Source organism: Hymenobacter elongatus, from assembly GCF_004745955.1.
GTDB lineage: Bacteria > Bacteroidota > Bacteroidia > Cytophagales > Hymenobacteraceae > Hymenobacter > Hymenobacter elongatus.
Genome location: NZ_SRLD01000017.1, coordinates 57,672 through 102,720 on the forward strand (window position 1 = coordinate 57,672; position 45,049 = coordinate 102,720).

Sequence of the window (45,049 nt, forward strand, 5' to 3'; positions counted from 1 at the left end):
GCCCAATGGTCTGTCGGCTATTCATACCGGCCGAATGCAGGTTTCGGTGCTATTCTAACCGCTATTCTACAGCGTCAGCAGCTTGCGCATGGCCGGAATTACGGCCAGCTCGGCTTGTCCGGCGGGTGCTTTGGCGGCGTCCAGCTGCTTGAGCGCGGCGGCCTGCCAGGCGGGGGCAGGAGTCTGACCTTTTTCCAGCAGCAGTAGGCGTTCCAGGCCCAGCGCCGAGAGCAGCCGTAGGTGGGTGGAAAGCCCGGCGTATTCCCACAGGCTGGACCCCTGGAGCAGGAGCGGCTGCAGGCGTTGGTCGTTGGTTTCCCAGGTGCGAAGCTGCGCGTTCAGAAACGTGAGCAGCGCCCGGGAGCTTGCCCCTTTGAACCGCTCCGCCGCCGGGGCCAACTGCAGATATTGCGTCAAGCCCTCTACCGCTACCCCAAACTGGCGCGCTGCTTCCGACTCGGCCGGCGCGGCATCGACCAGGCGATTCAGCGGCGTTTGGGGCGTGTAGGTGAAGCCCTGGAAATGGCGCTTGTATTCTTTTACGGGTTCTACTACCCCCGCCAGGGTGCGCAGCGCCGTGGCGTCGCGTGCGCCGGCCAGCTGCGTTAGTAGCTGCTCGGGCGCCCGCCGGTGCTGTAAGCCCAGTGTTTCCAGCTCCGTAGCTACCACTGCCAGTCGACGGTACATGTCGGGCACGTCGCGCACGGCTGCCGCCGACCAGAGCCGCTCGGCTACCGCCGCTGCCCGGGGCCAAATGCGGCTGTCGATGATGACGCTGTCGGCAAATTCGGCCCACATTGTGGCTTCCCCGCCCAGCACGAGGGCTTTTTGGCGGTCCGTCAGGGGGGCGTCGGCTGGCACGGGGTCGTTGAGGTAGTGGCTGGCGGCACTGTAGTTCAGGTCCAGGTAGTAGCCATTGGAGAGCAGGGACGGGTGACCTTGCTTGGCCGCGTCGTACAGGCCTTTGCGCCCGCGCCAACTTTGGATAACAGCATCTTCGGGCAGGCCAGGCCCCAGAATCTCGTCCCAGCCCACCATCTTCTTCTGGTACTTAACCAGCAGCTGCAACACACGGCGGTTGAAGTGGGTTTGGAGCCCGTGCTTGTCGAGCTGTCCGTTGGGTTTGAGAAACCCGTTTTCCTTGGACCACGCCATAATACGGGGACTGCGCCGCCACTGGCGGCCGTCGTTTTCGTCGCCGCCGATGTGGAAGTAGGGGTCGGGAAACAAGGCCGTCATTTCTCCCAGCAGCGTGTCAATCAGCTGATACGTGGTTTCCCGGGTGGGGTCGAGGGCAATGTTGAGCGTGCGCCAGGTTTGCGGAATGCCGTAGGTCGAGTCGTTGGAGGCCAGCTGCGGATAAGCGGCCAGCCAGCTGGTGGTGTGGCCGGGCATGTCGAACTCCGGTAGCACCCGAATGCCGCGCGCCGCCGCGTAGTCGATGACGTCACGCACCTGGGCCTGGGTATAGAACTGGCCGCCCACCTGGTGCAAGCGCGGCAGCACTTTGCTTTCCACCCGAAAGCCCTGGTCGTCGGAAAGGTGCCAGTGCAGCACGTTGAGCTTCACGGCTGCCATGGCATCGAGGTTGCGCTTGATGACCGATACGGGCATAAAGTGCCGGGCCACGTCGATAAGCAGTCCGCGCCAGGCGAAGCGGGGCGAGTCGGCAATGTCGACTTCGGCAAAAGCGTAGGCTTTTTTCTCCAGCAGCAGCAGCTGGCGGAGCGTGGCCAGGCCGCGCAGAATGCCCAGGTGCGTATTGGCCGCCAGCGCAATGCCCATCGGCGTTACGCGCAGGCTATACATTTCCTCATCGCCCAGCCCGGCCAGCTTCCCCAAGCGGCCATAGGTAATGGTCAGGTCGGCAGCGCCCGAACCGACAAACGTAGTGACAAGGCGTTTATCGGCGGTTTGCTGCCCGAGCCAGGTGCCAAACTGGGTTAGGGTAGGCCGCAGCACCGAATCAGCCTTCGGCCCTTGTAGTTGCACCCGCCACTGGCCTTTCAGCGCGAAACGGCTGCTGCCCCACTGCGCCATCGAGGGTACCGGCAGCAACCCGCGCGTATCGGTGACCAGCGCCTGAGCCGACGACAGCTGGCTACTGGCAACGAGCATAAGCAACGCAAAGAAAAACCGCGACAAACAGGTGTGGACCAACATAGGCTAACGAAGCAGGAGGGAAGCTAAAGGTAAGCAACGACCGGGCCCGAACGCACCAAAACCAAGTAGTACCGCTCTTGAGGCTTTACCTGAGAGCGTAGTTGAGCTGTTAATTTCCGGGTTCTGTCGCACAGGGCGGCCGCCTAGTCGAAGCTGGTAGCGGCGCGCAGCTGCCTTTCCTGGGGTGACTTCAAGGGAAGACCGGGCTTGCAAAAGGCCAACTGCTGAGTACGCCGGGCTGAAAACGTGTTTGTGGTTTCTCAAAAACACCGATTCTGTCATGCTTGATTTGGCGTCCGCTTGCCGAAGCATCACTACTGCAGTGGCAATTGAGTTTACCAGTGCGGTAGAGATGCTTCGACCGCGCTGCGCTACGCGGACGCCAGATGAGCAGGACACGAAGAAGCGGTTTAGAAAGTCGCTCGAAACACGCCAAGACGTCATGTCGACTATCCTGCGCATCAAGCAGAGAGGAGACATCTCGCGTGCTAACGTTGCCACAGGAATCATCTGCCATGGCACGCGAGATGTCTCCCGTCGGTCGACATGACGTTCTATTTTTCTTTCTAAACAGCCTCGAAAAGCAAAATCTCAAACACGCTCTAAATCAGGCCGCGCGCTTTAAATTCCAGGTAGCGGTTGATGGTATTGGCTGTAAGCTGCTGCGGGGGCGTGAGTAGGCTGTGAATTCCGTAGCGTTGCAGCTCCCGCACGATCTGGCACTTCTCCTGAGCAAATTTCTCCGCAATGGTCTGGTTGTATACTTCCTCGGTGGTGGCGGCGGGCTGGTCGAGGTAGTGCTGCAATTCGGTATTTTCGAAGAACACGACCAGCAGCAAGTGGTCTTTGGCCAAGCGGCGCAGGTAGGGCAGCTGGCGCTGCATGCCGTTCAGGGTTTCGAAGTTGGTAAACAGAATCAGCAGGCTACGCTGCTTGATTTTGGTTTTGACGTTGGCGTAAAGCAGCTCAAAATCAGTTTCCAGATACTTCGTGCGCTGCTTGTAGAGCACCTCCAGAATCTTCTGCATGTGGCCCGCCCGCCGCTCGGCCGGTACCACGGCGCTCAGGCGGTCGGCAAACGTGATGAGCCCCGCTTTGTCGTGCTTAAGCAAGGCAATATTACTGACGACGAGTGTGGCATTGATGGCATAATCCAGCAAGCTCAGCCCCTCGAACGGCATCCGCATTCCCCGGCCCTTATCGATGAGGCAATACACCTGCTGGGCGCGCTCGTCCTGGTAGTGGTTCACAACCAGCGTATCGGTGCCGGTGCCGGCGCGGCGGGCCGAGGCTTTCCAGTTGATGGTGCGCGGGTCGTCGCCGGCTACGTAGGGGCGAATCTGCTCAAACTCCATGCTGTGGCCCACCCGCCGAATACGCTTCACCCCAACTTCCGTCAGCCGGTTGCTGATGGCCAGCAGCTCGTACTGGCGCATTTGCAGAAACGACGGGTACACCGGCACCACCTGATCCTGGCCGTGGCGGAAGCGCCGTCGCACCAGCCGTAGCGGTGAGCACACAAACACATGCAGGGCTCCAAACTGGTATTCTCCGCGCTTGACGGGCCGTAGCTGGTAGCGGATAACAGTGGTTTGGCCCGCCGGCAGCGCCGCTTTGAACAGCACGTCGCGGCGCTGAAACTGCGCCGGAATTTCATCGATAGTCTCAGTGCTGATGGGAAAGCGGTAGTGATTTTCCAGGTAAATAGCCACCTCATTGTCGCTGCCATTGGCGAGCTTGCTGCCCACCACGCGCCGGCCGAAAACCCCGCCCGCACCGCCGCGCACGGGCGCGTACAGCAGCAGAATGTCTAGCAGCGTCAGGGCGGCCAGCAACCCCACCCCCAGCTGCAGCGGAGCCAGCAGGGCCGGCAGAAAAAAAGCCACTACCAACCCTACGGCCACGGCCGTGAGCAACAGAAAGAAGCGCTGGGTAAGAAACAGGGAAGCCAAAATAGACGCAGGGAAAGAGCGGTGGTACACCGGTGAGCACAGCGGAATCTTGCGCTGAGCCAACGTCAGCCCAACGCGCGTGGATTAGCGCGGTACTTCTATCTGCTGAATAATCTGCTTCACAACGTCGTCGGCGGTATGGCCTTCCATCTCGCGCTCCGGCGTGAGCAGAATGCGGTGCCGCAACACATGAGGCGCCAGGTACTGCACGTCTTCCGGCGTCACGAAGTCGCGGCCCCGCAGGGCGGCCAAGGCTTTAGCACCATTGAGCAACGCCAGCGAAGCCCGGGGCGAAGCACCCAGGTAGAGGCTCTTGTGGGCGCGTGTCTGGCCCACAAGCTGGGCAATATATTCCAGCAGTTTCGGCTCTACGTGCTGGCGCTGCACTTGCTGGCGCAGCTCACGCAGGTCGTCGGCCGTCAGCACGGCCTGCACTTTTTCGAGGGGTGTGCCGCCAAATCCGGCGTGGTGTCCTTGCAGAATGGCTACTTCTTCCTCCATCGTAGGGTAGCCTACGGTTAGCTTGAACAGGAACCGGTCGAGTTGGGCTTCGGGCAGGCGGTAAGTGCCTTCCTGCTCAATGGGGTTTTGGGTGGCCAGGACTACGAAAGGGTCGGCCATGGCGTAGCGCGTGCCGTCCTGGGTCATCTGTCGCTCCTCCATCACCTCAAACAGCGCCGACTGGGTTTTGGCCGGGGCCCGGTTTATCTCATCAATCAGCACGATGCTGGCGAAAATAGGGCCGGGGCGGAATTCGAATTCAGCTTTGTTGGGCAAAAACACCGAAGTGCCCAGCACATCCGACGGCATCAGATCGGGGGTGAACTGCAGCCGGCTGAACGGCACAGCCAGCGTGCGGGCCAGCAGTTTGGCCGTCAGCGTTTTGGCCACGCCGGGCACGCCCTCCAGCAGCACGTGGCCATCGGCCAGAATGGCCGTCAGCAGCAGTTCGGCCAGCGCATGCTGCCCCACGATTACCTTCGCCAGCTCCTGCCGAATTGCTTCCGCACAGCGACTTAAGCCGCTTAAGTCGGTGCGGGGGGCAAAGGACGGAGCAATAGCGCCGGTGGCAGGATCAGTTACAATTTCTCCGGAAGCAGAAGAAGGAGATTGGGCAGGATTTTCCATTTTGAGTACAGCAAAACGGCTAGTAGCCGTAAGAGAAAGGAATGGTATAATCTAATTAGGTTTGGGGTATATTTGTCTAAAAAATGAGTTTAGGGCTTACTATTGGCTGCATCGGAATAGTTATAAAGTGGTACAGTTATACTATCAGGTATAGTGCAAGTTTCAGGAAGCTGCTTTTCGAAAGTCATTGAGTAACGTACTCAGCAGTAGTAAATCGGTATCGGAAACCTGCGGAGCCGTGCGAATCAGATTGATACGCCGCACCAGCAGGTCGACTTGCGGAAGCGGGAGGCCGATTTTCTGAGCCAGTCGGGCGCGGTCTTCGGCCTCGTTCAAATCCAGGCTGGGCTCGTAGAAGCGGGTGCGCAGAAACTCCAGAAACAGGCTGATTTTCTTCTCGGCAATCAGCGCGTGGTTGCTGCTCTGCCGGTACAAACCCGCTACGGTGCGCGTGAACAGCAGCGTGGTGTTGGGTAGGGGCCGCAGCACGGGAATAATGCGCTGCCGCCGCTTGGCTTCAAACAGGACAAATAATACCGTCCCGAGCAGGCTCAGACACAGTGCCCAACGCAACGCATCGTGCGCTAGCAGCACCCGCAGCAGCGACTGTTCGCCCTGGCGACCCTGCTTCTGGTATTCATCCCACCACACTGGCTGACCCACGGGCAAGTAAGAAAGAGCCGCGAAGGCAAAATTGCTGGTGGCAGGCCGCAGCACGAAGTAGTTGGTAAATGCCAGCGGCACCGAGCACAGATACACAAAGCCCCGGCCGTACGGAACCCGCACCAGCACGGCCCGTCCCTGAGCGTCGGCGGCCAATTGGGTGGCCTGCATGCCACTGTCAGGCAGAATGCGGTAGGCGGCTCCCAACGTAGGCAGCCGGAAGCTGCGGCCCGCCGCCCGCATCAAGTTCGCGTTGCTCAGAAAGATCTGTACGGAATCGGTGCGCAGGAGCTCTGAGGTAGGAGTAGTGAGGCGCGGCGTGCCCACAAAGGGCGCGGTGCTAAAGCCCAGCGTATCAGCAAGCGCCGCATCGAACTGCTCTGCGGCAACAAAAATACTGTTGCCGCGGGCCGCATGGCGTAGCAAGGCGCGGGTATCTTCCCGGCTTACCACAAAGCCATCATTGACGAACAGGTAAGTAGCCTTCGGATAGTCAGATTCGGCCAGACCAGCTTCGTAGTCCGAGTCAGTGGTGGCCACCTGGGCGGAATCAGGCTTGCCAGAGGTTTCCGCGAAAGTTTCGTCTGCCCCCGCCGGGTCGTCTGCCGCCTGAGTCACCGTATCGGCATCTACTACCGACTCTTCCTGTTCCAGATACACCTGTTTTTCCGCTACCGGGGCGTTTTCATCTTCGCCCTCCAGTTGGTTGTAGATGGGCAGCCGGATGGGCCGCACGTCACGGGGCGCTACGTGCAGCACCTCGGGTAGCACGTGGTAGAGCACATAGGTGCCGTAGGGGATTTTGTCTTTGTTCTGAAAGGTGGGTTGCCAGTTCAGGGGCTTGGGCCGGTAGTATTCTACGGCCACATACGCGCTAAACAATATAGCCAGCCCCAGCAAATACCAACGAAACGTCGTCATGATTGAGATGGATGAAGGCTAAGCCGCGTGGCGGATGGTGGCGAGCTGGCGTTGAAAATTCAGGCGGGCGTTGTGGGGTATGGCATAGTGCGCCGCCGAAAGATCTTCCTGCTCGCCGTACCATACGTATTCGAACTGCTGGGTAAGCTCCCGAAAAGCCGCCCGCAGACTACTGGCCTTAAGCTCGCGCAGAAAGTCGTGGTTGGTCTTCTCGGGCTGCCACTCGATAAGGGTGTGGTCGGAGAGCTGCTTGAGAACCAGCAGGTAACCCAGGCGCACCGCCAACCGGTAATTGCCAGTAGTTTCGGCTTCGGCTATGAGCGTATCAAAATCCAGGGCGTGAATATCTTCCGTGGCCGTATCATAGAGTAGCGGGTTGCGGCGCGGCGCGCGGCCAAAGGCCCCGGTCAGATCTACCTGAAGCAGCTTTAGCACCACAAACACCAGCGCTACGACCAGTAAGGCATAGATGCCATAGGTCCAGACCACTTTTCCGGCTTTGGTGGCCAACACGTCACTAATCCAGCGCCCCACCTGAGTCCAGAACAAGTCCCAGGCGCTCTGCTCGCTTCTTACTTCCACATAGCGAAACTCGCGCTGTTGCCGAAGCTCGCGCAGCCTACTTGGGGCGGGAGCACGCAGCACCACGGAGGCGTTGCGGTCGGTGGGTAGCGGGTACAGACTAGTGGCCGGCTTCGCCGACCGTGAAGCCTCCAGGCGCTGGCCCACTCCGGGTAGGCTGCAGCACATTATAGCTGCCAGCCCCAAAAAGCGGAAAGCGGAAAAAAGCCGAAGGGTGAGCAGCAGGCGCAACAGCAAAAGACAAACGGAGCGTAAGATTCTGAAAAATGGAGGCAGGCCGCAGGCTTAGTATTCGCCCTCCTCGTCGGCCCGATACTGCTGGTTGGCGGCGGCCACCGGAGCCTGCCCGATACGGTCGACGAGCTGGTGCAAGCCCCGGCCCTCCTTGCGCTCCACCAGATTGAAGTACTGGAAAGCCAGGACTACCAAAAATAGCGGCGTCATGACCAAGCGTAGCAGGCCACCGAATATTGTCAGAAGCACCAGGGGCAGCGTGAGGGCTTCGGGCGACTCGGCGTTCATGCCCACGGCAGTCATCAGCATACCGGCCGGAATTAGCATCGCCCATATAATCAGGGACATAACTATCATCAGCCCGAAGGTAGACCACCACTTGCCCTTAATCAGGTGCAGGCACCGCCGCACGGTGGTCGTGAAGCCGGTGCCTTCCAGTAGCTGCACAATAAAAAACAGCGTCAGCGCAATACTAAGGTAGATGCCGGGTATGACCAATACTACCAAACCAGCCATGACAATAACGGCCAGCCCCAGCAGGGCCAAACCGGAGCGGAAAAAATACTGCTGCACTACGGCCCACACTTCCGCCACGGTTACAGGTTCGGATGGGTCGGCTTTGCGCAGGCGCTGCAGCAGGTAGCCGTACACGGTCAGGATGAACAGGGTGGTTACGCCGAGATTTAGCAGAGTAGTCGGAAAATACAGCGGGTTTTCAAAAACGTTTGCCAACGAGGTGTTAAGCGTGCCAGCTGAAGCAATCTGCTGATTAGCAGTATTTTGTATCGTATACTGCAATATGCCCTGCAGCACCGACTGCACCAATACCGCTGGCAGCACCAGATACAGCATGGCTTTGCCCAGCGGCCGCCAATGGCCCCGAATAAACTCGAACGTGGCACTGAATTTCTGGCCAAAGTCCCGCTCCTGGCGAAAATCAGCTTCCTGGGTAAATGTGGGGTGCATAGGAAATCGTAAAAGGCAATTGGTTATAAGGACTGAGGAAACCGCCTGGCAACTTGCCGCGGATAGACGATGAAATACCAGATGATGAATGCCGCAGAGCTCCCGATAATCAGCAGGCTCAGCAGCAGTGGCATTTCGGTGTGGCGCGTAACGAAGCCTTCGAGAAAGCCCGCTACCACGAAAATAGGCACCAAGCCCAGCGCCAGCTTCAACCCGTCGCGGGCGGCTTGCCGAAAGGCATCGGCGCGGGAGTAGGTGCCCGGAAACAGCAGGCCGCGCCCCATTACCAGGCCCGCGCCACCTGCCAGCACAATGGCCGAAATTTCCAGGGTACCGTGAATCCAGATGGTGAGCAGTGAGGGTAGCAGGACGCCTTTCTGGTAGAAGAAATACTGGAACGAGCCCAGCATCACCCCGTTTCGAAACAGCATGTACACCGTGCCCAGGGCCAGCGTGACGCCCATCGCAAAGGTGACTAAAGCCACGCGGATGTTATTGAACGTGATGTAGAGGAACATCGGCGTCTCGCTCGCACTCTTGTACACGGCCATCGGGTCGCCGCGCTCAATATTTTCCAGGGTCCGGTTCACGTAGTCGTCGCCGAGCACCACGCGCACGAAGGTTTCGTCGTAGGCGGCAGAGAGGGCACCGATGGCGGTAAAGACCAGAAAGATGAGCGCCGCCGTCGCCAGCGTGCGGTGGTGCCGCGCCACGACCAGCGGCAGCTCCAGCTGCCAGAAACGCCGGAATCGGCCGGAGGCCTCCTTTTTGTTTTTATACAGCGCCTGGTGTAGCTTGCCGGTCAGCGCGTTAAGGTAGTGAGTGGTAGGCGAGTCGGGATAGAAGGTCTGGGCGTAGGCCAGGTCGTCGGTCAGCTCGACGAAGCGAGTGGCCAGCTCATCGGGATTGGTAGTCGGCTGGGTTTCGTAGCGCTGCCATTTGGCCTCATTCTGCCGCAGAAATACCGCTTCACGCATAAAAAAAACCGCCTGAAGCGGCACCAGAACTAAAGATAATGCTGCCGGCCGCACGGCAGGTGGTCAAATATAGTCAAATACCTTGCGCGAGCTGGTAGCAGCCTCGCCCCTCCACGGCATTTATTTCATGAGCACAATCCGCATTCAGACCACCCAGAATGTTACGCTGGAATACGAAGTGGCCAGTATAAGCGACCGTATCGGAGCCGCCCTGATCGACTACGCGCTGTACTTTGCGTGGTTTATGGGGTGGGTATTCGTAACGGCGGCACTGAACCTGGACCTTGGCAGCGTCGGGATGTTCCTGGTATTTCTGCCCACCCTCTTTTATCATTTGGCTTGCGAAGTTTTCTTTAACGGGCAAAGCCTGGGCAAAAAAGCGCTGCACAGCAAGGTGGTGCGCCTCGATGGCACGCGCCCGGGCCTCGGCGACTACCTGCTGCGATGGATCCTGCGGCCAATCGATATTTTGTCCACTTCCGGTGCGCTGGCTCTCATTACCATCCTGCTGAACGGGCGCGGGCAGCGGCTCGGCGACCTGGCAGCCGGCACCAGCGTAGTGAGTCTGCGGCCGCGTCGTGCCGCGGCCTCTCCGCTGGCTCCGCCGGCCCCAGCTCCCGGCTACGTGGTTGTGTTCCCGCAGGCCGCCCAGCTCACCGACCACGATGTGGCCCTGGTGCGCCAGTTGCTGGACCGGGGCCTGCAGCAGCAAAATTATCTGCTGCTCAACGAAGTCGCCACCAAAATAAAAGGACTGACTGGTATTCGTACCGACCTGCACGACGAAGCCTTTCTGCGCACGATTCTGCGCGACCACGCCCACATAGCCACCACGGCTTGATGGTAGTTTCGCCAGGCTGCGGCTCCCGGCCCCTTGCTTTGTAGTCTGCGCTGGTCGCAGCAGGCCGCTACTGGCCGCCGGGCAAGTGACTACCGCTTCAGGAATATATTCCAAACGAAAAAGGCCCCTTGCCAGCGTAAGGGGCCTTTTTGAAGGTAAGTGCTAAGGCTGAAAAGCCTCGTGCTTCAGTGTTTATTTCAGCAGAACGCCCCGGCGAGTGCCAGCGGGTGTGCCATCGAGGAGCAGGGTGAAGAAGTACAGGCCTTGGCGCTGCGCGGCGCTATTCCAGCGCACCAGCTGCGCGCCGGCTGCCAGCGTACCAGCATTCAGGGTTTCAACCTGCCGGCCCAGTGCATCCGTCACTACCAGCGTAACCTGGCTGGCGCGGGGCAGGGTGAAGGCCAACTGTGCCTCGCCCGCCATCGGGTTGGGGTAGAGGCTTAGGCCCGTGGCCAGGTCGGCCCGGTCCTGGGTGCCCGTCGTTACGCCGGCTGCGCCCGCCACGGCTATGTCGCGGATGGTACCGCCGTTGCCGATAGGGCCTACTGCCGTAGCTACGCCCGAAGTCAGGTTCAGGGTGTAGAAAGTGCTGTTGGCGGAAGTGCCGGTAGTAGCTACCAAGTACGCCGAGTTAACGCCAACGCCCGTGCTGTAGATATCCATATCCACGTTGGCCGGGCTAACGTTGGCCGTAATGCCGGAGCTGCCTACGGTCGTTAGCTGGCCGTCCATGGGCGGGTTGGCGGTGCTTTGAGTGTTCAGCAGGTTCAGCACCTCATCGTAGGCATAGAGCGTGGTGCCGCTGGTAGCGTTGGCCCCCGTGAAGCTGTTGGTATAGGCCACGGCTCCGATGGTAGGAGTATTGGTGCCGGAAGCATACGCCAGCTGGCCGTCGGTAAACGCCAGAACGCCGGTTACGGGGTTGAGGCGGTAGTTAGTACGGTTAGCGCCTACCACCCGAATCCGGTCTACAGTAGGGTTGAAGTCGAAGCCGATGCTGCCGGTGCCCAGCGCCAGCGCAATACCCGCGCTGGTCGGCGTGGCCACGCCCGTCGCCGCGTTGATGGTATAGAGCTGGCCGGTTTGCGTAGCCGAATTATACCCCAGCGCATAAAGTGCGTTGTTGAGGGGCCGCACGTCCAGGCCCACCAGGGTTTGGGTGGCATCGACGCCCGTAATGCCCACCGACGTACGAATCAGACCGGGCTGGGCCGAGTCGAACGTAAGCATATTGGTGCCGGCCAATGCATATACCAGTTGCCCGGTAATGGCCGGCAGCGTAGTGGGCCGGTCGATGGCAAAGGCAATATCAGATACCAATGTGCCCACCGGGCCGATAACGCCCACGGCCGTCATATTAGCGCCCGTGATAAAGTCCAGGGTGTAGAGCTGCGTGGTGGGAGCAACAGTGGTGCCGCTGGCAATGGTCAGGTACGCGTTGTTGAGCCGGGTCGTGGGGTTGAAGTAGATGTCCAGATCAGTAGCCAGGGCCGTGGCAGTGCTGACCGTCAGCTGGTTCCGGCTGTTGAGCGTGCCATTGTTCGGTGGGTCCTGGGTGGTGTAGCGGCTGGCGGCCTCGTCGATGTCGTAGAGTACCGTGGCGGTGGCTCCAATGAAGGAGTTGGCGTAGGCTACCGATCCGACACCGGGCGTTTGGCCCGCGTTGGCATCCGTGGTGGCATACGACAAGTTGCCATCGATAAAGGCCAGCGCGCCGTTGTTCGGGTTGAGCCGGAAGTTGCTGTTGTTGTTGCCCGTCACCCGGATGCGGTCCACGGTGGGATTGAAGTCGAAGCCAATCCGGTTGGTGGTAGCCCCAAGGTTCAGGGTGAGTGCGGCCCCTACGGTCGTCAGGGCACCGGTGGTGGTATTGAGCGTGTAGAGTTGCGCCTGGGTGCCGGTGGGGTTGTAGCCCAGCGCGAACAGCTGCCCGGTGTTAGGCCGCGAGTCGAGTCCAACCAGCGTCTGGCCGGCTCCCAGACCCGTAATGGGCAGCGTGGCCGTGAAGGTGCCGGGGGCGGTAGCGCTGAAGGTAACCAGCGAAGAAGCCGTGTTGCCGGCCACCGAGGCGAGGCCATACACCGTCTGGGCCGAGGCCGCGCCGGCCGTGAGCGTGAGGGCCGCTAAGCCCAGCATGGCTTTGCCGAAAGCCGGAAATCGAGTAGTAGCTGTCTTTTTCATGATACGAATAGATGGAGTTTAAACAGAAATGAGCGCCAGCTGCAGCCAGCGACCGTTTTGTGCTTTACTCCTACGATGACACAGCCAACTTTGGTTTGGAGTAGCGGGTTTTTAACCTGTCAGTTTTGCCGCTACACCGGACCGCAACTCCCGCCACGTCTGTTTTACCCGTTTCTACAAACAGCAAAAGCGGCTTAATGAGCCGCTTTTGCTGTTTGCAAGGTGTGGATGCCTGCTTACCAGGCTACCGGCTTGCCCTGCCAGGTCACGAAGCTGCCGTTCTCTTCGGCGTGCAGCTGGTCGGTGAGGCGGATGATGCCGCGCGCCGAATCGGCGGCGGGCAGCGCGGCCCCGGTGCCGCCCATATCGGTCCGCATCCAGCCGGGGTCGACCATGATGGAGATGATGCCGGAGTGCCCGGCCTCGGCGGCCAGCGTGCGCATGTACATGTTCATGGCTGCTTTGCTGGCGCTGTAGTGGTAGTGGCTACCGGAGGCCTTCAGCTCCAGCGAGCCCAGCCCCGACGACAGGCTCACGACCCGGCTCTTGTGCCCGGCTTTCAGCAGCGGCAGAAACTGCTGCGCCACCAGCAGCGGCCCCACGGCGTTGGTGCCGAATACCCGCATCGCGTCTTCGTAGCGCAGCTGGCCCAGCTTCTGCGTTTGCGAGTCTTCCTCGATGCCCGAGCCGGGGTGGCCGGGCAGGATGCCGGCGTTGTTGATCAGAATGTCGAGGTGGTCGGTGGCGGCGGCTACCTGCTGGTAAGCGGCCGTCAGCGAACCGGCGTCGGTCACGTCGAGGGGCAGCACGACCAGCTGGCCGGTATGCGCCTGGCCGAGGGCCTGTAGCTCGGTGGCACCATCGGGCTGGCGGGTGGCGGCAAACACCTGGTCGCCGCGCTCCAGGTACTGGCGGGTCAGCTCGAGGCCCAGGCCGCGGTTGGCACCAGTGATGAGAATCGATTTCATAAGGAAAAAGGAAAAGCAGGGACAGTGTGAAACCTGATACCGGCAATGAGCTAGTAGTGGCGTAGTTTAAGAAAAAACAGGTTCTATTGGGAAACCGCCCGGCATGCCGTGGGTTCAGCGGCCGTGGGAATCAACGAGTGTTAGCGTTACTTCCTGCACGTAGTGGGGCTGGGGGGAAGTAGCCTGCGTGCCGTCTTGCCAGGTATGCTTGTCCTTTTGCTTTAGCTGATATAGATAATCGGAGCCTTCTATAAAGCGGAGTTTTACCAGTTGATAAAACTGGGCATCTGTAGGCCTGCCCCGATAAATGGCGGGCACCCAGAGGTTCGGCTGCTTTTGCAAGACGCGCAGCACTTCCTGGTCGCAATCGGAGCTGATGCTTTTTTTCAAGTGTGTAATTTCGCGCGTGCCCATCGGCCCCAACAATGAAGCCAATCAGCATCGTGCCCTCCTTTTGCTGCTGCAAAAAGCTTTGTGGCCATTGGATGGAGTTAGCGATGTTGCTCAAGCGCCGGGGGCCGCTACCCAGGATGTGCGGGGGCCGCGCCAGCCGCTTGAGAAGCCATTCCTCGCCCACCCGGACCAGATAACGGGTTGTATCTTCTTTGATAAAGTCAATCCGACTAGAGTCGTAATCAAACTTCAGCTCCAGCAGTTTGGATTCCTTATCGGCGTAAAAGCTCCACTTGCCTACTCTTTTACCAGCGTCGTCGGTAGCGCCCTGCTCCAAGCTGCTATAGGTGGTACTGAGCTTGTTTACTTTTGATTGCGCCAACAAGTCGGTTGAGCACAGGAATAAGGCAATAGCCAGAAGGGAAGCAACGCGCATACGGTAAGCTTGATAAAACTATAGAGACTCATTTCTTCTAAGGGCTAAAAATAGCACAGCGCCTAATATTTTGGAGCCTTCAGGCTGATGAAAAAATAAAAACGACTCTGTCCCGTCCGGGACAGAGTCGTTTTGGTACAGACAATACTGCGGGGCCTACCCCGCCGCAATGGCCTTGCGCCGGCTTACGTTGGGCAGGCGCTCCCCGCCCTGGGCCAGCAGCGCCTCGTCGCGCTCGGCCTTCTTCACTGTCCAACTCAGCGTGTAGAGGTCCTTGCGCCGGTCGCGCCAGTTGCGCGCTGCCCCGACCCCAGGCGGCTGAGCTGACCGGCATTCACGCCCAGATAGTGCGCCAGGTCGTAGGCCTGGAGCCCAACGTGGGCGTACCGGTCCAAAAGCCAGGAAGCGGTGAGACGACGGGCTGTAGCTTGGCAAGAATAGTAAAGATGCATCCTTGCGTCTTGTCGTTGAACGACAATCGTTGTGCCGGCGCGGCCGACGAGACGCGAATGGTCGTGTCTCTACACCGCTATGCCCTTATCGGGAAAAGGCCCCTGAAAAATAAGGGCGTTTTTCGCCCCCAACCTCCGCTGGCCCGTACGCTCTCGGGAAGGGTAGCGGGTGGTCCGCCTGACCCACTCCTACCCCTGCTTTGCCATGCCCCCGAAAGCAAGCCCGCCCATTGCCACGAGTGAGGTCCGGTTCCGGTCCCTGTTCGACAACACCCCCGAGCTGATTCTCTACCAGAATGAAAAGGCCATCATCCTGGACGCCAACCCGGCCTTTCTCGCCCTAGTCGCCGAACCCAGGGGCCGGGTGGTGGACCACTGCTACGACGATTTTTTGCCGCCGGAGGTGCACGCCCTGTTCCGGCAAAAGCTGGAAGAAGCCTTCGCCGGCAAAACGGTGCGCTTCGATATGTTCGCCGCCCAGGGCAAATCTGCGCCCCGGCACTGGGACGTAGTGAAAATCCCGCTCTGGGAAAACGGCGCCGTGGTCGGGGTCCATATGATTGCCCGCGACATCACCGAAAAAATGCTGGCGCAGCAGGAAATAGTGACCCAAAACCAGGACCTGCAGCAATTTACCTACATCGTGTCGCACAACCTGCGCGCCCCGCTGGCCACCGCCCTGGGCCTGGTCGACCTGCTGGGCACCGAAGAGCCGGACTCCCCTTACTTTGAAGAAACGCGCACCCACCTGCAGGCTAGCCTGCACCAGCTCGACTTGGTGCTGCGCGACATGAACACCATTCTGGCCATTCGGGACCAGAAAAACCTGGCCGAAGCCGAGGCCGTGCCCCTGGCCGAAGTGGTGCAGCAGGTGGTGCAGAACCTGCAGGAAGTGGTGGCCCAGTGCGGGGGCACCGTGCGGGTAGCTATTCCCGCCGACCTCTCGCTGCGGGCCAACCGGGCCTACCTCTACAGCATCTTTTTCAACCTGCTCTCCAATGCCCTCAAGTACCGCGCCGACGAGCGGCCCCTGGAAGTCAGCGTGACGGCCACGGGCGGGGAAGGGAAGGAAACACGGATTACAGTCGCCGACAATGGCTCGGGCTTTGACCAGCAGCAGGCGGGCGACGACGTGTTCAGACTCTACAAGCGGTTTCATCCGCACCGCCCCGGGCGCGGACTGGGTCTGTACCTGACCAAAACCCACGTCGAGAGCATGGGCGGGCATATTTCGGTCCACAGCCGGGTGGCTGAGGGCACGCGCTTTATAATTGTTGTACCTTACTAGGATGGATACTCTCATCATTGACGACAACCCGACGGGTATTTTTTTAACCACCCGCCTGCTGCGCCGCGACGGGCAACCTGCCGATGTGATTACTTCCTTCGTCTCCCCGGTGGAGGCGGTGGCCTTTTTTCGCCAGCAGGGCCCCACCGACGCGCTGCCCCACGTCGTGCTACTGGACCTGAATATGCCCCTACTCAGCGGTTGGGATGTGTTAGACGCCCTCCAACCCCTGGAAGCGCACCTGCTGGGCCGGTGCGTGTTCTATGTTCTGACCTCCTCGCTGGCTCCCGCCGACCAGGCCCGCGCCCGGCAGTACCCCTTGGTGGCGGGCGTCCTGCACAAACCGCTGGATGGGATGACAATTCAGGCAATTCAGGCCCGGGTGCTGGAAACGCTGCCTTCCTGAACCCCTTCGGCCATGTCACAACGCCCTGCCGTGCTGCTCGTGGACGACGACGCGGCCACGAATTATTACAACCAGCGCCTGTTGCAGCGAATGCAGGTGAGCCAGGAAGTGCTGGTGGCCAGCACAGCCGACGACGCGCTGGCCATCCTTAACACCCGCTGCGGACACCCCGCGACGGCCGCCTGCCCCACCTTGATTTTGCTGGACTTCAACATGCCGCTGTTCAACGGCTTCGAGTTCCTGCGCGCCTTCACCCAGCGGCACCCCGCCTTGCCGCAGGCGTTCGTCGTGGTCCTGCTCACCGCGTTGCCCCTCAACCCCCATCTGGTGGAGGACCAGCACCTGCCCGTCACGGCGGTACTGACCAAGCCCCTGACGGCGGAAGCCGTCAATCAGCTACTACGCAATTACTTCGGCGTGTCCTAATTTTTCCTGTCACCCTTCATCTGGCGTACGCTTGCGAAGTACCTTCCTCTGATGCCCTGCTAAACGGGTGTATACGCGTCGCGAAGTGCTTTGCGAGAACGAGGTAGAGATGCGACCCTTCGCGTCTCCGGGACCGCGCCGCGAAGGCATCGTTCAACGCCGAGACGCGAAGGGTCGCGTCTCTACATCCGCCTAATTTTCGCAAGTCACTTCGTGACGCGTATAAATGCACAAAGTCCTTTACCAGCGAACGGTAAAGGACTTTGTGCAGTGAGCAAAGGGTATAGTCCCCTACAGGGAAGGCCCTTCGTTGCGCTCAGGATGACAGGCGGGTTTGGCCTTACCCCGCCGCAATGGCTTTGCGCCGGCTTACTTTGGGCAGGCGCTCTTCGCCCTGGGCCAGCAGCTCGTCGTCGCGGTCGGCCTTTTTCACCGTCCAGCTCAGCGAGTAGAGGTCTTTGCGCCGGTCGCGCAGGTTGCGCACGGCCCCGCTGGTGTTCAGGTCCTTGAGCAGGTCCAGGTCGAGGTCGGCAATCAGGGTCATTTCGGTGTTGGGCGTGGCCTCAGCCACGATGGCATCGTGGGGGAAGGCGAAGTCCGAGGGGCTGAACACGGCGCTCTGGGAGTACTGAATATCCATATTCTCGACCCGCGGCAGGTTGCCCACCGAGCCGGTAATGGCGACGTAGCACTCGTTTTCGATGGCCCGGGCCTGGGCGCAGATCCGCACCCGCTGGTAGGCGTTCTTGGTGTCGGTCCAGAAGGGTACGAACAGGATTTTCATGCCTTCGTCGCTCAGCATGCGCGAGAGCTCGGGGAACTCCACGTCGTAGCACACCAGGATGCCGATTTTGCCGAAGTCGGTATCGAAGCACTTGAGCTTGTCGCCGCCGCGCATGCCCCAGTAGCTGGCCTCGTCGGGGGTGACGTGCAGCTTATACTGCTCGTCCATGGTGCCGTCGCGGCGGCAGAGGAAAGCCACATTGTGGAGCTTGCCATCGAGGTAGACCGGCATCGAGCCGGCCACGATGTTGATGTTGTAGCTCACGGCCAGCTCCATCATCTTGGTTTTGATGGGCTCGGTGAAGGCCGCCATGGCCCGGATAGCCACTGCCGGCGAGTCCTCGTTGGTGAGGGCCATCAGCGGGGCGTTGAAAAACTCCGGAAACATCACGCAGTCGGACTTATAGCCCGACACGGTATCGACGAAGAACTCAATCTGCTGCAACAAGTCTTCCAGGCTGCGCGTGGCCCGCATCTGCCACTGCACGATGCCGATGCGGACGTTGCTTTTCTGGTTGCCGATCAGCTTTTCCTCCTCCTCATAGTACACGTTCAGCCATTCGAGCAGCGTGGCAAAGGCCTTCGATTCGGAGTCGTAGGGCAGGTAGCCGCGAATGATTTTGCGGACGTGAAACTCGTTGGAGAGCTGAAAGGTGAGGATGGGGTCGGTGATTTCCTTGTTACGCACCATTTCCACGTACTTGGCCGGCGTCATCTCGCCGGCGTAGGCCGCATAGCCCGGAATCCGGCCCCCGGCCACCATAGCGCGCAGGTTGAGGTTTTCGCAGAGCTCCTTGCGGGCGTCGTAGAGGCGGCGGCCCAGGCGCAGCGAGCGGTACTCGGGGTCCACGAAAACGTCGACGCCGTAGAGCGTGTCGCCGTCGGGGTTGTGGGTCTGGAACTTGCCGTTGCCGGTGATTTTGGCGTAGGTGTGCCGGTCGCCGAAGTCGGAGTACTGCACGATGATGGCCAGGGCGGCGGCTACCACCTGCCCGTTGTCCTCGATGCAGATCTGCCCCTCGGGGAATTTGCGCACCAAGGCCCCAAACTCCTCGGCCGACCAGGAGCCTTCCATATTGGAGTACACCTTATCCATGATGGCCTTCACGGCCTTGAAGTCGGAGCGGCGCAGCGTGCGCAGCACCAGCTTGTGGGCCGGGATGGCCGTGGGCGTGAGCAGCTCCAGGGCGGTGGCTTTGTCGGGAGAGACTTTTTTAGCGTGGCTGCCGCCGGTTTTGCCAGTTGAAGAAGTGGCCATAATAGTAGACGGAGAGAAGAGACGAAAAGGGAAAAACAAAGGTAGGCATTGCACCCGCAGCCAGCACCCGCCAGCTGCGCCGCTTCGGCTACGCCCCGGTATACGGCAACCAACGGGCAGTAGCTGGTAAGTGCCGGTAACCGCCGCGCCCGGGGCCGCAAGCCCCACGGTAGGAGCCGTAAAAGCCAACCGGCCGGGCTCCTGGGCAAGGAACCCGGCCGGTGTTGGTCAGGGGCTAGTGGCCGATAAGGAGCTACAACACCATTTCGGGCACGCCAGCGGCCGGAATTATCAGCTTGCCGGCCGTAGCTGCCTGAATCTGCTCCACGCTCACGCCCGGAGCCCGCTCGCGCAGCACGAAGCCGTCAGGCGTTACATCCAGCACGGCCAGCTCGGTCACGATTTTCTTCACGCAGCGCAGCCCCGTGATGGGCAGCGTGCAGGCCGGCAGCAGTTTGCTGCTGCCATCCTTGGCTACGTGCTGCATGGCCACGATGATGTTTTTGGCGGAAGCCACGAGGTCCATAGCGCCGCCCATGCCTTTCACCATCTTGCCGGGGATCTTCCAGTTGGCGATGTCGCCGTTTTCGGAAACCTCCATGGCGCCCAGAATGGTCAGGTCGACGTGCTCGCCGCGAATCATGCCGAATGAGTCGGCGGAGCTGAAGAGGCTGGAGCCGGGCAGCGTAGTCACGGTCTGCTTGCCGGCGTTGATGAGGTCGGGGTCCACTTCGGCGTCGGTGGGGAAGGGGCCCATACCGAGCAAGCCGTTTTCACTTTGCAGCTCCACGTTGATACCCTCGGGAATGTAGTTGGCTACCAGCGTGGGAATGCCGATGCCGAGGTTGACGTAGGAGTTGTTTTGTACTTCTTGCGCAATGCGCTTGGCGATGCCGTGTTTGTCTAGTGCCATGGTGGGTTTTGGTAGGGCGGTCATTCCGAGCTTGCCGAGGAATCTCGCGTGCTGACAGTTGATTACTACTCTGAAGTCAGCACGCGAGATTTCTCGGCAAGCTCGGAATGACGTTCTGATTTTATACGTAACGACTAGGCCCGCACCGTGCGCTGCTCGATGCGCTTTTCGTAGTTTCTGCCCTCAAAAATGCGCTGCACAAAGATGCCGGGCGTGTGAATCTGATTGGGGTCCAGCTCGCCGGCGGGCACCAGCTCTTCCACTTCGGCCACTGTTATTTTGCCGGCCGTGGCCATCATGGGGTTGAAGTTGCGGGCCGTGCCTTTGAAAATCAGGTTGCCGGCCGTGTCGCCTTTCCAGGCCTTCACGAAAGCAAAATCGGCGTGCAAGGCGGTTTCGAGCAGGTACATCTTGCCGTTGAACTCGCGGCTTTCTTTGCCCTCGCCAACCTCCGTACCGTAGCCGGCCGGCGTGAAAAAGGCCGGAATACCCGCGCCCCCGGCCCGGCACCGCTCGGCCAGCGTGCCCTGCGGAATCAGCTCTACTTCCAGCTCGCCGCTCAGCAGCTGGCGCTCAAACTCGGCATTCTCGCCTACGTAGCTGGAAATCATCTTTTTCACCTGCTTGGTTTGCAGCAGCAAGCCAATGCCAAAATCATCGACACCAGCATTATTGCTGATACAAACCAGGTTTTTGACGCCGAGGCGCAGGATTTCCTGAATGGAGTTTTCGGGAATGCCGCACAGACCGAAGCCGCCGAGCATCAGCGTCATGCCATCGGTGAGACCGTGCAGCGCCGCTTGGGCATCGGCTACAACTTTGTTAATCATGGGGAGAGGGTGGGTGTTTGGGGGCCTAAAATAGCAAGATGCCCGCGAGTAGCCGCCGCCGGGACCTGAAAAGAACCAGGGCCTGCTCATCCGCCACGGGAGAAGCAGGCCCCAGACCAGTGCAAAATCAGTCAGCCTCAGCCCCCCACCAAGTGGCGGCGGGCGTCGTCGGCATCTTGGGCAAGCTGGGCTTTGAGCGCATCAAGGCCACTGAATTTCTGCTCATCGCGCAGCCGGGCTACCAGCTGCAGCGTGAGGAGCTGGCCGTATAAGTCACCCGTAAAATCGAGCAGGTGTACTTCGATAGTTTGAGCCAACGCACCGCCCACCGTGGGCCGCACGCCAATATTGAGCATGCCCGGCTCCACGGTGCCGGCCTGGGTAGTGGCCAGCACGGCGTACACGCCCCGGGCCGGAATCTGCTTCAGGGGTTCCGGCAGCTGTAGGTTAGCGGTAGGGTAGCCAATGGTGCGGCCCAACTGCTGACCCTGCACTACCAGGCCGGTGAGCGGGTAGCTGTAGCCCAGGTAGCGGTTGGCAGTCAGGATGTCGCCCGCTTCCAGGGCGCGGCGGATGCGGGTGCTGCTCACGCCCACGGCCGCTACGTCTTCGCGCGGAATCTCCTCGACTTCCATGCCGTAGCGGTCGGCATTCTGGCTCAGGTACTCGAAGCCGCCCTCTCGGTTTTTGCCGAACCGGTGGTCGTAGCCAATCACCAGCTTGCGCGTGCCCACGGTATCGAGCAGTAGTTGTTGAATGTATTCTTCGGAAGAAAGCTCGGAGAATTCCTTGGTGAAGCGTACAATCAGCAGGTAGTCGACCCCGAACTTTTCCAGGTACTCAATTCGCTCGTCCAGCGTGGAAAGCAGGTGCAAATCGAGTGGCTGCGGGTGGGCCAGGGGCGGAGCCAGCACCAGTCGTGGGTGGGGCCAGTAGGTAATCACGACCGACGGCCCGCCGGTTTGCCGGGCTACTTCCAGCAGGCGGCGCAGTATTTTCTGGTGCCCCAGGTGCACCCCGTCGAACGTGCCGGTCGTGACCGTAGCGTTGTGGAGGTGCGGAAACTGCGCCGGGTCACGAAATACCTGCATCGGAAGAACTATCAGGGGAGGGGGAATCCGCAGCCGGAGCTACGTAAGCCTGAATACGACGGCGGGGTTTGTTTCGGTTCGGGTGCGGCGGGCGGGCTTCGTCCGTATCGGCGGCCCCGGCGGGGCGGGGCGGGCGCAGAGCCTGCACTGCCTCCAACGACAGCGCATCGGCCACGTGGTAGTCCCCGATGCGGGTGCGAACCAAGGCGCTAAGGTGGGCGCCGCAGCCCAGGTGCTGGCCAAAGTCGCGGGCCAGGCTCCGGATGTAGGTGCCTTTGGTGCACACCACTCGAAACTGCACTTCCGGCAGCGCGATGCTGGTCAGCTCGAACACCTTAATCGTGACTTCCTTGGACTTGATTTCGGCCGTGTCGCCGCGCCGCGCCAGCTCATAGGCGCGTTCCCCGTTCACTTTCACGGCCGAGTAAAGCGGCGGTGTCTGCTGCAGCAGGCCGGTGAAAGCCTCGGCGGCGGCGTGCAGTGCCTCGGGCGTGAGGTGCTCGAAGGGCAGCTCCGCATCCACGGGCGTTTCCAGATCGAACGACGGTGTGGTCTGGCCCAGGCGGAAGGTGCCGGTATATTCCTTTTCCTGGGCCTGAATCAGGTCGATCTGCTTGGTTAGCTTGCCGGTGCACAGAATGAGCAGGCCGGTTGCCAAGGGGTCGAGCGTGCCGGCGTGGCCGATTTTCTTGATGCGCAGCGTGTTTTTTACCTTGCGCACCACATCGAAGGAGGTCCAGGTCAGGGGTTTGTCGAGCAGCAGAATTTCGCCGGCTTCAAAATCAAACGTACGGGGGAGCAGATCTTCGCTCATACCAATTGCAGGTTAATGCCCAGCGCGAGCATAATCAGGAGCAGGCCGCCCACGATGATGCGGTAGATACCGAAAGCGCGAAAGCCGTATTTGGTGATAAAGCTCACAAAGAAGCGGATGGCCAGCAGCGCCACGACGAACGCCACCGCATTGCCGAACAGCAGCTGCTTGATTTGCTCGCCGGTCAGGGCCGGATTGTCCTGGTAATAGTCCAGAATATCTTTGGCGGCCGCGGCGGCCATCGTAGGCATAGCCAGGAAAAAGGCGAATTCGGCGGCGGCCTTGCGGGTCAGGCGCTGGGTGAGGCCGCCAATGATGGTGGCCGCCGAGCGACTCACGCCCGGCACCACGGCCAGGCACTGAAACACGCCAATGGTGAAGGCCTGCCGAAACGTAGGCGTCGTCACGGGGTGCTCACCCGTGGCCGGGTCGCCCTGCGGAAACCAGCGGTCCACGAAGAGCAGCACCACGCCCCCGAACATCAGCATAAACGCCACCACCGGCACCGATTCGAGTAGCACATCGATGTATTTCTTCAGCGAGAGGCCCACCACGATAATCGGCAGAAAGGCCACCAGCAGCTTGAGGTAGAAGTCGACGTTCTGGAAAAAGCGCCGCCAGTACACGGCAAACACCGACAGAATAGCGCCCAGCTGGATAACAACCAGAAACAGCTTGGTGAAAGCCGTGGTCGGAATGCCCAGCAGCGCCGAGGCAATAATCATGTGGCCCGTGCTGGAAATCGGCAGAAACTCAGTCAGTCCTTCTACGATGGCCAGGAGCAGGGCGTGCCAGTAACTCATCTACGGACGCTTATAGGTAGGCGCAACCGGCGCAACCGGCGCCACGGGTTTCGGCGCGGTTTCGGCGCGGGTAATGGTGTCGGTAGCGGCGGGCGGCGGCGTGCCGGGCTTGGCCATGATGGCCCAGAACTCGATGATGAACCCTACGGCCAGCAAAATCGGGCCGAGCGTGATGCCCAGGAACCCTTCGCCATAGTCGGCCGAGTCGAGGGTCATGGTGACGAAGCCGGCGGCCAGCAGGGCCAGCCCGAGCCACATCAGGCGGTAGTTGCGTGGCCCGAAGGCGAAGCGGGGAGTCTGGTTGTGTTCCATTGAGTACTGAAAAAAGCGGTCTGACCCCAGCTGGCGTGGCCGGACCAGCGGAAAGGGTTGCGGTTAATATAAATCGTCGAGCGACATGCCCAGGTACTTGCGCACGGCCCGGTACGAGCTCAGAAAGCCAATGCCGCAGCCCAGCAGCACCATGCCCACCATGAGGGCCCCGATGAGGCGCTCATCGCGCAGCAGCCGCAGCTCCTCCAGCTGGAGGTACGCGTATTGCAGCAGCGCCAGCAACAGCAGCGCGGCCAGCATGCCACTAACGAAACCCTGCCAGGTAGCCCGCCGCAGAAACGGCCGCTGAATGAAAAAGGAAGTGGCTCCCACCAGCTGCATGCTCCGAATCAGGAAGCGCTGCGAGAACAGCGCCAGCTTGATGGTATTGTTGATGAGCACCGTGACAACCAGCGTGAGCACCAGAGCAAAGCCCAGCAGCACGAGGCTGATCTTGCGCAGGTTGGTGTTGACCGAGTCAATAAAGCTCTGCACGTACTCGACTTCAAATACGCCCGGCTCCGCCCGCAGCTCCTGCACAATGCGCCGCATCTGGGTCGAGTCGGTGTACTCAGCGCTGATTTTGAGCAGGTAGGCGTCGCGCAACGGATTGTCGCCCAGAAACTGCTCGGGGTCTTCGCCGGTCTGGTCCAGAAACTGCTTGGCGCCTTCTTCCTTGGAGAGGAAACGCACCTGCGGCTGGTCGTTTTTGTAGGCCACGTACTTCTTGCGGCTGATATCCTGCTGCAAGCGAAGGAGTTGCGTTTCGGGCAGGTCGCGGTCCAGATACACCTGCATTTCGATGTTCTCCTTCACCAGGTTGGAGAGCTTGTGGGCATGAATCAGCAGCAGCCCGAACAAGCCAATGACCAGCAACGACAGCGTGATACTGAACACGACCATCAGGTGCGGGTAGTTGCCAAGCTTCTTTTTGCGGGTCGGGCGATTTTGGGCCATGCGGGCAAAAGTACAAGGAACAATTAGGAATGAGAAGCTAAGCTGAAAAGCGGGGTGCGGCGGGCGGCGCTAGAGCACCGTGCGCGGGTCGTCGTCCACATTCAGCACTTCGCGGGCTTTGCGGGCGGCGGCTTCGCGACGGCGCAGCCGTTTGCGCGAAAACAGCTCCCGGAACGTGTCGAACTGCTCGGTATGCAGCAAGCTGACGCCGGCGCGGGCCTGGTTGGTGAGCGTAGACAGGTCGTTGAAGTCGCGCGGCGTGGTTTCGTAGCGCAGCTTGGCCCGGAATTTTCCATCGGGGCGCAGGTAGTATTCCAGGCTGAGGTCGCCGAGCAGGGAAGCCTGGCCCGCCGTATTGGGCGTGGTGGTGGTGCTGTTATTGTTGTTGGCACTCGTGTTGAAGCCGCCTTCCCGTGTCACGCGCAGGCGGCCATTCAGGAAGCTGTAGCTCAGGCGCACCTGCAGGGCCTGCAGCTGCTCGGCCGAAAGACCGTTGATATTGAAGTCGATTTCGAGGTTCTGGTCGATTTGGGAGGTGAGAATGCCCAATTGAGTCGAGAGAATCTGGCCCAGGCTGTTCTGCACCGTGTTGTCGTTGCCGCGCAGGCTGATCTGGGTAAACTGGCCGGGCGGAGAAAGCTGCTTGAACACCAGCAGGCTAAACACCTGCCGGTTCAGCTCCTGCTCGTCGTTGCGCAACGACGATGTGAAGGCCGTCAGGTCGCCTTCCAGGGAGGAGGGCGCGTCGTTGAACTCCAGATTCAGGCGGATGGTGGGCAGCAGCAGTGGGCCGGTCAGGTTCATCACCGCCGTTACTGGCACCACGGCCCGGCTGTTGAGCGCCGTTTGGCCCAGAATAGGGGCCAGGGACGTGCGCTGGGTGTAGGCCGCCGTCACGTTCATCTCGCCGGCCAGCGGGTCGCCGTTCCAGGAGATGGTGCCGCCGGGCCGCACCACGAATTCCTTGTTGATCAGGCCCTGCAACGTGAAGTTGTACGCCCCGCGCACGATTTCGACCTGCCCGAACATATTGAAGTCGCCGCGCGTGTCGATATTCAGGCGCAGCTGTCCGGCCGCCGTCCCCCGAATAACGTCGCCGGTGCTCTCGTCCAACAGAATCTCGATGTAGGCGTCGGGCGTCACGTCGAGGGTGAAGTTGAGCCGAATGCCGGAAAGGTCGACCTGCCCGGAGGCTGCCGTAGGTATTTTTACGGTGGTAACTGTGTCCGACAAATTACGATTGACGAACTTGATATAGCTGGCCTGTTGGGCCTTGGCGGCGTTGTCGAGCGGCAGCGACATGCGGGTGCCGGCGTCGCTGCGGGCCCGCACGTTCACCACCAGGTTGTCGGTGGGGCCATACACCACGGCGTCGCCGGTGGCGTAGGCGGTGCCGAAGTACAGGTCGTTGTCCTTGCGGGTGGTATTGAGCACGAGCAGCTTAGTGAACGTGGCCCGCAGGCCCAGGCGCATCTGCTGAAAACCCTTGTGGTAAATATTGCCGTCGAGCACACCCGAGTTGCCCAGCGGGTCGCGCAGCCGAATGCTGCGGAAGTTGATGCGGTCCTCCGTGAAGCGAATCCGGTCGGCGAAGGTGTAGGTGGTGCCCAGATAGCGGAACGTCAGCTTGCCATCGGCCACGTCGATGTTACCGACCAGATTGGGTGCGGCCAGGCGGCCCGTGAGGCGCAGGGTGCCCACGGCGGTACCTTCCATATCGTCGAATAAGGTATTGAGCAGCGGTTCGGCAAGCTTCACGGGGGCATTGTCCAATACGGCTGTCAGGTTTAGCTGCTGCTCTTTGGCCCGGGGAGCGTAGGTGCCGGCCACCCGCACCACGCGCTGCCGGTCGCGCAGCACGTCGAGGTCTACCAGCAGCTGACTGTTGCGGTTGTTCCACTCGCCGCTGCCGCGCACGTTGCCAATGAACACATTATCGAACGCCAGCGAATCCACATCGAGCGTACTGGCAATTTTGAGCGGTCCATACACGCCGCTGATGGTACCTGCCGCATTCACGCGCCCCCCGATGTTCTGGGTGGTCAGCGCATTGAGCGTGGCCAACTCGAAGTCCTTGACGGCCAGCTGGAGCTGCTTGCTGGGGTCGTTGGAAATAAAGCCCTGCGCACTAACGCTCTGCGCGCCATTGCTGAGCGTCAGGTTTTGAATGTCGAACTCAGTGCCCCGCCCCGAAATAAGGATGGAGTTGTCGGCGGCAATGGTCCAGTCTTTCCCGAGCAGGTTCACGCCCGACTGCCGGAAAATAATCTGTATTGCCTGCGGCAGAAACGCCAATGAGCCATTGATGGCGGCTTTGTTGGCCGAGTTGGTCTGGGCCAGCGAGGTAGAGAAGTTGATGCGCTCCTGGTCCCAGACGCCTTCCACGTAGAACTTCTCCGTTTTGCCTAAGCCCGGCAGCACCTGCCGCTCGGAGGTGATGTTGGCCTGGGCCAGCACTTCGGGCTGGTAGGGCAGCTTGGAGGTCGTGAATTCAAAATCGGTGTTCACGGCCCGCACGCTGTCGTACTGAATGCCGTCGAAATGTCCGCCCAGTGAGAAAATAGACGTTGGCCCGTTGCGGAAGGAGCCGTCTACGCGCGAGAAGTCGGAGAGCGTCAGGCTGGGCAGGAACAGGTGCAGCACCGGGTTGGCCTGCTTGATGTACAGGTCCAGGGCAATGGCGTACTCCGAAATGGGGCGCTGCTGCTTGCGACGGTAATAGCTGGCAATGGCCGCGTCGTTGCTTTCGAAATTGAGCTGGTACTCGGTCAGCAGCGTTTGCACGTCGCGGGCCACGGTGCTGAAGTTGAAGTCGCCGTTGGCCGTGAGGTTGAGCACTTCCGAGCGAACCGTAACGCGGCGCTGCCGGCCGGTGCGCTGGCTCACCACGTCGAGGGTATCGATGGGCACGGTGCGGCCGGCCAGCGTCAGCCGGGAGTTGCGCAAAATGATGCGGCCGATAAGCTCATCCAGCTTCAGGCCCTTAAATTTCAGGTCGGCAGTGGTGGCCACTACCACGCTCTGCTTGGTCAGGCCCAGGGCGCGCAAGTCGGCCCGCTTCACCCGGGCGGCCACGTCGAAGGCCTGGCGGGTTTTGTTCAGATCGATGCTGCCACTGGCGTCAATCTGCAGATTCGGGTCATTTACGGCCAACTTTCCCTCAAAAGCCTGCCGGCTGAACTGGCCGTTGGTAGTGATGTTGCGGTAGCGGTAGCCATTGAGCCAGATGCTCCGCACGCTGGCGTTGGCCTTGAGACGGGCCCGCTCGGGCGTGAAGCCCACGCCTTCCACGCGGCCGTTCATGGTAATATCACGCACCACGCTTTCGTCGCCCAGCAGCTTGCCCAGCTGAAAGGCGGTGGTTTTTACCTGACCCTCATAAGTGGAGAAGCGCGGGTCGGTTTTGAACTTGATGTTGACGTCGGACACCACTTCGCCCAGGGCCGTCCGGAAGGCTCCGTTAGCCACGAAGTCGTTGTAGAAACCCAGAAATTGCCCGTTCAGGCGCACCGTGCCCAAGCGCTGCACGTAGGGCCAGCCCGAGGCCGGAATGTAGCGCCGGATGTCGCGCCCGTCGATAACGGACGGGCGCAGGCGCATTTCCACGAAGCTCTCCTTGAGATTGGGCAAGCCCTGCACGTTGATGTTGCCCGCTACGTGCGTGTTTTTACCATAGGTGATGTCGAGGTTCTTGGTCGTGAAATTCGTTACGTAGCCTTTGGCCTGCCCCGAAATCAGCACCGTTTCCCGTAAGTCCCGAATGGCGGGCTGGGGCGCGAAGCTGGCAATGTCGTCGGAGTATATCCGCGTCGAATCCAGGCGGGCCGTCACTTTCACCGAATCGTTGAAGTCGGTGAAGTTCAGAAAGTGCTTGAACTCGAACTTCAGATACGACCGCAGCTGGCTGCGGCCCACCCGCAGATCCAGGGCGTCGAACTCCCAGAAGTGGTCGGCGTAGGTCATGTTGGTCGTCAGCTCCTTCAGGCGGGTGCGCGAAGGCGTATCGATGGCCCGCATGTCGTCGATTTGGGCATGAATGGTATCAGCCCGCAGCCACAGCCCCGACACATCGGCGTAGATGCTGTCGATGTACATGTGGGCGTAGTCGATGGTGCGGCCGTAGGTTTCGGCGCGGGGCTCGTTCTGCCGGTCGAGCACAAAACGGCCGTTGCGCAACGCAATGGCCTCAATCTGGAAGTCGAATGGCTTGGATACCTTGGTCGTATCGGGCGGCCCGATGAGCCGCTTAACGGCACTCAGGAACTGCGAAAGGTTGGTGGAGTCGGGCTGGTTGGCATAGGTTATCTGCGAAAAGCGGGGCTCCTCCAGCGTGAGCTTGCCGATGTGCAGGTGGCTAGGGTCGAATACCGAAAAGAGCTTGATATCGGCATCGGCCTTGCCAATGTGAAACAGCTCCCCGCCCTGGCGGTCCAGCACCCGCACGCCTTCCAGCACCACCCGCGAAAAAGGCCGCACATCCACGCTGCCCACGATAACGCGCTGCCCGAGCTTTTCGGTCAGGATGGTAGCCATCTTCTGGGCCAGGCGCGTTTGTACGCTGGGCACCCGCAACGCCAGCAGCACGCCGCCCACCGCCAGCCCCAGTAGCAGGAGCAGGCCCAGGAGTAATTTGAGCGTGATGGAAAGAAAGCGGGGCACGAAAAACAGAATGGAAAAAAGATTGTTTGAGTACGAAGATGCGGGATTTGGGTGAAGGGCTGCCTGGTCAGCCCGGCAGCTTACCGGAGAATGCCAGGCGCACCCCCGGACTCAGCGCAGAAAAACCAGCGGCGGCGGCCAGTGACGGTTACAGGTTTTAAACGACCTTTGTACTAAATTATGCAGTCCGGAGCGTAAAAAACGATGCGCGGAGTGCCTGTATCTTCTGAAATGAACCGCATGCTTTTTCCCGTCATTCTGGCCATCGAGTCTTCCTGTGATGATACGTCGGCAGCTGTTATGGCCGGCGGCGAAATCCTTGCCAATGTGGTGGCTACCCAGCAAGTGCACGAACAATACGGCGGCGTAGTGCCCGAGTTGGCCTCCCGGGCGCATCAGCAGCATCTGGTGCCGGTGGTGCAGGAAGCCCTGCGCCGGGCAAAGGTAGACAAATCCGCCCTCGACGCGGTAGCCTTCACCCAAGGGCCGGGCCTGTTGGGCTCCTTGTTGGTGGGCAGCATGTTTGCCAAAACCTTTGCCCAGGCGCTGGGAAAGCCGCTGATTGCCGTGAACCACATGCGGGCCCACATTCTGGCTCACTTTATTCGGGCCCCGCGGCCGGTGTTTCCGTTTCTGTGCCTCACCGTGAGTGGCGGCCACACGCAGCTGGTCATCGTGCGCGGCCCGATGGACATGCAGGTTATCGGCCAGACCATCGACGATGCCGCCGGCGAGGCATTCGACAAAACCGCCAAGCTACTCGGCTTGCCCTATCCCGGCGGCCCCCACCTCGATAAGCAGGCACGGCTGGGCAACCCGACGCGCTTCCCGTTTCCGGTAGGCACCATGCCCGGCTACGACTTCTCCTTCAGCGGCCTCAAAACGTCGGTACTCTATTTTTTGCGCCAGCAAACGGCGCAGAATCCCGACTTTATTACCGAAAACCTGGCCGACCTCTGCGCCAGTATCCAGCACACCATCATTCAAACCCTGCTGCGCCAGTTCGTGCGGGCCGCTCAGGATAATGGTCTGACGCAGCTTGCCCTGGCCGGGGGCGTGGCCGCCAACTCTGGTTTGCGGGAGGCCCTCACGCGGCTGACTACCGAAAAAGGCTGGGCGGTATTCATTCCCGACTTCGAATTCTGCACCGATAATGCCGGCATGGTCGCCATGACGGCCCATTTTCAGTACGCCGCCGCCGACTTCGCCAGCCCCTTCGTCAGCCCCGACCCGCGGCTGAAATTGCAGTAGGCAGTAGGTACAAACCCGGCTGGGTTCAGCTAATTTCCGTACCTACGCTACTCTTTATAGAATAGTGCCCGCCGCGGTGCCCGGCAGCGCGGCGGCATTTGCAGAACAACATGGCCAAACAAAAAGACGATACCCCCAAGCGCGTCAGCATTCTGAACCGGCGCGCCAGCTACGAATACAGCTTCCTGGCCAAATACGACGCGGGCATGATGCTGCAGGGCACCGAAATCAAGAGTATTCGCGACGGCAACGTGAACATGCAGGATGGCTTCTGCACCTTTCATGCCGATGGCAGCCTGTGGGTGCACAACCTGAGCATCTCGCAGTACACGCTGGGTACCTACAACAACCACGAGCCCAAGCGTGAGCGGAAGTTGCTGCTCAACAAGAAAGAGCTGCGCCAGCTGGCCAACAAGATGCAGGAGCAGGGCGTCACCATCGTGCCCATTCGTCTGTTTGTCAACGACCGGGGCTTTGCCAAGCTCGAAATTGCCCTGGCCAAAGGCAAAAAGCTCTACGACAAGCGCGACGATATTAAAGCCAAAGACCAGAAGCGCGAAATGGACCGCGCCCGGGAGTACTAGGGCCTGTGAGCAACAAAAGGCTGTCATGCTGCGCACAAAGCAGTGGTCGAGGTGTTTTTCGTACTATCCTTGCTGGATAAAAAACTGTCATGCTGAGCTTGCCAAAGCATCTCTACCGCTTCTCTACGGCCCGTTACCGAAGCGGTAGAGATGCTTCGACAAACTCAGCATGACGTGCTGATTACAGTTGGCGACTTTCTAAACAGCTTCTATATCAAGTAAGCAAGACGGCGCTAGAGAAATGCCATTGTCCACAGACCCCAGCAACAGGTAGGAAGCAGTGCAAAAGGGAATTTGTAGATACTTACTTGGTGAGTTCGTTTTAAAGCGGGAATTTCGCCCGGTGGAACAGTGCGTCGCGCCAGGCCCGCTACCGGTTGTGGCGCCGCGCCAAGAGCGTTTTGTCAGCTCACCACTTCATCCTTTTACTGTTTCCCCACTTTGAACCACGGAATCTGCGCCTTGAGCGCCGTGCCGGTGCGCGCCGAGCCAACGGATAAGGCCGAACTCATTACCCAGCTTTTGTTTGGCGAGTGCTACACCATGCTACTCACGCAGGGCAACTGGCACCAGGTCCGTATTGCCGCCGACCAGTACGTGGGCTGGATTGATGCCAAGCAGCACACTGGCGTTTCGGCTGAGTATTTCGGGGCCTGGCAAGCCCAGGACCACCCTCGCAGCCTCGATGTGGTGCAGATGGTTAGTGATGCCGACACCCGCATTCCGGTGACGCTGGGCAGCCGGCTGCCGTTTTTTGATGGTATGACGCTGCGTTTGGGCGAGCAGAAGCTGTTTTATAACGGGGCCGCTACCAATCCGCTCAATGGTCATGGGCCGCAGGCACCTGCCGACAAGCGGTTGGTATTGCTGCTCAAAATGGCCCAGGTTTATCTGAAATCGCCGTATGTATGGGGCGGTAAGTCGTTGTTTGGCATCGACTGCTCGGGCCTGATGCAGCAGCTCTACGGCCTGGTGGGCGTGCAGCTGCCCCGCGACGCCCGGCAGCAGATTGACCACGGCCGCACGGTGCATTTCGTCTCCCAGACCCAGCCCGGCGACCTGGCTTTCTTCGACAATGCCGACGGCCACATCGTGCACGTGGGGCTGCTACTCGACGACCAGCAGATTCTGCACGCCAGCGGCGAAGTTCGCATCGACCCGCTCGACCACAACGGTATCTTCAACCGGCAGCGCCAGAAGTACTCCCACAAGCTGCGGCTGATAAAACGCCTGCTGGCCGATTAATAATCGGGTGAAGTCTATATAGGAGCTTATTATTCCCACCGCTGGGGCAGGAAACTTAACTATGTGGCTGTTGTTAATACGCTTAGAATCATCTAGCTTTCGCTGTACCAGATGATTTATTCGATGAGCGTATGGACCAAAAAGTGCTAGTTCTCAATGGCGACTATACTGCCATTACGCTGTGCAGCGTGCAAAAGGCTTTTGTGCTGCTTTTTCTCGACAAAGCCGAGATGATAGCCAAATCCGACCACGGCGTGCTGCGTACCATTTCCACCGCCTACCCCAAGCCCAGCATCATTCGATTGCAGCGCTACGTGCGTGTGCCCTACAAAGGCATTGCTCTGAGCCGGCACAACATCATGAAGCGGGACCATTTTGAGTGCCAATACTGCGGCTCCACCAAAACCCTGACCCTGGACCACGTAGTGCCTCGTTCCCGTGGCGGCGAATCGTCGTGGACCAATCTGCTAACGGCCTGTTCCCGCTGCAACCACGCCAAGGGCCACCGCACGCCGGCCGAAGCGGGGCTCACTATCAGGCAGGTGCCCAAGAAACCGACGCTGTCGGGCTTTCTCAGGCTTAGTGCCGGCACTATCGACCAGAATTGGCATCCGTATTTGACCACGTAACGCCGGGAGCAGCTGCTTCCGGCTTTTTTGTGCTCAACTATTCCTGGCTTGGCTGGTTACCTGTGCGTAGCAAATAGCATAAGCCTCAGGCCAACAGCAATAAAGCCTGCTGCTCTGGGGCAAGGCGTAACCGGAATTGTACAAAATCCGGGGATGAAAGCACCAATTCGCGTGCGGCTGCTGTTACATACGATATCTTTGCAGCAGTTCATTCATTTCTCATTTATGTCAGCAGCCCCCAAGTTTGCGGCCTCCCGTTCTTTTCATACGGAGCTAAAGAACAGAATCAACGCCTACTTCGAGGAGTCGGGCAAATCCCAGACCGGGACTACCAGTCTGTTTGTGAAGGCGCTAATTCTGACCTTCAGCTTCGTGGCTGTGTATGTGCATCTGGTGTTTTTCACGCCGTCGGTGCTGCTGTCGCTTATCGAGTGTGTGTTGCTGGGCGCTATTGGCTCGGCTATCGGGTTCAACGTGATGCACGACGGAGCCCACGGCTCGTTCAGCAAATCGAAGTGGATCAACCAGTTCGCTGCTTTCACCCTCAATGTGATGGGCGGCAGCAGCTTTATGTGGAACATGAAGCACAACCTGATTCACCACATGTATACCAACGTGGACGGCGTCGACGACGATATCGACGCCCAGCCGTGGTTGCGCCTGAGCTCTACCCAGCCGCACCACCGCTTTCATCGTTTTCAACACCTGTATTTCTGGTTTTTCTACGGTCTGCTTTTCATCGCCTGGATTTTCTTCATGGATTACCAGAAGTATTTCAAAGGCAAAATAGGAGAGGTACCGATCAAAAAAATGACGGCTACCGACCAGAGCGTATTCTGGGGCTTTAAGGCGCTGCACTTGTTTCTGTTTATAGCGCTGCCCGTTTATACTGTTGGCTTTTGGTCGTGGCTGGTTGGCTTTATCGTGTTTGGTAGCGTGGCCGGTTTCTGCCTGAGCATTGTGTTCCAATTGGCGCACACCGTGGAGCACACAGCCTTTCCCATGCCCCACGAAGTGACCAACAAGCTGGAAGATGAGTGGGCTATCCACCAGATCAAAACGACGGCCAACTTTGCCACCGACAGCAAGGTTATCAGCTGGCTGGTGGGCGGGCTGAACTTTCAGGTGGAGCACCACTTGTTTCCCAAGATTTCCCACGTGCATTACCCCGCCATCAGCAAGATTATCAAGCAGATGTGTGAAGAATTTGGCGTCACCTACAACGAATATCCCAAGATGCGCTACGCCGTAGCCTCCCACGTCTCCTTCCTGCGCGAGATGGGCCGCGCTGCCTAGTCATTCGTTTGGACTTTACGCAGAAGCAGGACGGCAAACCAGTTGCCCTGCTTCCGCGTAAAGTCCATTGTTTTTTAGAAGACCGAAGCCATTCGCAGGGTGCGAATGCCCGAACAGGCGCCGGAGGTACCCGCCTTGGCCCTGACCACCGCTGCCCCGTCAGCCCGGTGCCCACCAATTCCTATTTGTTGATGTCTCTTCCCAAGTTTGCTCCTCCGCGCACGTTTTACGCCGAGCTTCGAGCCCGTACCAATCAGTATTTCGAAGAGGCCGGTAAAGCCAGCACCGGAGGCTTCAGTATTGTTAGCAAAGCTCTGATCCTGACCTCTGCGTTTGTGCTGCTCTACGTGCATCTGGTGTTCTTTACACCCGCCACGGCGTTGGCATTGCTGGAATGCGTACTGATGGGAGGCGTAATTTCCGCCATCGGCTTCAACGTAATGCACGACGGAGCTCACGGCTCGTTCAGCAGCCACAAGTTGCTCAACCAGTTCGCTTCCTTCACCCTCAACGTGATGGGCGGCAGCAGCTATATGTGGAATGCCAAGCACAACGTCATTCACCACATGTATACCAACATTGAAGGTGCCGACGACGACATCGACATTCAGCCCTGGATGCGCATGAGCGTTGGCCAGCCGCACCACAAACTGCACCGCTTCCAGCATTTGTACTTCTGGTTTTTGTACTGCCTGCTGTACATATCCTGGATTTTCGTGATGGACTACCAAAAGTACTTCACGCGCAAAATAGGGGCCATGCCGCTGAAGAAGATGGATACGGCTGATCACCTTATTTTCTGGGGCTTCAAAGCGCTGAATCTGTTTCTCTACATTGCCCTGCCAGTGTATATGGTCGGTTTTTGGGGTTGGTTGGCGGGTTTCGCCGTCACTACCTGCTTCGCGGGTCTGGTGCTGAGTCTGGTATTTCAGCTGGCGCACACCGTAGAGCACACAGCTTTCCCAGTGCCTCACGAAACGACCGGCAAAATGGAAGATGAGTGGGCCATTCACCAGATCAAAACGACGGCCAACTTTGCCACCGACAGCAAGGTTATCAGCTGGCTGGTGGGCGGGCTGAACTTTCAGGTGGAACACCACTTATTTCCCAAGATTTCGCACGTGCATTACCCGGCTATCAGCAAGATCATCAAGCAGATGTGCGAAGAATACGGTGTCGAGTACATTGCGTATCCTAAGATGCGCTACGCCGTAGCCTCTCACGTCTCCTTTTTGCGCCAGATGGGACGCGCTGCGTAGCTCCTCTAAGTCAGCCACAAGAACTCAAAAAAGGCCCGGTCATCGACCGGGCCTTTTTTGGTCGCCTATGCTTGCAAAACACGTTCCTAATTAGGTGTTGGTGGCTGCTGCGGCTCCAGCCGTATGGCCCCCGATGAACGCCTGTAAGTCGCTGTTCAGCCGGTCTAAAAGGCCTGTGAGCTGTCAGGTACTATTGCAGAAAGCCAACGGATAGGTGAAGGGGAAATAACTCGTCAATTTCCTCCCACAAACTCGTATCTTTGCCGCCCCGCCAGGGTGGCGGGGTCTGAGGCTGAGCTTCAGGAAGTTACTCATAACGCGGACCGGGGTGTGGCCCTGAACCGGCCGTGTATAGTAGGGCCTACCAGTATTATGGCAGTAGAAGTAGTAGACAACTTCGATTGGGACAACATTGGAGCATCGCAGTTCGGTGGTAACTATACCAAAGAGCAGCGCGCCGAGATGGAGCAGATGTACGGCGACACGCTGACGACTGTACAGGAAGAAGAAGTGGTAAAAGGTACCGTAGTAGGTATCACCGACCGCGACGTAATCCTGAACATCGGCTTCAAGTCGGACGGCCTCGTGCCCCTATCGGAATTCCGTGACTTGGTTGACCTCAAAATTGGTGACCAGGTTGAGGTATTCATTGAAGATCAGGAAGATTCCAACGGTCAGCTGATCCTGTCGCGCAAGAAAGCGAAGATCAAGCAGGCATGGAAATCGATTTACGATGCTTTGGAGAATGATACCATTCTGGAAGGCGTGGTAAAGCGTCGCACCAAAGGTGGTCTGATCATGGATCTGGATGGCGTAGAAGCCTTCCTGCCCGGCTCGCAGATTGACGTGAAGCCTATCCGTGACTTCGACATTTATGTCGGCCGTCGCATGGAAGTGAAAGTTGTGAAAATCAACGCCGCTTTCGACAACGTAGTAGTATCGCACAAAGTCCTGATCGAGAAAGACCTCGAGAAGCAGCGCGAAGCTATCCTCAACAACCTGGAGAAAGGCCAGATCCTCGAAGGCGTTATCAAGAACATGACCAACTTCGGTGTGTTCATCGACCTTGGTGGTGTCGACGGCTTGCTGCACATTACCGACATCTCGTGGGGCCGCATCGCGCATCCCTCCGAAGTGCTGCAGCTCGATCAGAAACTCAACGTGGTTGTTCTGGACTTCGACGAAGCCAAGAAGCGTATTTCGTTGGGCCTGAAGCAGCTGACGCCTCACCCATGGGATTCGCTCGTAGCCGAGATGGGCGTAGGCTCGAAGGTGAAAGGCCGCATCGTGAACGTAGCCGACTATGGCGCATTCATGGAAATCATCCCCGGTGTAGAAGGTCTGATCCACGTTTCAGAAATGAGCTGGAGCCAGCACCTGCGCAACCCGCAGGACTTCATCAAGCAGGGCGACGTAGTAGAGGCGCAGATCCTGACCCTCGACCGCGACGACCGCAAGATGAGCTTGGGTATCAAGCAACTGACCGAAGATCCATGGACGCGCGGCGACTTCGGTACGAAGTACGCTGTAGGTTCCAAGCACAACGGTCTGGTGCGTAACCTGACCAACTTTGGCCTGTTCGTAGAGCTGGAAGAAGGTGTAGACGGCCTCGTGCACGTTTCCGACCTGTCGTGGACCAAGAAGATCAAGCACCCCTCCGAAATGGTGAAGGTAGGCGACCGTCTGGACGTGCAGGTACTGGAGCTCGACGTGTCGAACCGTCGCTTGGCCCTGGGCCACAAGCAGCTGGAAGAAAACCCCTGGGATACGTTCCAGACAGTATTTACTCCCGGCTCGGTTCACCGCGCTACCATCACCGAGAAGAACGACCGTGGTGCCGTGCTCGAGTTGCCGTACGGCATCGAAGGCTTCGCCTATCCTAAGTCGCTCCAGAAGGAAGACAACTCGCAGGCTGAGAACGGCGAAACGCTGGACTTCCGCGTAGTGGAATTCTCCAAGGATGACCGTCGCATCGTACTGTCGCACACTGCTGTATTCAACCAGCAGCAGGAAGAGGACAGCCGCGCTTCGAAGTTCACCAAGAAGAAGCCCGCCGCTGGTGCTGCCGCCCAAGGCGAAGGCAAACTGAGCGACCTCAAGAAGCCGGCCGTTGGCGAAAAGTCGACGCTGGGTGATCTGGACGCTCTGTCGGCCCTGCGCGACAAAATGATGGGTACTGAGCGCCAGGCTGGCGAGCAGAAGCTGCAGTCGACGACCGAAGCTAAAGCCCCTAAGGCCGCTGCTGCTGCTGCCGAAGCTCCCAAGACGGAAGCTCCTGCCGCCGAGGCTGCTGCGGCTACCGAGGCTCCCGCCACGGAAGCTCCGGCCGCTGAAGGTGGTATCCTGGCTGCCGTAACCGGTGCTGCTTCCGCTGCTTTCGACAAAGCCAAGGATGTTGCCGGCGACGTAGTTGACGCTGCTACGCACTCTGCCGCTTTCGAAAAGGCGAAAGAAGTTGCTGGTGATGTAGTGGATGCCGCTACCCACTCCGCTGCTTTCGAGAAGGCCAAGGAAGTTGCCGGCGACGTAGTCGACAAAGTGAAAGATGCTCTTGCCGGCGACGAAGCTGCCGACAAAAAAGACGAAGAGAAAGCCTAAGCTTTGTTCTAGTTGAGCACAAAAAAGACCCCGGAGTAATCCGGGGTCTTTTTTGTGCTTTGTGCGCCGCGCACGTGTTACTGACGAAAGCGGAATAATGTGGGAACACAGCAAGCACAACGTTGCTGAATAAGCGGATTTGAGACTGAGAGAAAAAACTTGCTTTTTCTTCTCTCAGATAGCCAACTGCTTATCTGGTACGGAAGGGAAAAACGGCCTCTCGATTTGGAAAAGGAATAATATGCCGTAGCTTTGCATCCCATTCACAAGCCCGGTGACGTGACCGAGTGGCTAGGTAGAGGTCTGCAAAACCTCCTACAGCGGTTCGAATCCGCTCGTCACCTCTTTTTAGTTCCTGTTTTCTAGTAGCTCTGTGCCCCGGTCGATTAGCCCCGACCGGGGTTTTTGCGTTTTAGGCGGGCACGTAGCACTTTATTTATATGCTTCCTTCGACCGCCCACAAACCTGCTGGCAGGATGAAGGTCTGAGGCTGAGTGAGTTTGTAGAAAATGCGTAAAATCAACGCAGAGGCAGGTTTCCTAAAATCATTATCCCTACATTTCATTCCCGCGTAAAAGCATCCAAGCTTCTGTTCTTTCTCCCCCTTTCACTCTATGAAGATTATTGACCTCCGCACAATGCGCGGCCCCAGCTACTGGTCCGTCAAACATTACAAGCTGATTGTGATGAAAGTGGATCTGGAAAACCAGGCCGATGTGTGGTCGAATAGCATTTCGGCGCTGGCCGAACAGTTGCCGGTACTACTGCCCGAGCTAGGCCAGCCCCAACCGTCCGAGTCGGAAAAAACCTTGCAGAAACACCCGCCCCTCACGGCCGAACAGCTTGTTGATGGAGAGCCCCTGGGCCACGTCATTCAGCACGTTGCCTTGGCCCTGCAGCGCATGGCCGGCATGCCCGTGTACTGGGGCAAATCGTATCCGGCGCATCAGGCGGGCGTCGAGTTCGTCGTTTTTTCCTATCAGGAGGAGCGGGCCGGCCGCATGGCCGCCGAAGCCGCCGTACAGATGGTCGACGACCTCTGCCACGGTCGCCCGGTAACCGTGAAGCCCATTGTGGACGAGTTGCACCAAATCAGGGAAGATGAGTTTTTTGGCCCCAGCACCTGGAGCATCGTTTCGGAGGCGGCTTCGCGCAATATTCCCTACATCCAGCTCAAGAACAGCAACATCATCCAACTGGGCTACGGCGTCAACCAGAAGCGCATCTGGGCCACTACTACCAGCTACACCTCGCATGCCGGGGTAGAGGTAGCTGGCAATAAGAACCGTACCAAGGCAATGCTGAAGGACGTGGGCGTGCCGGTGCCTAATGGTACGACCGTGTATTCGGAGGCTGGCCTGCGCGATGCCGTCGAAGAGCTGGGCTTTCCTATCGTAACCAAGCCCTTGGACGGCAACCACGGCAAAGGAGCCACCATCCGCATCATGAATTGGGATGATGCTATGGAAGGACTGAAAGCGGCGCAGCACTATTCGCGGGCCGTTATTGTGGAGCAATTTATTGAGGGCGACGACTATCGGTTGCTGGTTGTGAACGGCAAGCTCATTGCGGCAGCCAAACGCACTCCCGCCGCCGTGAAGGGCAATGGCAGCAGCACTGTTCAAGAGCTGATTGACGAAGTAAACAAGGATCCGCGCCGGGGCTTCGGCCACGAAAAAGTGCTCACCAGCATCAAAGCCGATCAGCACACGCTGGATATACTCCGGGGCCACGATATGACGCTGGAATCGGTGCTGCCGGCCGGGCAGCAGGTATACCTGAAAAGCACGGCCAACATCAGCACCGGCGGTACCGCCACCGATGTTACCGACCTGATGCACCCCTACAATCTGCTGCTCGCCGAGCGGGTGGCTGGCATCATCGGCCTCGATATCTGTGGTATTGACTTGCTGACGTCCGACATTGCTATTCCGTTGAACGAAACGCGTGGAGCCGTCATTGAGGTGAATGCTGCGCCCGGCTTCCGGATGCATATCTCACCTACCGAAGGCTTGCCCCGCAACGTGGCAGCGCCGGTAGTCGATATGCTGTTTCCGCAGGGCAGTACCGCCCGCATCCCGATTTTTGCCGTCACTGGCACCAACGGCAAGACGACGACCACGCACTTGTTGTCGCATATTGTCGCTTCTAAAGGCTACAAAGTCGGCCATACGACTACCAATGGCATCTACATTCAGGGCGTGCAGCTGCAAAGCGGCGACTGCACCGGTGGCCAGAGTGCCGAATTTGTGCTGAAAGACCCTACGGTAAATTTTGCGGTGCTCGAAACAGCCCGGGGCGGAATGCTACGCTCTGGCCTCGGTTTCCATACCTGCGACGTCGCCATTGTGACCAACGTAGCCGCCGACCACCTGGGCATGCGCGATATTTATACGGTGGAGGAAATGGCCCAGGTAAAGGGCGTGCTGCCCCGCACGGTACGCAAAAATGGCTGGGCCGTGCTGAACGCCGATGACGACCTGGTGTACGCCATGCGCGAAAAGCTGGAGTGCCGGGTGGCGCTGTTCAGTATGAACGAGCATAGCCCGCGCATTCGGGAGCACGCCGACAACGGTGGGGTGGCTGCCGTGTACGAGGAAGGCTACATCACCATCTATAAGAATAGCTACAAGCTGCGCATCGACCGGGCGGCGGAGTTCCCGATTACGTTTGGAGGCCGGGCTACCTTCAACATTGAAAACTCGCTGGCTGCGGCGCTGGCCTGCTATTGCTACGGCTTCGATAAGGACGACATCAAGCAGGCGCTCCGCACGTTTGTGCCGTCGGCAGCCAAAACGCCGGGCCGGATGAACTCCTACAAGTTTCCGACGTTCGAGGTTATCGTCGACTATGCCCACAACACCCACGGCATCGGCAAATTTGCCGAGTTTCTGAATGCTACCCAGGCTACGCACAAAGTGGGGGTCATATCGGGCCTCGGCGACCGGCGCGACGAAGACACGCTGGGCTTCTCCCGCATTGCCGGGAGCATCTTCGACGAAGTAATTCTGCGTCAGGACCGCGACCTGCGGGGCAAAACCAAAGAGCAGCTCCGCGAAATCATGACTCGGGGGTTGCGCCTCGACGCTCCCGATCTGCTCATCACCTACATCGAAGACGAGATGGATGCTATGGACCACGTATTAACAACTGCGAAGCCCGGTTCCGTAATCGTACTGTTCACGGAGAATATCAAGGCTACGCTCAAGAAGCTCGACGACTTCGAAGCGCAGTTCTAAGCCTAACGCATTGCGCCCAGCCCTAGCACCTAAGCGGCTGAGCGCATGAGTTGGAAGCCACAAAAAAGGCCTCGCATTCGCGAGGCCTTTTTTGTGGTTGATACCCAATTTGGCAGTAGTGAGCTGCGCTGGTACTACTTCAGCGTGAAGGTTGATTTGCCAATCATTACGCCGCCAGAATATAGCTCAACGGTGTGTAGGCCGGTTTTGTAGCCAGCGCCTTTGGCGTATACAAACTGCACGGGCTGGCGGGTATTATCGAATACGATATCCTGCTTGGCGGTGTAAAATGCTTCGGAGCCGTCAATCATGAATGTGCCGCCGCCGGTGCTCAGGTTGTAGAGGGCCGCGCCGTCGGGCTCGATCATGCGCATCATGATTTCCTTGGTTTCCTTCGGCGATACATCGTTGCGGGCCAGGTTGAACGTGACTTTCACCTTTTCCACGCGCTTGGCCTTGAACTCGTTATCGTCGTCGTCCTTCTCCTTATTGCGGGAGTTGATGACACCTACCCGGATATTCTCAGCCTGCAGCCGGGAGGCAATAGTTACTTTCTCGACCAGCTCCTGGTTCGAGCGTACCACGGTCGTGATGGTGTCGGTCAGCTTGTTCTGCCGCTCTTTCAGCGTAGTCGTTTCGGTGTAGAGAGCCTCGTTATCATTTTTTAACTGGGCAATTTCCTCATCTTTCTTACGGAGCTGGTTTTCGAAGCTGGCGGCCCGTTGCTTGAAGCGCTGCTGCTCGGCAATGGAGAAGCTCCCCGTTTTGAAGGAGCGCAGCTTCAGCAAGTCGGCATTGATAGCCGCGATTTTAGACTCCAGCGAGTCGTTGGCCAGGCCCATGCCCTGCACTTCCTGACTCTGGCGCTCAAAGTCCGCCTTCAGTGTTTCGTACTGCTTAATCTGGTCTTCCAGCTTGGTGTCCTTCACCTTGAGGTCGGCCGTGAGCTGTTCATTCTGTTTGCCCTTCTGCTGGTTCATGTAGAACAGCACGCCGTTGATTCCTAGCAGGACCAGAATCAGGGCCACTATCAGCAGGACACGGTTGTTGTTCTTCGGCTCGGTGCTTTGGTCTTGTTCCATTGCGGGAGGGGGGGGTTAAATGAAGCCCGGACATTTCGGGCAGTGGGTTACCTTTAGGCACAAAAATAAAGGGAATGCCTACCTGGGCAAGTATCGCGAATAAATACTACATCCGCATGCAATCGGATTCACCACTGGACGCCGCCTATTGGAATACCCGCTACGCCTTGGGGCAAACAGGCTGGGATACGGGGGAGATAACGCCTCCGCTGCGGGATTATTTTCAGCAAATGGCCTTGCCACACGGCAGCCGGATCTTGATTCCGGGGGCCGGGCGCGGCTACGAAGCTGAGTATCTGCATGCTGCGGGATATGAGAATGTGTGCGTGGTCGACCTGGCTCCCGAACCCTTACGCGACCTGCAACGACGGGTTCCCACTTTTCCGGCCGCGTACCTGCTGGAGCAGGATTTTTTCTCGCTTTTGCCCCAGCCACCCTACGACCTGCTCGTAGAGCAAACCTTTTTCTGCGCCCTCGACCCCACGTTGCGCCCCGCCTATGCCCGGCAGTGCGCCGCGCTCCTGCGGCCCGGCGGCACACTCATGGGCCTGCTCTTCGACACCGAGTTCAGCAGCCCCGGCCCACCCTTTGGCGGTAGCCAAGCCGAGTATAAAGCGTATTTCGCGCCCTACTTCGTGTTTCAGCATTTCGTGCCGGCTTACAATTCCATCAAGCCCCGCCAGGGCAAAGAACTGTTCGTATGCCTGAAAAAAAAGGAGTAAGCCTGTGAATCAGCGTCGCTCTTCGTTGCTGCCAACCAGCATTGCCCTGCTGGGTAAGGTGATGAATGTGGCGCTGCTGCTGGTGTGTAGCGGGGCTACTATCTGGGCTATACGTCTGTTTGTGGTTCGCTGGAAGTTGCCCTACACCGCTGCCGGCACCTACTACAACCCGCGAACCGGCGTCACTTATGACGAGCACATCGTGGCGGTGGCACTGGGCTTGCTGTTGCTGTTCGGCTTGCTGACGTTGCTGCTGCTGGCGTCGGCCTACCGGCTATACGTGGCCGCGCCAAGCCGCAAAGTGCGCTAACTTCACGCCCTCGGCTCCTTACCGACTAAAAAATACCACCTTATCTGGTGGCTGCCGCTGGTAAAATTCCTGCCTGACTTCTTTCCCAACGTCTATGATCCATTCCCTCACTGCCGCCCTGCCACATTTCCGCAACACCAATTCCGGCCAGTTTTTCCTGATGGCCGGGCCCTGCGTTATCGAAGGCGAAGACATGGCTTTGCGCATTGCCGAGCGCGTCAAGCACATCACCGATAAGCTCCAGATTCCCTACATCTTCAAGGGCTCATATCGCAAAGCCAACCGCAGCCGCCTTGATTCTTTTACCGGTATCGGCGACGAAACGGCCCTGCGCATCCTGGCCAAAGTCGGCCGCGAAATCGGGGTGCCTACCGTGACGGACATTCACGAGTCGGACGAAGCGGCACTGGCTGCCGAATACGTGGACGTGCTCCAGATTCCCGCTTTCTTGTGCCGCCAGACCGATTTGCTGGTGGCTGCCGCCAAAACGGGCAAGGTGGTCAACGTCAAAAAAGGCCAGTTTCTGAACGGAGAGTCGATGCAGTTTGCCGTGGACAAGGTGCGGCAGTCGGGCAACGAGCACGTAATTCTTACCGACCGGGGCAATTCCTTCGGCTATTCCGACCTGGTGGTAGACTTCCGCAATCTGCCCGCCATGCGCAGCTTCGGCGTGCCGGTGGTAATGGATGTGACGCACTCCTTGCAGCGGCCCAACCAAAGCAGCGGCGTCACGGGTGGCCAGCCTGCCCTCATCGAAACTATCGCCAAAGCCGCCATTGCCGTGGGAGCCGACGGCTTATTCATCGAAACGCATCCCACGCCGGCCACGGCCAAATCGGACGGGGCCAACATGCTGGCCCTCGACCAGCTGGAAGCGCTGCTGGTGAAGCTTACGCGTGTGCGCGAGGCCATTCGGTAGCAGCCACAGACGTAGTGCGCGCAAGCACTGAAACGCAAGAGTATTCTGGCTGGGCCTACCTGAATACTACGTTGCCTAGCATGGACCTCTCGGGCATTGATTCGCGTACGGCCCACCTGAAGCTCCAATTAGTCAACGACGGTGGCCAGGAAGTGCATTTCGACTCCTTGACTATTCGGCATCCTCAGGCCGGGCTAATTGTATCACAGGAGCAACACTACTATCCCTTTGGGTTAGGAATGACAGGAGTGGCGGTGAATACTTTGCCTGCGGAGGCCATCAGTAAGGCGCAGTATAATGATGGTAGTCACCTGGAAGATGAGTTGCTGGGCGAAGCAGCAAATTACACCACCTTCTTTCGCCAGTATGATCCATCATTAGGACGCTTTCTGGGGGTGCAACCCAAATTGTCGCTACGCCGCCCTGGCCGTGTTGAAGGGTTCAATGTGTTGGCGTACCAGCTGCCATCGGTTACTCATCGCGCAGACGCGCAAGGTCAAGACCCGCTGTGCGCCGTT

36 protein-coding genes, 1 tRNA gene and 2 pseudogenes (1 of these 39 running past the window's edge) are annotated in these 45,049 nt (G+C 59.0%); 19 read left to right on the forward strand and 20 right to left on the reverse strand.

Annotated elements, in window-relative coordinates; genetic code table 11:
* A protein-coding gene (locus E5J99_RS10300) for a hypothetical protein (RefSeq protein ID WP_135497646.1) crosses the window boundary here: on the forward strand, positions 1-58 show its end. It extends 3,464 nt beyond the left edge of the window; 58 of the gene's 3,522 nt are visible here — the last part of the coding sequence; the start codon falls outside the window, past its left edge; its stop codon occupies positions 56-58.
* A gap of 8 nt (positions 59-66) precedes the next feature.
* Here the strand turns inward: E5J99_RS10300 and E5J99_RS10305 are convergent, their stop codons facing one another.
* The 7 genes from E5J99_RS10305 to E5J99_RS10335 form a co-directional block, all read right to left on the reverse strand.
* Entirely contained in the window at positions 67-2,118 is a 2,052-nt protein-coding gene (locus E5J99_RS10305; RefSeq protein WP_167852067.1) for a family 20 glycosylhydrolase, read from the reverse strand.
* 647 nt (positions 2,119-2,765) lie between these two features.
* The gene (locus tag E5J99_RS10310) at positions 2,766-4,115 is read right to left on the reverse strand and encodes a DUF58 domain-containing protein (protein WP_245318870.1); all 1,350 of its coding nucleotides are present in this window, start codon (positions 4,113-4,115) and stop codon (positions 2,766-2,768) included.
* Positions 4,116-4,199: 84 nt separating this feature from the next.
* On the reverse strand, positions 4,200-5,243 hold the full coding sequence (locus tag E5J99_RS10315; protein ID WP_135497648.1) for an AAA family ATPase: 1,044 nt from the start codon (positions 5,241-5,243) through the stop codon (positions 4,200-4,202).
* Positions 5,244-5,405: 162 nt separating this feature from the next.
* Entirely contained in the window at positions 5,406-6,827 is a 1,422-nt protein-coding gene (locus E5J99_RS10320; protein ID WP_135497649.1) for a DUF4350 domain-containing protein, read from the reverse strand.
* An 18-nt stretch (positions 6,828-6,845) separates the two neighbouring features.
* The gene (locus tag E5J99_RS10325; RefSeq protein ID WP_167852068.1) at positions 6,846-7,556 is read right to left on the reverse strand and encodes a DUF4129 domain-containing protein; all 711 of its coding nucleotides are present in this window, start codon (positions 7,554-7,556) and stop codon (positions 6,846-6,848) included.
* 138 nt (positions 7,557-7,694) lie between these two features.
* Positions 7,695-8,609 carry a hypothetical protein gene (locus E5J99_RS10330; RefSeq protein ID WP_135497651.1) on the reverse strand — a complete coding sequence of 305 codons (915 nt, stop codon included), beginning with the start codon at positions 8,607-8,609 and terminating at the stop codon, positions 7,695-7,697.
* Positions 8,610-8,632: 23 nt separating this feature from the next.
* Complete coding sequence (locus E5J99_RS10335) at positions 8,633-9,586, reverse strand: stage II sporulation protein M (protein WP_135497652.1); 954 nt, start codon at positions 9,584-9,586, stop codon at positions 8,633-8,635.
* Between the two features lie 127 nt (positions 9,587-9,713).
* Here E5J99_RS10335 and E5J99_RS10340 point away from each other — a divergent pair, with 127 nt between their 5' ends.
* Positions 9,714-10,427 carry an RDD family protein gene (locus E5J99_RS10340; RefSeq protein WP_135497653.1) on the forward strand — a complete coding sequence of 238 codons (714 nt, stop codon included), beginning with the start codon at positions 9,714-9,716 and terminating at the stop codon, positions 10,425-10,427.
* 192 nt (positions 10,428-10,619) lie between these two features.
* On the opposite strand, the gene E5J99_RS10345 is transcribed toward E5J99_RS10340, so the two are convergent.
* The 3 genes from E5J99_RS10345 to E5J99_RS21250 all read right to left on the reverse strand — a co-directional run bounded on the left by E5J99_RS10345 (position 10,620) and on the right by E5J99_RS21250 (position 13,966).
* Positions 10,620-12,608, reverse strand: a complete 1,989-nt coding sequence (locus tag E5J99_RS10345; RefSeq protein ID WP_135497654.1) for a DUF4394 domain-containing protein — start codon at positions 12,606-12,608, stop codon at positions 10,620-10,622.
* 236 nt (positions 12,609-12,844) lie between these two features.
* Complete coding sequence (locus E5J99_RS10350; RefSeq protein WP_135497655.1) at positions 12,845-13,576, reverse strand: SDR family oxidoreductase; 732 nt, start codon at positions 13,574-13,576, stop codon at positions 12,845-12,847.
* A gap of 114 nt (positions 13,577-13,690) precedes the next feature.
* On the reverse strand, positions 13,691-13,966 hold the full coding sequence (locus tag E5J99_RS21250; protein ID WP_167852069.1) for a hypothetical protein: 276 nt from the start codon (positions 13,964-13,966) through the stop codon (positions 13,691-13,693).
* A gap of 16 nt (positions 13,967-13,982) precedes the next feature.
* Between E5J99_RS21250 and E5J99_RS21255 the strand changes: the two genes are divergently transcribed.
* The 4 genes from E5J99_RS21255 to E5J99_RS10370 all read left to right on the forward strand — a co-directional run bounded on the left by E5J99_RS21255 (position 13,983) and on the right by E5J99_RS10370 (position 16,977).
* Positions 13,983-14,342, forward strand: a complete 360-nt coding sequence (locus tag E5J99_RS21255) for a hypothetical protein (RefSeq protein ID WP_167852070.1) — start codon at positions 13,983-13,985, stop codon at positions 14,340-14,342.
* Positions 14,343-15,062: 720 nt separating this feature from the next.
* Positions 15,063-16,145: a sensor histidine kinase gene (locus E5J99_RS10360; protein WP_135497657.1), complete on the forward strand. Its 1,083-nt coding sequence runs from the start codon at positions 15,063-15,065 to the stop codon at positions 16,143-16,145.
* 1 nt (position 16,146) lies between these two features.
* A complete protein-coding gene (locus tag E5J99_RS10365) occupies positions 16,147-16,551 on the forward strand; it encodes a response regulator (protein WP_135497658.1) in 405 nt (134 codons plus the stop codon).
* Between the two features lie 12 nt (positions 16,552-16,563).
* The gene (locus E5J99_RS10370; RefSeq protein WP_135497659.1) at positions 16,564-16,977 is read left to right on the forward strand and encodes a response regulator; all 414 of its coding nucleotides are present in this window, start codon (positions 16,564-16,566) and stop codon (positions 16,975-16,977) included.
* Positions 16,978-17,317: 340 nt separating this feature from the next.
* Here E5J99_RS10370 and E5J99_RS10375 read toward each other — a convergent pair whose 3' ends face one another.
* The 9 genes from E5J99_RS10375 to E5J99_RS10415 form a co-directional block, all read right to left on the reverse strand.
* Positions 17,318-18,856, reverse strand: coding sequence for a carbon-nitrogen hydrolase family protein (locus E5J99_RS10375; RefSeq protein ID WP_394345947.1), 1,539 nt, complete (start codon positions 18,854-18,856; stop codon positions 17,318-17,320).
* A gap of 415 nt (positions 18,857-19,271) precedes the next feature.
* Positions 19,272-19,931 (reverse strand): CoA transferase subunit B, encoded by a 660-nt coding sequence (locus tag E5J99_RS10380; protein ID WP_135497661.1) that lies wholly within the window; start codon positions 19,929-19,931, stop codon positions 19,272-19,274.
* 134 nt (positions 19,932-20,065) lie between these two features.
* Positions 20,066-20,761: a CoA transferase subunit A gene (locus E5J99_RS10385; protein ID WP_135497662.1), complete on the reverse strand. Its 696-nt coding sequence runs from the start codon at positions 20,759-20,761 to the stop codon at positions 20,066-20,068.
* 137 nt (positions 20,762-20,898) lie between these two features.
* Positions 20,899-21,852 (reverse strand): bifunctional riboflavin kinase/FAD synthetase, encoded by a 954-nt coding sequence (locus tag E5J99_RS10390; protein ID WP_135497663.1) that lies wholly within the window; start codon positions 21,850-21,852, stop codon positions 20,899-20,901.
* Complete coding sequence (gene truB / locus E5J99_RS10395) at positions 21,836-22,666, reverse strand: tRNA pseudouridine(55) synthase TruB (protein WP_135497664.1); 831 nt, start codon at positions 22,664-22,666, stop codon at positions 21,836-21,838. The genes E5J99_RS10390 and truB overlap by 17 nt, the downstream gene beginning before the upstream one ends.
* Positions 22,663-23,469 carry an undecaprenyl-diphosphate phosphatase gene (locus E5J99_RS10400; RefSeq protein ID WP_135497665.1) on the reverse strand — a complete coding sequence of 269 codons (807 nt, stop codon included), beginning with the start codon at positions 23,467-23,469 and terminating at the stop codon, positions 22,663-22,665. Before E5J99_RS10400 ends, truB begins: the two co-directional genes overlap by 4 nt.
* Entirely contained in the window at positions 23,470-23,781 is a 312-nt protein-coding gene (locus E5J99_RS10405) for a DUF3098 domain-containing protein (RefSeq protein ID WP_135497666.1), read from the reverse strand. It abuts the gene before it with no gap.
* Positions 23,782-23,844: 63 nt separating this feature from the next.
* The gene (locus E5J99_RS10410) at positions 23,845-24,738 is read right to left on the reverse strand and encodes a cell division protein FtsX (protein ID WP_135497667.1); all 894 of its coding nucleotides are present in this window, start codon (positions 24,736-24,738) and stop codon (positions 23,845-23,847) included.
* Positions 24,739-24,807: 69 nt separating this feature from the next.
* A complete protein-coding gene (locus tag E5J99_RS10415) occupies positions 24,808-29,397 on the reverse strand; it encodes a translocation/assembly module TamB domain-containing protein (RefSeq protein WP_135497668.1) in 4,590 nt (1,529 codons plus the stop codon).
* Between the two features lie 240 nt (positions 29,398-29,637).
* Here E5J99_RS10415 and tsaD point away from each other — a divergent pair, with 240 nt between their 5' ends.
* The 9 genes and pseudogenes from tsaD to cphA all read left to right on the forward strand — a co-directional run bounded on the left by tsaD (position 29,638) and on the right by cphA (position 41,498).
* Positions 29,638-30,648, forward strand: coding sequence for a tRNA (adenosine(37)-N6)-threonylcarbamoyltransferase complex transferase subunit TsaD (gene tsaD / locus E5J99_RS10420; protein WP_135497669.1), 1,011 nt, complete (start codon positions 29,638-29,640; stop codon positions 30,646-30,648).
* A gap of 110 nt (positions 30,649-30,758) precedes the next feature.
* Positions 30,759-31,232: an SsrA-binding protein SmpB gene (smpB, locus tag E5J99_RS10425; RefSeq protein WP_135497670.1), complete on the forward strand. Its 474-nt coding sequence runs from the start codon at positions 30,759-30,761 to the stop codon at positions 31,230-31,232.
* 441 nt (positions 31,233-31,673) lie between these two features.
* Positions 31,674-32,477, forward strand: coding sequence for a C40 family peptidase (locus E5J99_RS10430; RefSeq protein WP_245318872.1), 804 nt, complete (start codon positions 31,674-31,676; stop codon positions 32,475-32,477).
* Positions 32,478-32,608: 131 nt separating this feature from the next.
* The gene (locus E5J99_RS10435; RefSeq protein WP_135497671.1) at positions 32,609-33,106 is read left to right on the forward strand and encodes an HNH endonuclease; all 498 of its coding nucleotides are present in this window, start codon (positions 32,609-32,611) and stop codon (positions 33,104-33,106) included.
* A 225-nt stretch (positions 33,107-33,331) separates the two neighbouring features.
* Positions 33,332-34,402: a fatty acid desaturase family protein gene (locus E5J99_RS10440; RefSeq protein WP_135497672.1), complete on the forward strand. Its 1,071-nt coding sequence runs from the start codon at positions 33,332-33,334 to the stop codon at positions 34,400-34,402.
* Positions 34,403-34,593: 191 nt separating this feature from the next.
* Entirely contained in the window at positions 34,594-35,661 is a 1,068-nt protein-coding gene (locus tag E5J99_RS10445) for a fatty acid desaturase family protein (protein ID WP_135497673.1), read from the forward strand.
* A gap of 372 nt (positions 35,662-36,033) precedes the next feature.
* Positions 36,034-37,842: pseudogene (gene rpsA, locus E5J99_RS10450) on the forward strand (30S ribosomal protein S1); the annotation flags it as partial.
* A 690-nt stretch (positions 37,843-38,532) separates the two neighbouring features.
* Positions 38,533-38,603: transfer RNA gene (locus E5J99_RS10460), tRNA-Cys, on the forward strand.
* Between the two features lie 270 nt (positions 38,604-38,873).
* A complete protein-coding gene (cphA, locus tag E5J99_RS10465) occupies positions 38,874-41,498 on the forward strand; it encodes a cyanophycin synthetase (protein WP_135497674.1) in 2,625 nt (874 codons plus the stop codon).
* A gap of 134 nt (positions 41,499-41,632) precedes the next feature.
* Here cphA and E5J99_RS10470 read toward each other — a convergent pair whose 3' ends face one another.
* Positions 41,633-42,580, reverse strand: coding sequence for a hypothetical protein (locus tag E5J99_RS10470; protein ID WP_135497675.1), 948 nt, complete (start codon positions 42,578-42,580; stop codon positions 41,633-41,635).
* A gap of 116 nt (positions 42,581-42,696) precedes the next feature.
* Between E5J99_RS10470 and E5J99_RS10475 the strand changes: the two genes are divergently transcribed.
* From E5J99_RS10475 to E5J99_RS21260, 4 genes and pseudogenes are all read left to right on the forward strand, one after another.
* Positions 42,697-43,302: a methyltransferase domain-containing protein gene (locus E5J99_RS10475; protein ID WP_135497676.1), complete on the forward strand. Its 606-nt coding sequence runs from the start codon at positions 42,697-42,699 to the stop codon at positions 43,300-43,302.
* A gap of 4 nt (positions 43,303-43,306) precedes the next feature.
* On the forward strand, positions 43,307-43,612 hold the full coding sequence (locus tag E5J99_RS10480) for a hypothetical protein (RefSeq protein ID WP_135497677.1): 306 nt from the start codon (positions 43,307-43,309) through the stop codon (positions 43,610-43,612).
* A 94-nt stretch (positions 43,613-43,706) separates the two neighbouring features.
* Entirely contained in the window at positions 43,707-44,531 is an 825-nt protein-coding gene (gene kdsA, locus E5J99_RS10485) for a 3-deoxy-8-phosphooctulonate synthase (RefSeq protein WP_135497678.1), read from the forward strand.
* An 80-nt stretch (positions 44,532-44,611) separates the two neighbouring features.
* A pseudogene (locus E5J99_RS21260) lies at positions 44,612-45,049 on the forward strand (hypothetical protein); the annotation flags it as partial.

Bases quoted from the DNA above. Each gene is read 5' to 3' on its own strand.
- E5J99_RS10305 (WP_167852067.1), bottom strand. From the start codon at position 2,118: ATGCTCGTTGCCAGTAGCCAGCTGTCGTCGGCTCAGGCGCTGGTCACC.
- E5J99_RS10315 (WP_135497648.1), bottom strand. From the start codon at position 5,243: ATGGAAAATCCTGCCCAATCTCCTTCTTCTGCTTCCGGAGAAATTGTA.
- E5J99_RS10320 (WP_135497649.1), bottom strand. From the start codon at position 6,827: ATGACGACGTTTCGTTGGTATTTGCTGGGGCTGGCTATATTGTTTAGC.
- E5J99_RS10330 (WP_135497651.1), bottom strand. From the start codon at position 8,609: ATGCACCCCACATTTACCCAGGAAGCTGATTTTCGCCAGGAGCGGGAC.
- E5J99_RS10335 (WP_135497652.1), bottom strand. From the start codon at position 9,586: ATGCGTGAAGCGGTATTTCTGCGGCAGAATGAGGCCAAATGGCAGCGC.
- E5J99_RS10340 (WP_135497653.1), top strand. From the start codon at position 9,714: ATGAGCACAATCCGCATTCAGACCACCCAGAATGTTACGCTGGAATAC.
- E5J99_RS10345 (WP_135497654.1), bottom strand. From the start codon at position 12,608: ATGAAAAAGACAGCTACTACTCGATTTCCGGCTTTCGGCAAAGCCATG.
- E5J99_RS10350 (WP_135497655.1), bottom strand. From the start codon at position 13,576: ATGAAATCGATTCTCATCACTGGTGCCAACCGCGGCCTGGGCCTCGAG.
- E5J99_RS10360 (WP_135497657.1), top strand. From the start codon at position 15,063: ATGCCCCCGAAAGCAAGCCCGCCCATTGCCACGAGTGAGGTCCGGTTC.
- E5J99_RS10365 (WP_135497658.1), top strand. From the start codon at position 16,147: ATGGATACTCTCATCATTGACGACAACCCGACGGGTATTTTTTTAACC.
- E5J99_RS10370 (WP_135497659.1), top strand. From the start codon at position 16,564: ATGTCACAACGCCCTGCCGTGCTGCTCGTGGACGACGACGCGGCCACG.
- E5J99_RS10375 (WP_394345947.1), bottom strand. From the start codon at position 18,856: ATGGATAAGGTGTACTCCAATATGGAAGGCTCCTGGTCGGCCGAGGAG.
- E5J99_RS10380 (WP_135497661.1), bottom strand. From the start codon at position 19,931: ATGGCACTAGACAAACACGGCATCGCCAAGCGCATTGCGCAAGAAGTA.
- E5J99_RS10385 (WP_135497662.1), bottom strand. From the start codon at position 20,761: ATGATTAACAAAGTTGTAGCCGATGCCCAAGCGGCGCTGCACGGTCTC.
- E5J99_RS10390 (WP_135497663.1), bottom strand. From the start codon at position 21,852: ATGCAGGTATTTCGTGACCCGGCGCAGTTTCCGCACCTCCACAACGCT.
- truB (WP_135497664.1), bottom strand. From the start codon at position 22,666: ATGAGCGAAGATCTGCTCCCCCGTACGTTTGATTTTGAAGCCGGCGAA.
- E5J99_RS10400 (WP_135497665.1), bottom strand. From the start codon at position 23,469: ATGAGTTACTGGCACGCCCTGCTCCTGGCCATCGTAGAAGGACTGACT.
- E5J99_RS10405 (WP_135497666.1), bottom strand. From the start codon at position 23,781: ATGGAACACAACCAGACTCCCCGCTTCGCCTTCGGGCCACGCAACTAC.
- E5J99_RS10410 (WP_135497667.1), bottom strand. From the start codon at position 24,738: ATGGCCCAAAATCGCCCGACCCGCAAAAAGAAGCTTGGCAACTACCCG.
- tsaD (WP_135497669.1), top strand. From the start codon at position 29,638: ATGCTTTTTCCCGTCATTCTGGCCATCGAGTCTTCCTGTGATGATACG.
- smpB (WP_135497670.1), top strand. From the start codon at position 30,759: ATGGCCAAACAAAAAGACGATACCCCCAAGCGCGTCAGCATTCTGAAC.
- E5J99_RS10435 (WP_135497671.1), top strand. From the start codon at position 32,609: ATGGACCAAAAAGTGCTAGTTCTCAATGGCGACTATACTGCCATTACG.
- E5J99_RS10440 (WP_135497672.1), top strand. From the start codon at position 33,332: ATGTCAGCAGCCCCCAAGTTTGCGGCCTCCCGTTCTTTTCATACGGAG.
- E5J99_RS10445 (WP_135497673.1), top strand. From the start codon at position 34,594: ATGTCTCTTCCCAAGTTTGCTCCTCCGCGCACGTTTTACGCCGAGCTT.
- cphA (WP_135497674.1), top strand. From the start codon at position 38,874: ATGAAGATTATTGACCTCCGCACAATGCGCGGCCCCAGCTACTGGTCC.
- E5J99_RS10470 (WP_135497675.1), bottom strand. From the start codon at position 42,580: ATGGAACAAGACCAAAGCACCGAGCCGAAGAACAACAACCGTGTCCTG.
- E5J99_RS10475 (WP_135497676.1), top strand. From the start codon at position 42,697: ATGCAATCGGATTCACCACTGGACGCCGCCTATTGGAATACCCGCTAC.
- kdsA (WP_135497678.1), top strand. From the start codon at position 43,707: ATGATCCATTCCCTCACTGCCGCCCTGCCACATTTCCGCAACACCAAT.